The organism is Streptomyces mutabilis, from assembly GCF_014649815.1.
Classification (GTDB): domain Bacteria; phylum Actinomycetota; class Actinomycetes; order Streptomycetales; family Streptomycetaceae; genus Streptomyces; species Streptomyces mutabilis.
In genome coordinates this window covers 283241-340911 of sequence record NZ_BMTT01000002.1, presented here as the reverse complement: position 1 = coordinate 340911, position 57671 = coordinate 283241, and the positions used below count along the sequence as shown (strand labels likewise).

The 57671-nt window shown below is 72.8% G+C and carries 46 protein-coding genes, 2 pseudogenes and 1 riboswitch (2 of these 49 running past the window's edge); of the genes and pseudogenes, 28 read left to right on the top strand and 20 right to left on the bottom strand.

Going from position 1 to position 57671, the window contains the following annotated elements; translation table 11 throughout:
* Positions 1-701, top strand: the 3' portion of a protein-coding gene (locus tag IE142_RS05695) for a hypothetical protein (RefSeq protein WP_191885047.1). 595 nt of this gene lie to the left of the window's left edge; the window shows 701 of its 1296 coding nt (coding positions 596-1296); its start codon lies off the left edge, out of view; its stop codon occupies positions 699-701.
* Positions 702-746: 45 nt separating this feature from the next.
* Here IE142_RS05695 and IE142_RS05690 read toward each other — a convergent pair whose 3' ends face one another.
* From IE142_RS05690 to IE142_RS05680, 3 genes are all read right to left on the bottom strand, one after another.
* Entirely contained in the window at positions 747-1277 is a 531-nt protein-coding gene (locus IE142_RS05690; protein ID WP_191884693.1) for a DoxX family membrane protein, read from the bottom strand.
* 222 nt (positions 1278-1499) lie between these two features.
* Positions 1500-1742 carry a hypothetical protein gene (locus IE142_RS05685; protein WP_043380890.1) on the bottom strand — a complete coding sequence of 81 codons (243 nt, stop codon included), beginning with the start codon at positions 1740-1742 and terminating at the stop codon, positions 1500-1502.
* Positions 1729-3204, bottom strand: coding sequence for a PspC domain-containing protein (locus IE142_RS05680; RefSeq protein ID WP_191884692.1), 1476 nt, complete (start codon positions 3202-3204; stop codon positions 1729-1731). Before IE142_RS05680 ends, IE142_RS05685 begins: the two co-directional genes overlap by 14 nt.
* A 180-nt stretch (positions 3205-3384) precedes the next feature.
* Between IE142_RS05680 and IE142_RS05675 the strand changes: the two genes are divergently transcribed.
* Together IE142_RS05675 and IE142_RS05670 are read left to right on the top strand one after the other, a co-directional pair.
* The gene (locus IE142_RS05675) at positions 3385-4677 is read left to right on the top strand and encodes an ATP-binding protein (protein WP_191884691.1); all 1293 of its coding nucleotides are present in this window, start codon (positions 3385-3387) and stop codon (positions 4675-4677) included.
* Positions 4674-5420 (top strand): LuxR C-terminal-related transcriptional regulator, encoded by a 747-nt coding sequence (locus IE142_RS05670; protein WP_191884690.1) that lies wholly within the window; start codon positions 4674-4676, stop codon positions 5418-5420. The genes IE142_RS05675 and IE142_RS05670 overlap by 4 nt, the downstream gene beginning before the upstream one ends.
* 54 nt (positions 5421-5474) lie before the next feature.
* On the opposite strand, the gene IE142_RS05665 is transcribed toward IE142_RS05670, so the two are convergent.
* Positions 5475-6530, bottom strand: coding sequence for a C40 family peptidase (locus tag IE142_RS05665; protein ID WP_191884689.1), 1056 nt, complete (start codon positions 6528-6530; stop codon positions 5475-5477).
* A 307-nt stretch (positions 6531-6837) separates the two neighbouring features.
* Here IE142_RS05665 and IE142_RS05660 point away from each other — a divergent pair, with 307 nt between their 5' ends.
* Positions 6838-7191 (top strand): hypothetical protein, encoded by a 354-nt coding sequence (locus IE142_RS05660; RefSeq protein WP_191884688.1) that lies wholly within the window; start codon positions 6838-6840, stop codon positions 7189-7191.
* Here IE142_RS05660 and IE142_RS05655 read toward each other — a convergent pair.
* Together IE142_RS05655 and IE142_RS05650 are read right to left on the bottom strand one after the other, a co-directional pair.
* Positions 7169-7657: pseudogene (locus IE142_RS05655) on the bottom strand (SLAC1 family transporter); the annotation flags it as partial. The gene IE142_RS05660 and the pseudogene IE142_RS05655 overlap by 23 nt on opposite strands.
* A 49-nt stretch (positions 7658-7706) precedes the next feature.
* On the bottom strand, positions 7707-8891 hold the full coding sequence (locus tag IE142_RS05650; protein ID WP_191884687.1) for a C40 family peptidase: 1185 nt from the start codon (positions 8889-8891) through the stop codon (positions 7707-7709).
* Positions 8892-8899: 8 nt separating this feature from the next.
* Positions 8900-9079: riboswitch (cyclic di-AMP (ydaO/yuaA leader) on the bottom strand.
* Positions 9080-9309: 230 nt separating this feature from the next.
* Between IE142_RS05650 and pcrA the strand changes: the two genes are divergently transcribed.
* Positions 9310-11799, top strand: a complete 2490-nt coding sequence (gene pcrA, locus IE142_RS05645) for a DNA helicase PcrA (protein ID WP_191884686.1) — start codon at positions 9310-9312, stop codon at positions 11797-11799.
* Between the two features lie 94 nt (positions 11800-11893).
* Here pcrA and IE142_RS05640 read toward each other — a convergent pair whose 3' ends face one another.
* Together IE142_RS05640 and IE142_RS05635 are read right to left on the bottom strand one after the other, a co-directional pair.
* Entirely contained in the window at positions 11894-13507 is a 1614-nt protein-coding gene (locus IE142_RS05640) for a M23 family metallopeptidase (RefSeq protein ID WP_191884685.1), read from the bottom strand.
* 270 nt (positions 13508-13777) lie between these two features.
* Positions 13778-14725 (bottom strand): esterase/lipase family protein, encoded by a 948-nt coding sequence (locus IE142_RS05635; protein ID WP_191884684.1) that lies wholly within the window; start codon positions 14723-14725, stop codon positions 13778-13780.
* 433 nt (positions 14726-15158) lie between these two features.
* On the opposite strand from IE142_RS05635, the gene icmB reads away from it, so the two are divergent.
* Positions 15159-15575, top strand: a complete 417-nt coding sequence (gene icmB, locus IE142_RS05630; protein WP_191884683.1) for a coenzyme B12-dependent isobutyryl CoA mutase small subunit — start codon at positions 15159-15161, stop codon at positions 15573-15575.
* A 253-nt stretch (positions 15576-15828) separates the two neighbouring features.
* On the opposite strand, the gene IE142_RS05625 is transcribed toward icmB, so the two are convergent.
* Positions 15829-17469, bottom strand: coding sequence for a DUF5691 domain-containing protein (locus tag IE142_RS05625; protein ID WP_229830170.1), 1641 nt, complete (start codon positions 17467-17469; stop codon positions 15829-15831).
* A 34-nt stretch (positions 17470-17503) separates the two neighbouring features.
* On the bottom strand, positions 17504-18859 hold the full coding sequence (locus IE142_RS05620) for an SWIM zinc finger family protein (protein WP_191884682.1): 1356 nt from the start codon (positions 18857-18859) through the stop codon (positions 17504-17506).
* Between the two features lie 131 nt (positions 18860-18990).
* Here IE142_RS05620 and IE142_RS05615 point away from each other — a divergent pair, with 131 nt between their 5' ends.
* The 6 genes and pseudogenes from IE142_RS05615 (at position 18991) to sucD (ending at position 28316) form a co-directional block, all read left to right on the top strand.
* On the top strand, positions 18991-20130 hold the full coding sequence (locus IE142_RS05615) for an ATP-binding protein (RefSeq protein WP_191884681.1): 1140 nt from the start codon (positions 18991-18993) through the stop codon (positions 20128-20130).
* A gap of 204 nt (positions 20131-20334) precedes the next feature.
* Positions 20335-22773: pseudogene (locus IE142_RS05610) on the top strand (DUF5682 family protein); the annotation flags it as partial.
* 308 nt (positions 22774-23081) lie between these two features.
* The gene (locus tag IE142_RS05605) at positions 23082-24251 is read left to right on the top strand and encodes a vWA domain-containing protein (protein ID WP_191884680.1); all 1170 of its coding nucleotides are present in this window, start codon (positions 23082-23084) and stop codon (positions 24249-24251) included.
* Positions 24252-24473: 222 nt separating this feature from the next.
* Complete coding sequence (locus IE142_RS05600; protein WP_191884679.1) at positions 24474-25478, top strand: hypothetical protein; 1005 nt, start codon at positions 24474-24476, stop codon at positions 25476-25478.
* Between the two features lie 743 nt (positions 25479-26221).
* Complete coding sequence (gene sucC, locus IE142_RS05595; protein WP_043380868.1) at positions 26222-27403, top strand: ADP-forming succinate--CoA ligase subunit beta; 1182 nt, start codon at positions 26222-26224, stop codon at positions 27401-27403.
* Between the two features lie 28 nt (positions 27404-27431).
* Entirely contained in the window at positions 27432-28316 is an 885-nt protein-coding gene (gene sucD, locus IE142_RS05590) for a succinate--CoA ligase subunit alpha (protein WP_191884678.1), read from the top strand.
* A 105-nt stretch (positions 28317-28421) separates the two neighbouring features.
* Here the strand turns inward: sucD and IE142_RS05585 are convergent, their stop codons facing one another.
* Entirely contained in the window at positions 28422-29873 is a 1452-nt protein-coding gene (locus IE142_RS05585; RefSeq protein WP_191884677.1) for a helix-turn-helix domain-containing protein, read from the bottom strand.
* A gap of 96 nt (positions 29874-29969) precedes the next feature.
* Here IE142_RS05585 and IE142_RS05580 point away from each other — a divergent pair, with 96 nt between their 5' ends.
* Positions 29970-31670, top strand: a complete 1701-nt coding sequence (locus IE142_RS05580) for a cell division protein PerM (RefSeq protein ID WP_191884676.1) — start codon at positions 29970-29972, stop codon at positions 31668-31670.
* Positions 31671-31867: 197 nt separating this feature from the next.
* Here the strand turns inward: IE142_RS05580 and IE142_RS05575 are convergent, their stop codons facing one another.
* On the bottom strand, positions 31868-32656 hold the full coding sequence (locus IE142_RS05575) for a hypothetical protein (protein WP_191884675.1): 789 nt from the start codon (positions 32654-32656) through the stop codon (positions 31868-31870).
* A 300-nt stretch (positions 32657-32956) separates the two neighbouring features.
* On the opposite strand from IE142_RS05575, the gene purN reads away from it, so the two are divergent.
* Together purN and purH are read left to right on the top strand one after the other, a co-directional pair.
* Positions 32957-33595, top strand: coding sequence for a phosphoribosylglycinamide formyltransferase (purN, locus tag IE142_RS05570; RefSeq protein ID WP_191884674.1), 639 nt, complete (start codon positions 32957-32959; stop codon positions 33593-33595).
* Complete coding sequence (gene purH, locus IE142_RS05565) at positions 33592-35163, top strand: bifunctional phosphoribosylaminoimidazolecarboxamide formyltransferase/IMP cyclohydrolase (RefSeq protein ID WP_191884673.1); 1572 nt, start codon at positions 33592-33594, stop codon at positions 35161-35163. Before purN ends, purH begins: the two co-directional genes overlap by 4 nt.
* 92 nt (positions 35164-35255) lie before the next feature.
* Here purH and IE142_RS05560 read toward each other — a convergent pair whose 3' ends face one another.
* Both IE142_RS05560 and IE142_RS05555 read right to left on the bottom strand, forming a co-directional pair.
* On the bottom strand, positions 35256-35708 hold the full coding sequence (locus IE142_RS05560) for a hypothetical protein (RefSeq protein ID WP_191884672.1): 453 nt from the start codon (positions 35706-35708) through the stop codon (positions 35256-35258).
* Positions 35709-35806: 98 nt separating this feature from the next.
* Positions 35807-36739, bottom strand: a complete 933-nt coding sequence (locus IE142_RS05555; protein WP_191884671.1) for a hypothetical protein — start codon at positions 36737-36739, stop codon at positions 35807-35809.
* Positions 36740-36986: 247 nt separating this feature from the next.
* On the opposite strand from IE142_RS05555, the gene IE142_RS05550 reads away from it, so the two are divergent.
* Positions 36987-38000, top strand: coding sequence for a helix-turn-helix domain-containing protein (locus IE142_RS05550; RefSeq protein ID WP_191884670.1), 1014 nt, complete (start codon positions 36987-36989; stop codon positions 37998-38000).
* A gap of 117 nt (positions 38001-38117) precedes the next feature.
* Here IE142_RS05550 and IE142_RS05545 read toward each other — a convergent pair whose 3' ends face one another.
* The 4 genes from IE142_RS05545 to IE142_RS05530 all read right to left on the bottom strand — a co-directional run bounded on the left by IE142_RS05545 (position 38118) and on the right by IE142_RS05530 (position 41700).
* Positions 38118-38588 carry a hypothetical protein gene (locus IE142_RS05545; protein WP_191884669.1) on the bottom strand — a complete coding sequence of 157 codons (471 nt, stop codon included), beginning with the start codon at positions 38586-38588 and terminating at the stop codon, positions 38118-38120.
* A 97-nt stretch (positions 38589-38685) separates the two neighbouring features.
* Positions 38686-40251: a protein kinase domain-containing protein gene (locus tag IE142_RS05540; protein WP_191884668.1), complete on the bottom strand. Its 1566-nt coding sequence runs from the start codon at positions 40249-40251 to the stop codon at positions 38686-38688.
* Positions 40248-40994, bottom strand: coding sequence for an FHA domain-containing protein (locus IE142_RS05535; protein ID WP_191884667.1), 747 nt, complete (start codon positions 40992-40994; stop codon positions 40248-40250). Before IE142_RS05535 ends, IE142_RS05540 begins: the two co-directional genes overlap by 4 nt.
* Positions 40995-41121: 127 nt before the next feature.
* Positions 41122-41700 (bottom strand): hypothetical protein, encoded by a 579-nt coding sequence (locus IE142_RS05530; protein WP_191884666.1) that lies wholly within the window; start codon positions 41698-41700, stop codon positions 41122-41124.
* A 272-nt stretch (positions 41701-41972) separates the two neighbouring features.
* On the opposite strand from IE142_RS05530, the gene IE142_RS05525 reads away from it, so the two are divergent.
* The 9 genes from IE142_RS05525 to IE142_RS05485 all read left to right on the top strand — a co-directional run bounded on the left by IE142_RS05525 (position 41973) and on the right by IE142_RS05485 (position 53926).
* The gene (locus tag IE142_RS05525; protein WP_043380836.1) at positions 41973-42827 is read left to right on the top strand and encodes a bifunctional methylenetetrahydrofolate dehydrogenase/methenyltetrahydrofolate cyclohydrolase; all 855 of its coding nucleotides are present in this window, start codon (positions 41973-41975) and stop codon (positions 42825-42827) included.
* A gap of 205 nt (positions 42828-43032) precedes the next feature.
* Positions 43033-43470 carry a DUF3017 domain-containing protein gene (locus IE142_RS05520; protein ID WP_043383363.1) on the top strand — a complete coding sequence of 146 codons (438 nt, stop codon included), beginning with the start codon at positions 43033-43035 and terminating at the stop codon, positions 43468-43470.
* A 392-nt stretch (positions 43471-43862) separates the two neighbouring features.
* Complete coding sequence (locus IE142_RS05515) at positions 43863-45149, top strand: helix-turn-helix domain-containing protein (protein ID WP_191884665.1); 1287 nt, start codon at positions 43863-43865, stop codon at positions 45147-45149.
* Between the two features lie 367 nt (positions 45150-45516).
* Positions 45517-46506: a malate dehydrogenase gene (locus IE142_RS05510; protein ID WP_191884664.1), complete on the top strand. Its 990-nt coding sequence runs from the start codon at positions 45517-45519 to the stop codon at positions 46504-46506.
* A 235-nt stretch (positions 46507-46741) separates the two neighbouring features.
* Entirely contained in the window at positions 46742-48271 is a 1530-nt protein-coding gene (locus IE142_RS05505) for an aldehyde dehydrogenase family protein (RefSeq protein WP_191884663.1), read from the top strand.
* Positions 48272-48353: 82 nt separating this feature from the next.
* Positions 48354-49886 (top strand): GMC family oxidoreductase, encoded by a 1533-nt coding sequence (locus tag IE142_RS05500; RefSeq protein ID WP_191884662.1) that lies wholly within the window; start codon positions 48354-48356, stop codon positions 49884-49886.
* Entirely contained in the window at positions 49883-51025 is a 1143-nt protein-coding gene (locus IE142_RS05495; RefSeq protein ID WP_191884661.1) for a quaternary amine ABC transporter ATP-binding protein, read from the top strand. The genes IE142_RS05500 and IE142_RS05495 overlap by 4 nt, the downstream gene beginning before the upstream one ends.
* Positions 51025-52968 (top strand): ABC transporter permease, encoded by a 1944-nt coding sequence (locus IE142_RS05490; RefSeq protein ID WP_191884660.1) that lies wholly within the window; start codon positions 51025-51027, stop codon positions 52966-52968. Before IE142_RS05495 ends, IE142_RS05490 begins: the two co-directional genes overlap by 1 nt.
* 1 nt (position 52969) lies before the next feature.
* Complete coding sequence (locus IE142_RS05485; RefSeq protein WP_191884659.1) at positions 52970-53926, top strand: ABC transporter substrate-binding protein; 957 nt, start codon at positions 52970-52972, stop codon at positions 53924-53926.
* Positions 53927-53929: 3 nt separating this feature from the next.
* Here IE142_RS05485 and IE142_RS05480 read toward each other — a convergent pair whose 3' ends face one another.
* Positions 53930-54682, bottom strand: a complete 753-nt coding sequence (locus tag IE142_RS05480) for an isocitrate lyase/PEP mutase family protein (protein WP_191884658.1) — start codon at positions 54680-54682, stop codon at positions 53930-53932.
* Complete coding sequence (locus tag IE142_RS05475) at positions 54679-55191, bottom strand: carboxymuconolactone decarboxylase family protein (protein WP_191884657.1); 513 nt, start codon at positions 55189-55191, stop codon at positions 54679-54681. Before IE142_RS05475 ends, IE142_RS05480 begins: the two co-directional genes overlap by 4 nt.
* Positions 55192-55238: 47 nt before the next feature.
* On the opposite strand from IE142_RS05475, the gene pdxR reads away from it, so the two are divergent.
* The 3 genes from pdxR to IE142_RS05460 form a co-directional block, all read left to right on the top strand.
* Positions 55239-56630, top strand: coding sequence for a MocR-like pyridoxine biosynthesis transcription factor PdxR (gene pdxR, locus IE142_RS05470; RefSeq protein WP_191884656.1), 1392 nt, complete (start codon positions 55239-55241; stop codon positions 56628-56630).
* Between the two features lie 76 nt (positions 56631-56706).
* The gene (locus IE142_RS05465) at positions 56707-57066 is read left to right on the top strand and encodes a hypothetical protein (RefSeq protein WP_191884655.1); all 360 of its coding nucleotides are present in this window, start codon (positions 56707-56709) and stop codon (positions 57064-57066) included.
* 10 nt (positions 57067-57076) lie between these two features.
* On the top strand, positions 57077-57671 hold the 5' portion of the coding sequence (locus tag IE142_RS05460) for a glutathionylspermidine synthase family protein (protein ID WP_191884654.1). The gene runs 590 nt beyond the window's last position; 595 of the gene's 1185 nt are visible here — the first part of the coding sequence; the start codon lies at positions 57077-57079; its stop codon lies beyond the right edge, outside the window.

Sequence of the window (57671 nt, the reverse complement as noted above, 5' to 3'; positions counted from 1 at the left end):
GGCCCGCCCGGCGGGACTCGCTGGTCTCCGGGCTCGAACTCACCCGCGGAGCCGGTGCCGTGACGGTGCTCGCGGTGGTGTGCGGGATCGCCGTCCTGGTGCGGCGGGTGGTCGGCCTGCGGGTACTGGCGCAGCGGCTGCAGAAGGTGCGGGCGGACCGGCCACGCGCCTCCGACCTGCTGACCGACGACGCCGGGCGCGGCACCTTCGCCGACATCCAGTACGTCGTGATCAGCGCGGTCGCGCTGGTCTTCGCGGCGGTACGGCTGGCCCGGCGCCCGGACCAGCTGCCCGACCTGCCGTGGGGGCTGGCGGTCGTCGTGCTGGTGTCGGCGGCGACCTACGTGGCCGGCAAGTACGCGGAGGGCGGGCGCCCCGTGATCCTCTCCGTGGTGCGGGCCCGCGAGGCGGGCGACCTGGACGCGCCGATCCGCACCGGCGACGACATCGAGATCCGTGGCGCCGGTTTCGTACCGCCGGGCGCCCAGCGCGCGGACCGCCTCTCCCGGATGGTCGTCCGCATCGGCGCGGTCAACGTCCACGTTCCCCTGGTGCCGGTGACCGGCGGTTTCAGCAACCCCACGGACGACCTGCTGACGGTCCCGGTACCGGCGGACGTGGAACCGGGCCGGGTGGACGTCCAGGTGGTCACGAGCGCCGGAGTGGAGACCAACCGGTACGCGATCGACGTGACGGACTGACCGCCACCCCGCCGAACCCGATGCCCCCGGGGGTCGTCCGCCGGCCTACCGGTACCCGCCCGTCCCGCGGTGCCGCCTGGAGCGCAGTGCGGCATCCAGGGACAGCAGCGGGGCGCCGGCCAGGACGAGGGGGATCCAGGCCATGAGGTAGGCGAGGTCATTGCCGTAGTAGTACGGGTCGGAGGCCCAGCTGACGGTCAGCCAGAGGCTGAGCGAGATCAGGGCACCGCCGAGCGCGGCGAGACGGGTCAGCAGTCCGAGCAGCGTGCCGATGCCGACGGCCAGCTCGCCCAGGGCGATCGCGTAACCGAAACCGGCGGGGCTCTTCAGGGCCAGGTCGACGAGGGGCGGGATGGCCGAGGAGTCGCGGACCGCCCGCATCATGTCGCCGACGGAGCCGGCGCCCGAGTCCTTCATGAAGGCGCTGTCGGTGAGCTTGTCGAGGCCGGCGTAGATGAACGTGACGCCCAGAAAGATCCGCAGAGGAACGAGGGCGTAGCGGGTGGCGTGGTCCCGCCAGCCTCCGCCGCCGCCCGGGTGTGAGGTGTACGCATCCGTCCGCATACCGTGAGCCATCACTGCCAGCCGCCTCTCGCCCGCGCGTGCCGAGACCCCCTCCTCAGTCCATACGTACGACGCGGAAGCCCCGCTCAATCCTTCTTCGGCCGGTTTCTTCCTGTCGGTTTCGACAGGCTGCCGTCCTGGCGGGCCGCCCTCGCGCTTTGCCGCCCTGGTGCCGGTGGCGTCGGCCGGGCAGGGCGCCTTGCAGGGGCCGGGGTGACGCCGGGACGGTGGTCGTCAGCCGGCGGGTCCGCCCGGCGGTCCGTCCGCCTTCGCGCGGAGCGTCCCCCGGCGCCGGTGCGCGGACCGGGCCACGACGCCGACCGCTCCGGCGAGGCAGAGGCCGCCCATGACGACGGGGATCACGACGAACCACGGGGTCTTCCAGAGACCGCCCGCGTCACCGACGTAGATGACGCCCGCAAGGGTCAGGAAGAGGCCGGCGACCAGACGTCCGGGCTGGAACCTATGACGCAGCACGGGTCACCTCCGCCTGGCCGACGCCGACCTGGAGGTCGAGGTCGAGAGTGCCTGCGTCCTTGCCGCCCGTCGTGGGGGACAGGGTGACCTCCTTGTGCTTGCCCGGTGCCACGTCCACGTCCTTCTTGTCGTCGCCGGGCAACTGGATGTCGCCCACGCCCACCTCGACGCTCAGCCGCACGGTCACGTCCTGCGGCACCACGACCTGTATTCGGCCCATCCCCACGTCGGCCCGGGTGGTCACCGTCTGCCCCTCTTCCAGGTCCAGCCGGGACAGATCCAGGGTGCCGCTGCCGGCCCCGATGTCGTACTGCTGGCGTACGGCGGTCACCGTCGTGGGCGCCCAGGTCTTCCGGACCCAGTCGGTGCCGACGTCCTTGGGCAGGGCGGCGGAGCCGGCCAGCAGGCCGGCCGTGATGACCGCCAGGAAGACGGAACCGGCTCCCGTGCGCCCCAGGAAGGAGCTGACCGCGATGCCGATGCCGAAGACGGCGAGCGCACCGGCCAGGCCGGTCTGCAGGCTGGTGCCGAGCGGGTGCTCGTCCCACGTCAGACGAGTGCCGAAGAAACCCGCCAGCAGGGCGAGGGTGAAGACCGAGCCGCCGATGCCGCGCGGGCCGCGTGGCTGGGGGGACCGCGGGCGCCGGTCGCCCACGGGGGATCGGTCGCCCGGGGGGACACCGCGGCCGATGTTGACGGCCGCCGCGGTGTCACGGTCCTCGGAGTCCGGCGGGCCCCACAGATACCCCGTACCGCCGACGTGGGTGCCGTCCTTGACTATGGGTTCGCGCCACCAGGAGGGCCAGGTGTACATGATCGGCGGTGCTTGAGCCTCGGGTGGGGCGTCGGCGGCGGCCTGGGTGGACAGGGGGTCGGGATCGGGCGTGCGCCGGTGCCGTGACCAGTACCCGGCGCCCGCGAGGACGAGGGACAGCACCACGGCGAAGGTCAGCACTCCGCCGTTGTTCAGCATCGTCAGGAAGACCCCGCAGCCGACCAGGGCGAACAGCACGGCCGCCAGCGCCTGGCCGTCGACGCGGCCGGTCAGCAGCTTGCGCAGCTCGTTCTCGTCCTCGTCGTCGTACGGGATGAAGAGCCAGGCGAAGCCGTAGAAGATGAGGCCGATGCCGCCGGTCGCGGAGAGCACCGCGAGAGTGATCCGGAAGATCACCGGGTCCATGTCGCACTGACGCCCGAGGCCGGCGCACACGCCGCCGAACGTCTTGTACTGCCGGTCGCGCCGGAATTTGTGGGGCGGCCCGGGGACATCGCCGCCGGCGGCCTCCGCGTCGGTCATGACGCCCGTGGCGGCGCCTACGCCCGCGCCGGTGGCGGTGCCCTGGCCTGCCGCGGCACCCGTGGCATCCGCGGCGGGCGCGGCACCTTGCGGCCCGGCGCCCCGCGGAGGGCGCGGGCCGGGGCCGGGTCCCGGACCCGTCGCGGCGTGCTCGTGATCTGTCATGAGTCCATGGTGACGGGCGCGACGCCGTGGCGGCAGTCGGTTCGACCCTGGTCGGACCCTGATATCGGCCCTGACCCGGTGCCGGGGGAGCGTTCGAGGGCACGCCGACCCGAAGATCAGGAAATTGTAGGGGACGGACCCTGATGCTCCGGCTCCCCGGGCCGTGTGACCATCGATGTCATGCCGGAAGCCGCAGCAGCGCCACTCGTCGAACCGCGGCCGCCGCGCAAGCTCTACCGCAGCAGCGACGGACGCTGGCTGGGCGGGGTGGCGCGGGGGCTCGCCGGGCATCTCGGGCTGCCCGTCATCTGGGTGCGCTTCGCCTTCGTCGGCCTGTTCATGGCCGACGGTCTCGGCGCGCTGCTGTACGCGGCCTTCTGGTTCTTCGTGCCATTGGGCGTCGGCGGCGTCGACGCCCAGAGGCCGCCGTCCCTCGTCACCTCCGAGACCTCGCCGGACGGCCGCCGCAGACTCGTCGCCCGCAAGCCGGACAAGGGTCAGATCGTCGCCCTGCTCCTCATGGTCGTCGTTGCCCTGGTCTTCGTGGGCAATGTGGACCTCGGCGGCGGAGCGAAGGCCTATCTCTGGCCGACCGTGCTCGTCGGCGCCGGCGTCGCCCTCGTCTGGCGGCAGGCGGACAACGCCCGCCGGGCCCGCTGGGCCGAGGTGGGACGCCACCGGCGGACCGTCACCCTGCTGCGTTCCGTGGCCGGAGTCCTGCTGGTGACGGCGGGCGTCACCGGCATCTTCGTCCTCCAGGGTTCCGCCGCCCACCTCGGCTCCGTGCTCCAGGCCGCGCTCGCCGTCCTCGTCGGCATAACGCTCCTCGCCGGTCCGTACCTGGTGCGCATGACCCAGGATCTCTCCGAGGAGCGGCTGATGCGCATCCGCGCGCAGGAGCGGGCCGAGGTCGCCGCCCACGTCCACGACTCGGTGCTGCACACCCTGACCCTGATCCAGCGCAACGCGGAGAACGCCGGTGAGGTGCGCCGCCTGGCCCGCGCCCAGGAGCGCGACCTGCGCGCCTGGCTCTACAAGCCGGAGGGCAACGGCAAGGACGAGGACGACGAGCCCACCACCCTCGCCGAGGCCATCAAGCGCAACGCGGCGGAGGTGGAGGACAAGCACGGCGTCCCCATCGAGGTGGTGGTCGTCGGCGACTGCCCGCTCGACGAGAGGATCGCGTCACAGATGCAAGCCGGACGTGAGGCCATGGTGAACGCCGCCAAGTACGGTGGCGAGGGCGGCGCCGTTCAGGTCTACGCCGAAGTCGAGGGCAGGACGGTCTTCGTGTCCGTTCGGGACCGCGGCCCCGGCTTCGACCTCGACTCGATACCCGCCGACCGCATGGGTGTCAGAGAATCGATCATCGGCCGCATGGAGCGCAACGGCGGCACGGCGCGGCTGCGCGCGGTGCCGGGCGGCGGCACGGAGGTCGAGCTGGAGATGGAGAGGGCGGAGAAGACGTCATGAGCGACCCGACCGAGGCGAACGGAACGGTGGGAGCGGGAGAGGCGACCGAGCCCGCACAGTCGGCGAACGCGGGCACGGGGGAGCGTCACGTGCGCGTGGTGCTCGTCGACGACCACCGTATGTTCCGCACCGGCGTCCAGGCCGAGATCGGTCAGACCGCGCAGACCGGTGTGGAGGTCGTCGGCGAGGCCGCCGATGTCGACCAGGCCGTCACCGTCATCACCGCCACCCGGCCCGAAGTGGTGCTCCTCGACGTCCACCTCCCCGGTGGCGGCGGCGTCGAAGTACTGCGCCGTTGTACCCCCTTGATGAGCGACACCGAGCAGCCCGTCCGCTTCCTCGCCCTCTCCGTCTCGGACGCGGCGGAGGACGTCATCGGTGTGATCCGCGGCGGCGCCCGGGGCTATGTGACCAAGACGATCACCGGCACGGACCTGGTCGACTCCATCTTCCGCGTCCAGGAGGGAGACGCCGTCTTCTCCCCGCGCCTGGCCGGGTTCGTCCTCGACGCGTTCGCCTCCACCGACGCCCCGCCGGTCGACGAGGACATGGACCGCCTCACCCAGCGCGAGCGCGAGGTGCTGCGCCTGATCGCCCGCGGCTACGCGTACAAGGAGATCGCCAAACAGCTGTACATCTCGGTGAAGACGGTCGAGTCCCACGTCTCGGCTGTCCTGCGCAAGCTCCAGCTGTCCAACCGGCACGAGCTGACGCGGTGGGCGACGGCACGACGGCTGGTCTGACCCCGCGGCCGCTCCGTCCCGTCGGTGAGGACGTCGGCACCGTCGGCAGGGGCCTCACACCACCCGCGCAGCCCCCGCGAACGGCATCTGGTCCACGGGCGCCACGCGCACCGGCGCGGACGGGTTCGGGGCGTGGATCATCTTGCCGTCCCCGACGTAGATGCCGACGTGGCTGATGCCGGAGTAGAAGAAGACCAGGTCGCCGGGGAGCAGTTCCGAGAGGGCGACGCGGCGGCCGGCGTCGATCTGGGCGTAGGTCGTTCGGGGCAGGGAGACGCCCGCGGCACGGTAGGCGGCCTGGGTGAGGCCCGAGCAGTCGAAGGCGTCGGGGCCGGTCGCGCCCCAGACGTAGGGGCTGCCGAGCTTCCGGTAGGCGTAGGTGACGGCCGCCGCCGCGCGGGAGTTGGGTGCCTGGGCCGAAGCGGAGAGGTCGTCCCGGGAGCCGGACGATGCGCGGGATGCGTGGTCACCGGTGCCGTGGCCGAGGCGGGCGCGTTCCTCGGCGGTCAGGCGTGACAGCAGGCGACGGGCCGCGTCCAGCTTGCCGGTGACGGTCTCGCGGTGGCGTTTCAGCTCCGCCCGGCGCGACGTCAGCGAGGCCACCTCGACGCGTGCGGCGCCGCGCAGCTGCTCGATCTCCCGCAGGTCCTTGCGCGCCCGGCCCACGGCGGCCTGCTGCATGCTGCCCGCCCGCTCGACGAGGGCGGCGTCGTCGAGGTACCGGTCGGGGTCGGCGGAGAGCGCGAGCCGCAGCGCCGGGTCGAGGCCACCGCTGCGGTATTGCGCCGCCGCGACCGAACCCAGGGCCTCGCGCGTCGAGTTCAGCCGGTCCTGCTTGCGGGCCGCCTCGTCCCGCAGCTTCTCCAGGCGCCGTTCGGCGGTGTCCGCCTTCTCCTTCGCGCCGTTGTACTTCTCGGTGGCGACCTCCGCCTCCTGGTAGAGCTTGTCCACCTTCGCCTTGACCTGCGCCGGCGTCGGCTCGGGGGCGGCGTGGCCGGTGCCGCCGCCCAGACCGGTCGCGGTGGCCGCGCCCGCGAGGGTGATGGTGGCCGCCGTTCGGCCCTTCCCGCCACCCGTGATGCGCTGTCGCGGCCTGCGGTGCGCTCCCACCTGCGATCCACGTCCTTCCGTACGGCTCGGCTTACCTGGGGGAGGACGTTAGGCGCGGCGGTAACCGCCCGGTGACGGCTTGTGCGGAACTGGCGGTACCGGGCCGATGGGCGACCGTATGTGACCGTGGTCCCGCCCCGCGGCAGTCGCCTTCACGCAGGGTGGTGACCGAAGCGCCGGATCTGGGGCGAGAGGGAGTGGTGGGGTGCTACGGCAGGAACATGTGCGCCGGAGCGCCGTGCGAGGCGTCGCCTCCGGGTGGGCCGGTGTCGGAGCGTGTCCGGGCCCCTGATTAGGCTCCGGCCTCATGGACGTACTCCTCCACGTTTTCGTCGGTCTGCACATCATCGGCATCGCGTCGCTCCTGGGCGGCTTCCTGACCCAGATGAAGGCGATGGGCCAGGGCACGGCCCGATTCGTTCCCGCGATGCTGCACGGCGCGCTGACGATGCTCGTCACCGGAGTGGCGCTGGTCGGCCTCAACCAGGCTCAGGACCACTCCGTCGACAACATCAAGATCGGCGTGAAGCTCGCCGTGCTGATCGTGATCCTCGGTCTGGTCTACGTGAAGCGCGACGACGAGAAGGTGGAGAAGCGGGTGTTCGGCCTGGTGGGCCTGCTGACCGTGGTGAACGTCTTCATCGCCGTGCTGTGGACCTGAGGGCCGCCGGGCCCGCGTCCGTGCCCGCCGACCGCACCCCGGCCCGGGCCTGGAGGACCGCCCCCGCCGCGACCGCCAGCCACGCCGCGACCGCGATCCACAGCAGCGCCTGACCGGGCGCGTCCAGCCACGGCACGTCGACGGCGGCGGCGACGGACAGCGTCGCCGCCGCCGTCATGCCGAGCGGGAAGACGGTCGACCAGCGGCGCACGTCGTAACGGAGCCGCGGCCACGCGATCTCGGCGGCGAGCAGGACGGCGTACCAGGCCAGGTCGAGGACGAGCAGGAAGACGGTCACGTCGTGCAGCACGGCCCGGTCGTCCGCGTTCCACAGGTACATGCCCGTCCCGGCGGCGGCGAGCAGCTTGGCGCCGGCGAGGGCCGAGAGGGCGAGCGCGCCGCCCGCCACCCAGTGGTCCCCGGAGCCCCGGGCCACCTGCCGGAGATCGAAGCGGAACAGCGCGAGCGGGAGCGGTGCCGGATGACATGCACCCGATGCTGGAGAGCGTTGCGGGTCAGGCCGGGCGCACCACGCTGTGGATCGACCCCTCGCCGTCGTAGTAGATCGACTCCTCGCGGACGTACGCGCCCGGCTTCGGGGCGTGGATCATCATGCCGTTGCCGATGTAGAGGCCGACGTGGCTGAGGTCGTCGTAGAAGAAGACCAGGTCACCGGGTTGTGCCTGGGAGACGGGGACGGTCGTGCCGGCGTCCACCTGGTCGTAGGTCGTGCGCGGCAGGGTCACGTCCGCGGCCTTCCAGGCGGCCTGGGTCAGGCCCGAGCAGTCGTAGGAGCCGGGGCCCGTGGCGCCCCAGACGTACGGCTTGCCGATCTGGGCACGGGCGAAGGCCAGCGCCTTCTCGGCCGCGGTGCCGTAGGAGGCGTCCGGCGCGGAGGGTTTCGTAGTGGTGCCTCCGGAAGAGGCCCCGGGCCCGGAGCCTGCACCGCTCTGCTGCTGGGCTGCCTGCTCCCGTTCCTGCCGCTCCCGCTCCGCGGCCTGCTGCTTCGCGAGCTCGGCGGCCCTGCGGGCGGCCTCCTCCTGCTTCTTCTTCTCGATCGCCGCGAGCCGCGCCTTCTCCTCGGCGGTCAGCTCCGACAGCAGCTCGCGCGCGGTGGCGAGCTTCTTCTGGACGGTGGCTTTGGCCGTCTTCAGGTCGTTCTGCGACTCGGTGAGCGTCTTGAGGTTCTCGGTGGCCTCCCGGCGCTTCTTCATCGTCTCGGACTGCTGCGTGACGTAGTCGTCGACCGCGTCCTTCTGGCGGCCGGTGAGCCGGCTCATCAGTTGGTTCTGGTCGAAGTAGTCCTGCGGCGAGTCCGCGAGCAGGAAGGTCGCGGTCTGCGGGATTGCGGCGCCCGTGCGGTACTGGGCGGAGGCGTAGGACCCCAGCTCCTCGCGCGCCTCGTTGAGCTTCTGGGTGCGCTGGGCGACGTCGTCGAGGAGGGTGTTGACGCGCTTGCGCTGCTTGGCGGTCTTCTCCTTGGCCGCGTTGTACTTCTCGGTCGCCGAGCCCGCCTGGCGGTAGAGGTCGTCGACCTTCTTCTCGACCTCTTCGAGGCTCGGGCTGTCGTCGTCCGACGGCGTGGCGTCGGCCGTCTGGGACAGCAGGGCCACGGAGGTGAGGGCCGCCGTGGCGAGGGCGGGGGTCCGTATACCTGCGACGCGCGTACCCGTGGAGCGCGGCTTGCGGTGCGACGCCAAGGAGGCGACTCCTTCCACTGATCCGCCTACCGGGTTAGCTGTCGGGTTCGGGCGGAGTGGATCCGGAAGGGTTGCCCTACGGCGTGTGCCCCGGCGAGGGCGGTGTGCGCCGATTCACCCCAATGTTCTCGGTTGGGTCCCCGGCTCCGGGTGCCGTGCGGACACGCCGGACTCGGCGGAGGCCGCGCGGCCCGACGAGGTTCGCCGGAGGGGGTCGTGCGGCCTGCCCGCACCGTAGCCAACTCGTGTGCGGCTGTGAAGGTCGGTGGGTGATATGCCCGATACATTTTCGTGACCTTCGGCGGGAGGGTCACTCCTGGTGTCGCAGGCCGTCGCGGGGCGTGTCCGACGCCGTGATCGCGGCCGATTTCCGGGGCGGGGACCGGTTGTCGGTGGAGCGCCCTAGACTCGGAGAGCGATGAGCAGCCTCTTTGACGACAGCTTCCTGGCGAGCCTCCAGACCCCCCGCGGTCACGACGAGGAACCTCCGCCGCCGCCCGAGGACGATCACGGACCGGAGCCGGTCCCGCACGATCTGTTCGGCGGGAAGTTCGACGTGCCTCCGGTCCGGGACCAGTACTACCGGGACGGCGCCCCGCGCCCCGCACTGGACCCGGCCGCGCTGCTGGAAGGGCTGAACGAGAACCAGCGTGCCGCCGTCGTCCACTCCGGCTCCCCGCTGCTCATCGTGGCCGGTGCCGGCTCCGGCAAGACCCGGGTGCTCACCCACCGCATCGCCCACCTGCTGGCCGAGCGCGGCGTCCACCCCGGCCAGATCCTCGCCATCACCTTCACCAACAAGGCCGCGGGCGAGATGAAGGAGCGCGTGGAGCAGCTCGTCGGCCCGCGGGCCAACGCGATGTGGGTGATGACCTTCCACAGCGCCTGCGTCCGCATCCTGCGCCGCGAGTCCAAGCGGCTCGGCTTCACCTCGTCCTTCTCGATCTACGACGCCGCCGACTCCAAGCGCCTGATGGCCCTGGTCTGCCGCGACCTCGACCTGGACCCCAAGCGCTTCCCGCCCAAGTCCTTCAGCGCCAAGATCTCGAACCTGAAGAACGAGCTGATCGACGAGGAGGACTTCGCCGCCCAGGCCGCCGACGGCTTCGAGAAGACCCTCGCGCAGGCCTACGCCATGTACCAGTCGCGGCTGCGCGAGGCCAACGCCCTCGACTTCGACGACCTGATCATGACGACGGTCAACCTGCTGCGCGCCTTCCCGGACGTCGCCGAGCACTACCGTCGCCGCTTCCGGCACGTCCTGGTCGACGAGTACCAGGACACCAACCACGCCCAGTACGCCCTGGTGCGCGAGCTGGTCGGCGGGGCCTCGGAGCACGCCGTCGAGGTGCCGCCCGAGGCCGAGGTGCCGCCCGCCGAGCTGTGCGTGGTGGGCGACGCCGACCAGTCGATCTACGCCTTCCGCGGCGCCACCATCCGCAACATCCTCCAGTTCGAGGAGGACTACCCGGACGCGACCACGATCCTGCTGGAGCAGAACTACCGCTCCACCCAGACCATCCTCAGCGCCGCCAACGCGGTCATCGAGCGCAACGAGTCCCGCCGCCCCAAGAACCTGTGGACCAACCAGGGCAGCGGCGCGCGGATCACCGGGTACGTCGCCGACACCGAGCACGACGAGGCCCAGTTCGTCGCCGACGAGATAGACCGCCTCACGGACGCGGGCGAGGCGAAGGCCGGCGACGTCGCCGTCTTCTACCGCACCAACGCGCAGTCCCGTGTCTTCGAGGAGGTCTTCATCCGCGTCGGCCTGCCCTACAAGGTCGTCGGCGGCGTCCGCTTCTACGAGCGCAAGGAGGTCAGGGACGTCCTGGCCTACCTGCGGGTCCTGGCCAACCCCGAGGACTCGGTGCCGCTGCGCCGCATCCTCAACGTCCCCAAGCGCGGCATCGGCGACCGCGCCGAGGCGATGATCGACGCCCTCGCCCAGCGCGAGAAGATCAGCTTCCCGCAGGCGCTCAGGCGGGTGGACGAGGCGTACGGAATGGCCGCGCGCTCCGCGAACGCCGTCAAGCGGTTCAACACGCTCATGGAGGACCTCCGCACGATCGTCGAGTCCGGCGCCGGACCGGCCACCGTGCTGGAGGCGATCCTCGAACGCACCGGCTACCTCGCCGAGCTGCAGGCCTCCACCGACCCCCAGGACGAGACCCGCATCGAGAACCTCCAGGAACTCGCGGCCGTCGCCCTGGAGTTCGAGCAGGAGCGGGCCGAGGGTGAGGAGGCCGGGACGCTGGCCGACTTCCTGGAGAAGGTCGCGCTGGTCGCCGACTCCGACCAGATCCCGGACGAGGAGGACGGCGACGGCGTCGTCACCCTGATGACCCTGCACACCGCGAAGGGCCTGGAGTTCCCGGTCGTCTTCCTCACCGGCATGGAGGACGGCGTCTTCCCGCACATGCGCGCCCTCGGCCAGACCAAGGAACTGGAGGAGGAACGACGCCTGGCGTACGTCGGCATCACCCGCGCCCGTGAACGGCTGTACCTGACCCGGTCCACGCTGCGCAGCGCCTGGGGCCAGCCGTCGTACAACCCGCCCTCGCGCTTCCTGGAGGAGATCCCCGCGCCCCACCTGGAGTGGAAGCGGACCGGGGCGAACGGACCCGCGTCCTCCGCGCCGGTCTCGGCGGTGGCCGCCTCGCTGTCGTCGTCCCGCTCCCGCTCCTCGGCGTCGGGCGCGTCCGGGTTCGCCACCCGCCGGTCCGCTTCCGCCGAGCAGCCGACGGTGTCGCTGTCGGTCGGCGACCGCGTCACGCACGACCAGTTCGGTCTCGGCACGGTGGTCGGGATCAAGGGCACGGGGAGCAACGCCGAGGCGACTGTCGACTTCGGGGACACCAAGCCGAAGCGGCTGCTGCTGCGGTACGCGCCGGTGGAGAAGCTCTGAGGGAGCGTTGAGAGCGCGCTGGGGGTACGGCGGGGCGGGCACGGGCCGGGCCGGGAGAGCTCGGACCCGGCCGGCCTGCTGAGGCCTTACTCCGCTACGCCGGGTTGAGGCCGTGGCTGCGCAGCCACGAGAGCGGGTCGATGGCCGAACCGCCCGAGGGGCGCACCTCGAAGTGCAGGTGGGGACCGGTCGAGTTGCCCGAGTTGCCGGAAAACGCGATCGCGTCGCCGGCCTTCACCGTCGTACCGGAGGGCACCTGGTAGCTGGAGAGGTGGCAGTACCACGTCTCCGTGCCGTCCTTCGCGGTCACGATCATCATGTTGCCGTACGCGGAGTTGTACTGCGTGCGGACCGTGCCGTCGGTGACGGCCATCACCGTCGTGCCGTACGACACGGGGAAGTCGATGCCGCTGTGCACGGACATCCAGTTGATGCCGGCCTGGCCGTAGTACGCGCTGAGACCGTGTTGTTGGACGGGGAGTGCGAACTTCGGGCGCAACCGTTCCTTGCGGGCCGCCTCCTCCGCCGCCCGCCTCTTCTCGGCGGCCTGCTGGGCCTTGAGGTCGATGCGCTCCTGCGTGCGGCTGGCCCGGTCGGCGAAGTCGTCGGCTCCCGCGGCGAGGCTGGTGAGCTGGGTGTCCAGCTTGTTGTTGGCGGCCGACGGCTTGACCGGGGCCGCTTTCGCCTCGCCCGCGTCCGCCGCGGACGCCGTGGTGTCCGTGCTGTCGTCGCCGTTCAGGCTGCCGACGGAGGCTGCCGCGATACCCGCGACGCTCATCACGCAGGCCGACGGTACGGCGATGGTCATCAGCGCCGAGCGCTTGGCGGGCTGACGGCGGCGGGAGCGCGCCCCGCTGCGGGAGGCTCCGCGTGGGGCCGGGATGCGTGGGGCAGGGGTGACGACCTCCTCCTGGCCCTCCAGGAGGCCGGTCACGGTGGGGAGTTCCCCGGTGGCGGCCAACTCGTCGTCGCGTGAGTCGGAGCTCGAGCCGGTCTCCTCGGTGGCCGGTGCGGCGTCGGGCGCGGACTCCTTCGGCGCCTCGGACGTCTCCGGGGCGGTGCCGGCCGAGTTCCACTGCGTGGCGTCGTAGGCGCCGGTGTCGAGCGAACCGGTGTCGAACGTACCGGTGTTGAAGGTGCCGGTCGTGAACGAGTCGGTCCCGAACGTGCCGGTCTCGTAGGCGCCGGTCTCGAGGGTGCCGCTTTCGAAGGTCTGCGTTCCCCAGTCCCACTGCTGGGTCCGGTCGGCGGGATTGCCGGACTGGTCGGGCTGCTCCCAGGCCCCCGTGTCCCACTGCCCGGTGGCATCGGCGCTCGCGACCTGCGGCGACACGGGGGACTGCTGGTACTCGGCCGCCCACGCGGTCGTGTCGTACGCGCCGGTGTCGTAGGCGGCGTGGTGCTGGGCCGCGTAGGCGTCGTAGCCGGGCACCTGCCCGCTGCCGGTGGACCACTGGGTGGCGTCGTACGAACCGGTGGTGTCGTAGGTGCCGGTGCCCTGGCCCGGGAGGCTGCCGAAGAGGGGGTCCGCGTCGAAGGTCGCCGTGGCGGTGCCGCCGGTGGAAAAACCAGTGGTGCCGTAGCCGCCGTACGTGGTGAGGTCGCCGTACTGGGGCTCCCCTGCGCCGTACGACGCGTGCTGCGCCGGATCGGCGTCGGAAGCCGAAGCCGGGGTGGTCATGGTCCCCGACGGGTGACGGTCGTTCACCAACTTCTCTTTCGCCTCGACAACAGGGGCTGCCAGAGCAGTGCGGCGACTGTACCCGGCGGTATACGGGCACGACAATCTTCGTCAGGTTTCGCCAGCGCAGGAAACGGGCAATCGGCCGTGTTTTGGGGGACGGCGGGCACGGGTTTGGCTTTGTGTTCGAGGTGCGTTCGAATCCACTCGGGTGGCGACGGCAGGGTTTCGGCGCGCGACTCCCCTGTGCCGGCCTGACTCGGACGGGGAGGCGTACGGGACATCGGCCTCGGGGTCTCAGGCGACCGTCAGGCCACCGGCTTGTTCGCCCCTCCCGTTGCCCACCTGCGGCGCGACGGTGTCGAGGGCCTCTTGGATGCCGGTGGCCACGGCCGGGTGCACGGGCAGCGCCAGGTGTCCGACGCCGCTCACCCGTACGTTCTGCACGGAAAGGTCGGGGTGGTTCAGGCGTGCCGTCTCGAGCGGGTCCATCACGCGGTCCAGGTCGCTCCAGAAGCTGACGAACTGCGTACGGCAACCGGGTGACGGCCGGGTCAGCTCCTCGAGCACCGCGGAACCGGGGCGCATCTGGCGCACGATCGGGTGTGCGTCGGCCAGGGGGATCACCCGGGTGCCGGCGTGCGGGGTGCCGAGCGTCACGAGCGTCCGGACGCGCAGGTCTCCGCCGAGGCGCTGCACGTAGTACCGCGCGATCAGCCCGCCGAGGCTGTGCCCGACGACGTCGACCCGCTCGCTGCCCGTCCGCTCGCAGACTTCCTCCACGTGTCGTCCGAGCAACTCGGCCGCGGTGCGGATGTCGCAGGTCAGAGGGGAGTAGTTGAGCGACTCGATCTGGTGTCTGCCGTGCTGGGCCAGGCTGCGGCGCAGCAGCAGGAAGACCGATCGGTTGTCGATGAAACCGTGCAGCAGGATGACCGGGGGGCTGGTGGGGGCGGGGAGCCGGGGCGCGGGGGGCGAGGTTCGGGGGTCGTCGGAGTCCGCCGACGGTAGGGCGCAGGCGGAGCGGCGCTCCTGGATGATCCCCGAGGGGTAGAGCAGAAGATGCCCGGCGAGGATCGCGACCTCCAGGGCGCTGGCCTTCAGGAGGGTCATGGAGAGCCCGGTCAACCGACCCGGGAGGCCCGCCAGGCTTGTCAGTCCTGGTAGGCCCGGCAGTCCCGGGACGCATGGCAGGAGACGCCGGCAGAGCGGGAGAAGGGGCAGTGCTGCCGTGGTGACCTTCATGGGCCGACCTCCTGTCGGCACGCGCAGGGACGCCTCTGTCCCCGTGTGCCCTCGTGGAGAGTCGTGACACCAGTGATCAATGATGTTTGCGAGGTATGTCTGAAATGGGCGGGCTGAAACGACACACAGTGCTCATGTGGTCCGTGAGTTCTGTGGTGTCGGTGATACGGCCACGAGGCGCGCTGCTGCCCGGTCCTGCCCTCGCTGCGGCTCTCCGTACGCGTATTGCCGCCGCGCCCTGTGAACGGTGCGCGGCGAACGTGTCCCACCGTGTGATTTCCCCCTCTGTATCCACCGCGAAACTGCCGGTTGCGGGATGCTGGCGATAACGTTCGTTCACTTCCCCGGACGACGTGGTGCGGGGGTGTCCGCGTCGGCGAGATGTGCGGTACTTGTCGGTGCGGATGGATGTAGTCGCTTCATGGAGGCAGTGATGGGTGTGGCAGCCGGTCCGATCCGCGTGGTGGTGGCCAAGCCGGGGCTCGACGGCCACGATCGCGGGGCCAAGGTGATCGCGCGGGCATTGCGCGACGCCGGTATGGAGGTCATCTACACCGGGCTCCACCAGACACCCGAGCAGATCGTGGACACCGCGATCCAGGAGGACGCCGACGCCATCGGGCTGTCCATCCTCTCCGGCGCCCACAACACGCTCTTCGCCGCCGTGATCGAGCTGCTCAAGGAGCGCGACGCGGCGGACATCCTGGTCTTCGGCGGCGGGATCATCCCGGAGGCGGACATCGCCCCGCTGAAGGAGAAGGGCGTCGCGGAGATCTTCACCCCGGGTGCGACGACGGCGTCGATCGTGGACTGGGTGCGGACCAACGTGCGGGAGCCGGCGGGGGCGTGACCGCGTAGCCGCCCTGGCCGTCTGGCCGCCCGGTCCGTGGGTGCCGTCCTCTGGTGCCGTCCTTCGGTGTGGCCTGGTCGCTCGGGCCCGGTGGCGAGGTTCGGCAGCGGGGCTCCTTGTCAGGTCCTCGGTGCGTTAGGCGGTGCGGGCAGGGCGGTCCGCGCAAGGCGGTGCGGGCAGGGCGACGCCACCGCCCGGGCGGTGGGCCGCGCGGGTGCCCGGTCGGCGATCGACGCCGCGCCTCTCCTGTCCGCTACACCGCCCCCAGTTCCTCGGCCATCGCCGCACGCAGCCGCAGTGTCGTCACGAGCCGCTGGAACGCCTCGGCCCAGTACCCACCGGCTCCCGGTGACGCGTCCTGCGGCTCGTCGGGTATCGCCAGCAGACCGTCGAGGCGCCCCGCCTCCGAGGGGTCGAGGCAGCGTTCGGCCAGACCCATGACACCGCTGAAGCTCCAGGGGTAGCTCCCGGCGTCCCGGGCGATGTTGAGCGCGTCGACCACCGCGCGTCCGAGCGGCGGGGCCCATGGCACCGCGCACATCCCGAGCAGCTGGAACGCCTCGGACAGGCCGTGCGTCGCGATGAACCCGGCGACCCACTCGGCCCGTTCGGCGGCCCGCAGGGTGCCGAGGAGTTTGGCCCGTTCGGCCAGTGACACCGCGCCCGGCCCCCCGGCCTCGGGCGCCGTGGGTGCGCCCAACAGCGCCCTCGCCCACGCACCGTTCCGCTGCCGTACCGCGGCCCGGCACCACGCGGCGAGCAGATCGCTCTGCCAGTCGTCCGCCACCGGCAGGGCGACGATCTCCTCGGGGGTACGTCCGCCGAGCCGGGCCGGCCAGGTCCCGAGCGGGGCCGCCTCCACCAATTGACCGAACCACCAGGACCGTTCCCCCCGCCCCGAGGGCGGCTTGAGTGTGACGCCGTCCCGCTCCATGGCCGCGTCACACTCGTGCGGAGCCTCGACCGCGATCGCCGGTGGATCCAGGGCGCGGTCGAGGGACACGCACGTCGCGGCGCGCGCCGCCATGCGCGCGGCGAGCGCCGACTCGGGCAGCGCCGAGAGCAACTCGGCCGCCGCCGCCCGTACGTTGCGGCTGCGGTCGGACAGCGCCTGCTCCAGGAACGGCTCGTCCGCCGGCTCCAGTCCGGTCCGCAGCGAGTCGAGGAACATCAGCCGGTCCTCGGCCCGCTCCGTCGCCCACGTCGAGGTCAGCAGTGCCCGGCCTGCCGCGGGGTCGCGGGCGCGCAAGGACGCCAGTAGGGCCACCCGCTCGGCGAAGAGGCCCTCCTCCCACAGGCGCCGTATCCGCTCCGCGGCATCCGGGCCGGACAGCGCGGTGCCGCCGCCCGGCGTCGACCGCAGGGCGAACCGCCAGTCCGGATTCAGCCGGGCCAGCCACAGGGCGCGGGGCCCCGCGAACGTCAGTGCCGCCGGACGCAGGTCCGTGCGTCCCCGGGCCGCGTCCAACAGGGCCGGAATCGTCTGGGGCGGTGCCGCGAAGCCACGGGCGTTCGCCGCTGCCAGCCACTGGGGCAGCAGTTCCATCAGGTCGGGCGCGGTACCTCGGCGGCCGCCGCCCGCCGGGCCGGGCCGGTCGGTGAGCAGCGTCGTGAGCCGGTGGGCGGCCGCGGTCGGCAAGGGCGGGCGGGGGTCCTCCGGAGCCGGCTCCGCACGCCGGGCCGCGGGGGCCGGGCGCAGTCCGGCGCGCCTGCGCACGGTCTGGGCGGCCGCCGCGTCCAGCAGTGCCGCCGGTGCGCGTGGCCCGGGCTCGCAGCCCCGCGGAGTGCGCCGGTCCGTACCGAGCAGCGCGGCGGTGACGAGCTCCTCCCAGGGGCGGGGCACGGGTGTCTGCACGGGTGTGTCCGGTGTCGCGGTCTCGGGCGTCCTGGTCATGCGGGTCCCTTCCGGTTCCGTTGCGTGGGGCGGGTCAGTGCAGCGGCACCGCCCGGCCCGGACCGTCCGGCCAAGCGGTCAAGGGTGTGAAGCCCCGGTGGCCGCACTCACCGAAGACCTTCACGGGCGCACCGCCGGACAGGGCGACGAGGCGCCACAGCCCCGGGCGGTTGCCGACGGCTGGGGTGATCGGCAGTGCCGTGTCCCCGACGGCGTCCGCCAACTGCCAGACGTCGCCGTCCGGCACCGGGACGACCCCTGCCAGCGTCACCGGCACCGACTCCAGCCACGGGTCGGCACGGAGGGCGGTGCCGTAACGGGCGACGGCCTGGGACGTCGTCACACCTCTCGGACGCATCTCCGCGGGCGCGGGCGGCGCGAACTGTTTGCCCAGCGCCGCTCGCTGCCGGCCGCCACCCGGATACGCCGACAGCTCCGCGTCCAGGCTCAGCCCCACGGGCAGCGTCAGCTCCGGAGCCCGGCCCGCGGCGCCGTAGGAGAGGAGGAGCGCGGTGCGGTCCGTCTCCGTGCCGTACAGCCAGATGCGGCGGGTCGTCAGCCGGGCGTCCGCGGTGTCGTACTGAGCGAGGACCAACCAGTGGTCCCGCACCGGGGGGCCGTCTGCCGTCGACGGCAGGCCGACGCGTGTGCGGACCGTCGCCGCGAGTTCGTCCGGCAGCCGCTCGCGCCGCAGCCATCCCTGGTCGAGGAGGTGGAGCAGGGCGCACTCCTCCAGCAGCCGGACCGGCCAATCGGGACCGGACGAGGGAATCGACCCCAACTCCCGCACCCGCGCGGCGAGTCCCGGGGCCTGGGCGTCGACCATGCGGGCCGCCGTCTCCTCCCACAGCGCGTATCCTGCCTGCTCCGCTTCGGCCAGGCCGCCGCGCAGCAGGTCCGACAGGCGTTGCTCCAGCTCCGTCGCGCCCGCGGTGACCCGCTCGGCCCGCTGTGCCGCCCGGCGCAGCGCCGCCGCCGGATCACCGGACCGAGCGGCGGACCCGGGCGGTCCTGCCGTCGTCCCCTCCTTCACGCGTGCGCGTCGCCCGGAAACCCACTGCTCCACCCAGTGCGGCGGCTCACCCTCCGGGACCGCACCGTCTCCGCCCGCCCAGAGCAGCAACAGCCCGAGCGCGTGCTTGCACGGGAACTGGTGACTCGGACAGCCGCACTTGTACGCGGGCCCGGACACGTCCGCGATATCGACGACCGTCTGATACGGCTTGCCGCCGCTGCCCTGGCACAGTCCCCACACCGTCCCCTCGTCGGAGCTCCCCACCTCGGACCACGGGCCGGCTGTGGCGAGTCTGCCGCCCGCTCTGCGTGACGCCGCGTCAGGTGCCAGTGCCAGCACCTGGTCCGGGGTCCAGCGCACCCCCTGCTGAGTCATGTCATCGAAGGTAGATCCCGCCACTGACAATCGGGTCGGCGCTTGCGTTCTAGCTGGTCAGAGTGATTGTCAGTGGCGTGGTGCACCGTGGACGGCAGATCGAACCGGCCGAGCTGGAGGGGGATTCAGCCATGCCTGTGTCCGTAGCACCGACATCCGTCGACCCGAGTCGGGACGGGTCCGCACCCGGCACGGAGGCCTTGCGGCCGCACGCCGAGAACGCGTTCGCGGCCGAACTCGCCGCGCTGGCTGCGCAGGACGACCGCCCGCGCCCGCCCCGCTGGAAACTGTCGCCGTGGGCAGTCGCCACCTACCTGCTCGGCGGCACCCTGCCCGACGGCACGGAGATCTCTCCGAAGTACGTGGGCCCGCGCCGCATCGTCGAAGTGGCCGTCAGCACGCTAGCCACCGATCGCGCCCTGCTCCTGCTCGGGGTGCCCGGCACCGCGAAGACCTGGGTCTCCGAGCACCTCGCCGCGGCCGTCAGCGGTGACTCGACCCTGTTGGTGCAGGGCACGGCCGGCACCCCCGAAGAGGCCATCCGCTACGGCTGGAACTACGCGCGTCTCCTGGCCCACGGCCCCAGCCGCGACGCCCTCGTGCCCAGCCCCGTGATGCGGGCCATGGCGGAGGGCCTGACCGCCCGGGTGGAGGAACTGACCCGCATTCCGGCCGACGTGCAGGACACACTCATCACGATCCTGTCGGAGAAGAACCTGCCGATACCGGAGCTCGGCCAGGAGGTGCAGGCGGTCCGCGGATTCAATCTGATCGCCACCGCCAACGACCGCGACCGCGGAGTCAACGACCTGTCCAGCGCCTTGCGTCGGCGTTTCAACACCGTGGTGCTGCCGCTGCCCGAGACCGCGGAGGCCGAAGTCGAGATCGTCTCGCGCCGCGTCGACCAGATCGGCCGCTCCCTCGACCTGCCGACGACGCCGGACGGCATCGACGAGATCCGCCGTGTCGTCACCGTCTTCCGCGAGCTGCGCGACGGACTGACGGACGACGGGCGCACCAAGGTGAAGTCGCCCAGCGGCACGTTGTCCACGGCCGAGGCCATCTCCGTCGTCACCAACGGCCTCGCGCTTGCGGCCCATTTCGGCGACGGCGTGCTCCGGCCCGATGACGTCGCAGCGGGCATCCTCGGCGCCGTCGTCCGCGACCCGGCCGCCGACCGCGTCATCTGGCAGGAGTACCTGGAGACGGTCGTCCGGGAGCGTGACGGTTGGAGGGACTTCTACCGGGCGTGCCGGGAGGTGAGCGTATGAGCGGCATGTGGACGTGGACGCTGTCCCGGCGGGCCGTTCCGGTGCTCGGTGTCACGGCGGACGACGAGGACTCGTCCTGGACCCGTAGGCGAGGGGGACGGTGTGGCGGGCACTGACGGCTCCGGGAGCGGTCGACCGGTCGGGTCCGGCAGCGGCCTGCCGAGTGGGTCCGGGAGCGGCTTGCCGGGCGGGAGCCTGCCGGGCGTGAACGGGCGTGGCGAGGGCGGGAGTGGAGGGGGCCGCGGGGCCGCGGTGACCGGTGGTGGGCCGTTGCTGCTGGGTGTGCGCCATCACGGGCCGGGGTCGGCGCGGGCCGTCCGGGCGGCGCTGGAGGCTTCCCGGCCGGGGATCGTACTGATCGAGGGGCCGCCCGAGGCCGACGCGCTGATCCCGCTGGCCGCGGACGAGGACATGCGCCCCCCGGTCGCGCTCCTCGCCCACGCCGTGGACGAACCCGGCCGCTCGGCCTTCTGGCCGCTGGCCGAGTTCTCCCCGGAGTGGGTGGCCGTCCGCTGGGCCCTGGACCACGACGTACCGGCCCGCTTCATCGACCTGCCGGCGACACACACGCTGGCGTGGCGGGCGCGGGAGTGCGTGGTGGAGGGGACGGAGCCGGACGAACCGGAGGAGCTGGTTCCGGGCAAGGAGGGCGGATCCGGGCCGGGCGAGGGGGACGAGCCCGGAGCCCGCGAGGAGGGCGAGTCCGGTGCCGTCCTCCCCGACCTCCGGGGCGATCCGCTCGCCGCGCTCGCCGAGGCCGCCGGCTACGACGACCCCGAGCTCTGGTGGGAGGACGCCGTCGAGCACCGGGGCGCGGGCGACGGGGACGTATTCGCACCGTTCACGGCGATCGAGGAGGCCATGACCGCGCTGCGGGAGACCGAGGAGGGCGGCGGACCCGACCGGGACCGCGTGCGGGAGGCGTACATGCGGCTCCGGATACGGGCGGCGCAGCGCGAGTTCACCCAGGGCGTCGCCGTGGTGTGCGGGGCCTGGCACGTGCCCGCACTGCGGCACAAGGTCACCGTCGCCGCCGACCGGGCGCTGCTGAAGGGGCTGCCCAGGACGAAGGTGGAGATGACCTGGGTGCCCTGGACCCACCGCAGGCTGTCCCGGGCCGGCGGGTACGGGGCGGGTATCGAGTCGCCGGGTTGGTACGGGCACCTGTTCGGTGCGCCGGACCGGCCCGTGGAGCGGTGGCTGACCAAGGTGGCCGGGCTGCTGCGGGCGGAGGACCGGCTCGTCTCCTCGGCGCACGTCATCGAAGCGGTGCGACTGGCCGAGACGCTCGCGGTGATGCGTGGCCGGCCGCTGCCCGGACTGAGCGAGACGACGGAGGCCGTGCGCGCGGTGATGTGCGAGGGCTCGGACGTGCCGCTCGCCCTGGTGCACGACCGGCTGGTCGTGGGTGACGCACTGGGCGCGGTGCCCGCCGGGGCGCCGGCGGTGCCGCTGCAGCGGGACCTGGCCCGCCTGCAGCGGCGGCTGCGGCTGAAGCCGGAGGCTCCGGAGCGGGAGCTGGAGCTCGACCTGCGCAAGGAGACCGACGCGGGGCGAAGCAGACTGCTGCACCGGCTGCGGCTGCTCGGCGTCGGCTGGGGGGAGCCGGCCGCCTCGCGCGGCAGCACGGGCACGTTCCGCGAGACATGGCGGCTGCGGTGGGAGCCGGAGCTGTCGGTGCGGGTCGCCGAGGCCGGGGTGTGGGGCACGACCGTGCTCGCCGCCGCGACCGCCAGGGCGGAGGCGGACGCCGTCACCGCACAGACCCTCGCCGAGGTCACCGCGCTCGCCGAACGCTGCCTGCTGGCCGAACTGCCGGACGCGCTCGGCCCGGTGATGCGGATACTCGCCGACCGCGCGGCGCTCGACACGGACGTCGGCCACCTCGCCCAGGCCCTTCCGGCCCTCGTCCGTTCACTGCGCTACGGCGACGTACGCGGCACCGGCACCGGTGCGCTGGCCGAGGTCGCCGCGGGCCTCGCCGAGCGCGTCTTCGTGGGGCTTCCCCCGGCCTGTGCCGCGCTGGACGCCGACGCGGCCCAGGAGATGCGCCGGCACGTGGACGCCGTGCACGGTGCGGTGGGACTGCTCGGCGACGCGCCCGCGCCCGGCCACGGTGCCCTGCGAGCCCGCTGGCGGGACGTGCTGCGCACCCTGTCCGCACGGGACACCGTGCCCGGAGTCGTCCGGGGGCGCGCCGTCCGGCTCCTGCTCGACGACGGCGAGCTCCCGCCGGACGAAGCGGCGCGGCTCATGGGCCTGGTGCTGTCCCCGGGGACACGTCCGGCGGACGCCGCGGCGTGGATCGAGGGCTTCGTCGGCGGCTCGGGCGGCGGCATGCTGCTCCTCCACGACGAACGGCTGCTCGCTCTGGTCGACGCGTGGCTGACCGGCGTGCCTGCGGAGGTGTTCACGGACGTACTGCCGCTGCTGCGGCGCACCTTCTCGGCGTACGAGCCGGGCGTCCGCCGCAGCATCGGCGAGCTGGTCCGGTGTCCGCAGGGACGGCGTGCGGCGACCGCGGCCGGTGCCGGCGCACCCGGTTTCGCGGCCGACCTCGACACCGGTCGGGCCGACGCGGTGCTGCCGGCGGTCCGGCAGTTGCTCGGCCTCGGCGACGACGGGGGCGGAGAGGACGGGGCGGGCGAAGCGTGCCCGGCGGACAGCACGGTTCGGCCGGTTCCGTCGGTTCTGTCGGACGCATCGGACCGGTCGTTTCTGCCGGGCGCTGCGCATCCATCGGACCAGTCGCGCCCGTCGGACCGGACGGACCCATCAGACCAGTCGGATCGGGCGGCCCTGTCGGATTGGGCAGACCGAGCAGATCGAGGAGACCGAGCAGGCCGGGTGGGCCAAATGAGCCTGGTGTGCCCGGCGGACCGCGTGGAGCGGGCGGACACCGGCACCGTTCCCCAGGACCGCGCCGGCAACGACACAGTGGAGGTGGACGCATGACGACCGAGCCAGTGGACGCCGAGGCCGCGCAGGAACGGTTGCGGCGGTGGCGGCTCGTGCTCGGCGGCGACCAGGCAGAGGGCACCGGCCACGCGCTTGCCGGACAGGACGCCGCGATGGACGGGGCGCTCACCGCGCTCTACGGGAGGGGGGAGGCGCCACGGAAGGGACGGGAGCGTGCCGCGGGGCTGGGGGCCTCCGCGCCGGCCGTGGCACGCTGGCTCGGGGACATACGGGCCTACTTCCCGTCCTCCGTCGTTCAGGTCATGCAGCGGGACGCGATCGACCGGCTCGGCCTCGCCACCCTCCTGCTGGAACCGGAGATGCTCGAGGCCGTGGAGGCCGACGTACACCTCGTCGGCACCCTGCTGTCCCTCAACAAGGCGATGCCGGAGACGACCAAGGAGTCGGCACGTGCCGTCGTCCGCAAGGTCGTCGAGGACCTGGAGGCACGGCTCGCCGGCCGTACCCGCGCCGCCCTCACCGGTGCCCTGGACCGCAGTGCGCGGGTCAGCCGGCCCCGCCACCACGACATCGACTGGAACCGCACGATCGCGGCCAACCTCAAGCACTACCTCCCCGAGTACCGGACGGTCGTGCCGGAGCGGCTCGTCGGCTACGGACGTGCCTCCCGCTCCCTGAAGAAGGAGGTCGTCCTCTGCATCGACCAGTCGGGGTCGATGGCGGCGTCCGTCGTGTACGCCTCCGTGTTCGGGGCGGTGCTCGCCTCCATGCGGTCGATCAGCACGCGGCTCGTCGTCTTCGACACAGCGGTGGCCGACCTCACCGACCAGCTCGACGATCCGGTCGACGTGCTGTTCGGCACGCAGCTCGGCGGCGGTACGGACATCAACCGCGCGCTGGCGTACTGCCAGTCGCAGATCACCCGGCCCGCGGAGACGGTGGTCGTGCTGATCAGCGACCTGTACGAGGGAGGTGTACGGAACGAGATGCTCAAGCGGGTCGCGGCGATGAAGGCGGCCGGCGTGCAGTTCGTGACGCTGCTGGCGCTGTCGGACGAGGGGGCGCCCGCGTACGACCGGGAGCACGCGGCGGCGCTCGCCGAGCTGGGCGCACCGGCCTTCGCCTGCACGCCCGACCTCTTCCCGGAGGTGATGGCGGCGGCGATCGAGAAGCGAGCCCTGCCGATACCGGATGCCGGGTGACGACTTGTCGACCAGGACCGCCTGTTCTCCGCCGCCATAACGGACATGACAGCCCATCGGCCGGACCAGGCTTGCGTCGCCCACGGAGTCCCGTGCGAGGATCGCGCGTCGTACGGATAGGTCGTGCGAAGAGGACCCGTCGATGTGTTGTTCGATGCCCGCGTCGCCCGGCGTGTCGTGCGACGCGCGAACCGTTCCGCCGCACGGGAGGAATCCCCTCCCTTGATCTGGTCAGCAGTTCTGCCCGATGCCGCTTGGCGCATGATGCGCACGGCGGCCGGGCGGCGTGCGCTGCACGTGACGCTGCTGGTGGGCGGGTTGTTCGTGCTGGGGGTGTGCTGCGGGGAGCGGGCGCATGCCGCCGAGGGCGTTCCGTCGCTGAGGGATGTCACCGGCCAGGTCGTCGATGCCTCTCCGGAGCGTCGGCGGCAGGAGCCGGCAGCACGGGGACCGGTCGTCCCGCAGGGTCTCCGGAGCGGCCAGGAACCTCCGGCTGCCCGGGGACCCGGGGCGGTGGTACCCGAGCCCGGCCTTCGTCCCGTGACAGAGGGCGTCGTGCGGCCCGTGGAGGACCGCGTCGTGCGGCCGGTCGTAGATGTGGCGGAGACGGTGACGGACGGGCTCGGGGCGCTCGCGCAGGCGAAGGTCCCTCCCTTGGACGCGCTGACTGCCCCGCCCGGCCTGACCGACCCCCCGTCCGGTTCGCCCGACCGCCCGTCCGGCCTGAGTGACCTCCCCGGCCCGACCGGTCCGCCCGGTCGGACGGTACCCGACGCCCCGTTCCCGCAGACCTTGCCGTCGCCCAAGGGTCCGGCCGCCGCCGCGTCCGGTGCCTCGGAGGACCCCACGGACTCGGCAGCCGCCCCCGAAGCCCGGCCCACCACCGGAGGAGCCGCAGCCTCGGCGACCGCCGCCTACGGCCCGGCGTCCGTCGCGTCCGCCGCACGGCCCACGGCGCACATCGCCACCGACCGCACCGTGGCGGCGTCCAGCGCGACCACGCGCACCCCCGGCCCCACCGCCGCCCGCCAGTCACCCATCGGCGAACCCGACGGCGCGCTGGGCACCGGGGCCGGTGCCGACCACGGCACGTCCCGCCACGGTGACGCACACGCGGTCACCCCGCATCACCGGATCCCGTTCGGACTCGTGCCCGGCGCCCTCGTGCGCGCCGACGCGGCCGAGACGCGGGACCGGCACCGGGACGTCCCGGTCTCTCCTGCCTAGGGGCGGGTCCTCTCCCCGCCGCGTACCCGCCGCGCGGAGTCGGAGAGGTCTGCCCGCCGTCCGGACGCTTCTCATATACGTCCCCGGGCGGACGCCGCCGGCCGCTGTCCGAGCCGCACGTTCCCGGTCCGCCCTGAGCGGCCGACCGCAGTGACCGACCGCAGTGGCCGACCGCAGTGGCGCGACACCGTCTGACGCCCGCATGCCGCCAGGCCCGAGATCCACCGGCCCGGACATCGGATGGACGTCAGGTGACCAACGGGCTTCGCGAGCGCGCGGCCTCGGACGGTCCGGCCGAAATCCGTCGGCCCCCGTCCGGCCGCAGCCCGCGGACCGGGCCGGCCGGTCCCCAATGGGGCGGGGACCAGCCGCCCGCACCCCGGACGGCCGCATCCGCGGACGTCCGGGGCGTTCCACGGCCTCACCGGGTGAACCCCAGCCCGGTGAGGCCCTCCCCTCCGTTTCCTCCGGGACCCTGCGCCCTCGGCCGAGCCCTGCCCGCAAGCCCTCACACCAGGCACCCCGTGCCAGTGAGCGCGACATCATGTGACAGGCATCACCGCTCAGGTGTGACCCACGATTTAGAGACCCCCCGCAAGCGGCGATAACCTGCGAGACGGACATGCCGCGCGCTCGGACACCGTGTGCGCCTCCCTTGTGACTCACAGCGGACGTCACGTTGCCCTTCGCGGCACGCCCACGCATCCAACGAACCGCGAGATCACTGATAGGGACGGAAGCGCGTGGACCTGTTCGAGTACCAGGCGAGGGACCTCTTCGCCAAGCACGATGTACCGGTGCTGGCCGGTGAAGTCATCGACACGCCTGAGGCGGCGCGCGAGATCACCGAGCGTCTGGGCGGCAAGTCCGTCGTCAAGGCGCAGGTGAAGGTCGGTGGTCGTGGCAAGGCCGGTGGCGTGAAGCTGGCCGCCTCCGCGGACGAGGCCGTCGCCCGCGCGACGGACATCCTCGGCATGGACATCAAGGGCCACACGGTCCACAAGGTGATGATCGCCGAGACCGCGCCCGAGATCGTCGAGGAGTACTACGTCTCCTTCCTCCTCGACCGTGCCAACCGAACCTTCCTCTCCATCGCCTCCGTCGAGGGCGGGGTGGAGATCGAGGAGGTGGCGGCCACCCGTCCGGAGGCCGTCGCCAAGACCCCGATCGACGCGATCGACGGCGTGACGCCGGAGAAGGCGCGCGAGATCGTGGAGGCCGCGAAGTTCCCGGCCGAGGTCGCCGACAAGGTCGCCGACATCCTGGTCAAGCTGTGGGACACCTTCATCAAGGAGGACGCCCTCCTGGTCGAGGTCAACCCGCTGGCCAAGGTCGCCTCCGGTGACGTCATCGCCCTCGACGGCAAGGTGTCGCTCGACGACAACGCCGAGTTCCGCCACCCGGACTTCGAGGAGCTCCACGACAAGGCCGCGGCCAACCCGCTCGAGGCCGCCGCCAAGGAGAAGAACCTCAACTACGTCAAGCTCGACGGCGAGGTCGGCATCATCGGCAACGGCGCGGGTCTCGTCATGAGCACCCTGGACGTCGTCGCGTACGCCGGTGAGAAGCACGGCAACGTCAAGCCCGCCAACTTCCTGGACATCGGTGGCGGTGCCTCCGCCCAGGTCATGGCGAACGGCCTGGAGATCATCCTCGGCGACCCGGACGTCCGCTCCGTGTTCGTCAACGTGTTCGGCGGCATCACCGCCTGCGACGAGGTCGCCAACGGCATCGTCCAGGCGCTGAAGCTCCTCGAGGACCGCGGCGAGAAGGTCGAGAAGCCGCTCGTCGTCCGCCTCGACGGCAACAACGCCGAGCTGGGCCGCAAGATCCTCACCGACGCCGACCACCCGCTGGTCCAGCGCGTCGACACCATGGACGGCGCGGCCGACAAGGCCGCCGAGCTGGCCCACGCCGCCAAGTAAGCACTCAGGACGAGGACACCAACACACCATGGCTATCTGGCTCAACAAGGACAGCAAGGTCATCGTCCAGGGCATGACCGGCGCCACCGGCATGAAGCACACCAAGCTCATGCTCGGCGACGGCACCGACGTCGTGGGCGGCGTGAACCCGCGCAAGGCGGGTCAGTCCGTGGACTTCGACGGCAACGAGGTACCGGTCTTCGGCACCGTCAAGGAGGCCATCGAGAAGACCGGCGCCAACGTCTCCGTCATCTTCGTGCCGGAGAAGTTCACCAAGGACGCCGTCGTCGAGGCCATCGACGCCGAGATCCCGCTGGCCGTCGTGATCACCGAGGGCATCGCCGTGCACGACTCGGCCGCCTTCTGGGCGTACGCGGGCAAGAAGGGCAACAAGACCCGGATCATCGGCCCGAACTGCCCCGGCATCATCACGCCGGGCCAGTCCAACGTCGGCATCATCCCGGGCGACATCACCAAGCCGGGCCGCATCGGCCTGGTCTCGAAGTCCGGCACGCTGACGTACCAGATGATGTACGAGCTGCGTGACATCGGCTTCTCGACCGCCGTCGGCATCGGTGGCGACCCGATCATCGGCACCACGCACATCGACGCGCTCGCCGCGTTCGAGGCCGACCCCGAGACCGACCTGATCGTCATGATCGGCGAGATCGGCGGCGACGCCGAGGAGCGCGCGGCCGACTTCATCAAGGCCAACGTGACCAAGCCGGTCGTCGGCTACGTCGCCGGCTTCACCGCGCCCGAGGGCAAGACCATGGGCCACGCCGGCGCCATCGTCTCCGGTTCGTCCGGCACCGCCCAGGCGAAGAAGGAGGCCCTGGAGGCCGCCGGCGTCAAGGTCGGCAAGACGCCGACCGAGACCGCGAAGCTCGCCCGGGAGATCCTGGCCGGCTGAGCGCCTTGTGCGCCGCGGCGCACAGCGCACCACACCGAGTGGGCCCGTCCTCGTCAGGGGACGGGCCCACTCGGCGTCCGGCGTCGTCGTGGCAGGGGCGCGGCGTCATTCGACGAGGGGCGCCAGCCGCTCCGGCCCGTCCTGCAACTGGTCCCGCAGCTTCTGCCGCAGCTCCAGCTGCTCGTCCGACAGCGGTCCCGGCGCGACCCTGGGCGGCACCCCGCGCACCGTCTCCCCGGGGGACACCGGAGGTTCGTAGTGCGTGGGCGCCGTACGCAGGGTCAGGGCCGTGGTTCCGATGAGGGCGACCGTGAAGGCGATCGCGGCCCGGGTCAGGAAGCGCGCCCGGCGCTCGCTGCCCATGCGTACCGTCGGCGGTTCGGACGCCCGCAGCCGCTCGGCCGAGGCCAGCTCGGCCAGCCTACGGTGCAGCACCTGAGGGTCGGCCAGCTCGGGCAGCCGGTCGGCGAGGGCCTCGCGGGCGCGCATCAGCCGGTTCGCCGCCGTCGGGGTGCTCGCCTCGGTCTCCGCCGCGGTCTCGGGCAGGTCCAGACCGACACCGTCGTACAGCAGGAGCGTGCGGCGGTGTGGTGGGGGAAGCCTGAGCAGGGTGTTCAGCAGGGTGCGGTCGCCTGTGTCGGCGGGCGGCGGCTCGGGGTGCCGGTGGCGCAGCCGGAACCGGTGCCAGGGTGAGAGCGCGTACTCGTACGCAGTCGCCCGCACCCAGCCCACCGGGTCACGGTCGCGGGCCACCTCGGGCCAGCGCTCCCAGGCGACCTGGAAGGCCCGCTCCACCGACTCGCGCGCCAGTTCGTGGCGGCCGGTCAGCAGGTAGGTCTGGCGCACGAGTGACGGGGCGCCGAACTCGTACAGCGCGTCGAATGCCTGAGCGGGAGTCAGTGCGGCCGGTCCGGGCTGAGGTGGTTCTGCCCCGGGGGTTGGATCCGGGGCCGGGGCAGGGCCCGGGTCCCGGTCGGGTTCGGGTTCGGGGGTGAGCGCCGCCGCCGATGCGGGTTCCGGGGCCCGTTGCCGGTCCGACCCCAGTTCAGACTCCGATACCGACACCGCTTTCGATGCTGATTCCAGTTCCGGTTCCGCTTGCGATTCCTGTCCCGGCCGTGGATCCGGCGTCGACTCCGCCTCCGACTCGGCCTCCGACTCCGGCCCCGAAATCAGCTCACGCCCGCCCAGCGGCTTCGCGGGGAGGACGAGCCTGTCGGCGGCCTCCTCGGTGGCGCGCGGCCCACCGGCTCCGACGGCCACGACGACGGGCACCGGCGCCCGTTCCGGCTCCGGGTGTGCGTTCCCGTCCGGCGCCGGTGTGGGCGACGGCCTGGCCCGCCGCGCCGCCGCCTCCTCGGCCAGGGCGTTCAGCAGCTTCGCGTACGCCTCCCGGTTGCGGCCGCGGGGAGCGGTACGGCCGGACTCCCACGCACGTACCGTCTCGCGGGTGACACCCACCCGCGCCGCGAGCTGAGCTTGCGTCAGCGCGGCGGACTCACGCAGGCGTCGGCGTGCCTTGGGAGGAGGGAGCGGGGTAGCGGGGCTCCGTGTCACAGGGCACCCCTTCGTACGAAAAAGTACATAAACATATATTGGGCGACACAGCGGGCCTTCGCCTGTTACGCCCGTCAAGCGCGTGTCGTTGGGAGCATGGCGGGCGTGATGCAGACGACCGCTCGCCGAGCCCCGCTGTCCCTGCTGCGCACCCGCTGGCGCGACCGGTCGCCCGGGCTGGCCGCCGGCCTCCTCGGCGGAGCGGTCGCGGCGGGGCTGGGACTGGCCTCCTGCGCCGTGCTCGTGACGGTGCTTTGGTTCAGTTCGCCGTACCAGGACGACGGACCCGGTGGCACGCTGCGCGTCGCCGCGGCGCTGTGGGTGCTGGCGCACGGGGCCGAACTGGTCCGTGCCGACACGCTCTCCGGCACCCCCGCACCCGTGGGCGTCACCCCGCTGTTGCTGCTCCTGCTGCCGGTCTGGCTGCTGCACCGCGCTGCCCGGGACGTCACGGACCCCGGGGACGGCGTGGGGGTGGCCGTGGGGGCGGGCGTGAAGCACGGGGCCGGCGGGCGTCCGGGCGGCGGGGGCCTGCGGGACGCCGGGCCGCCGCCGGTCTCCGCGCGCAACGCCTGGTCGGGGGTCGTGCTCGGCTACCTCGCCGTCGCCACGCCCGTCGTGCTGTACTCGGCCGACGGCGCGCTGCGGCCCTCCTGGTGGTGGACGGTGCTGTGCCTGCCCCTGGTCACCATGGGCGCGGCGGGCGCCGGGGTGTGGACGGCGTTCGGCCGTCCGGGCGGCCCGGTGGGCCGGGTGCTGCGGGTGCTGCCCCGGAACCTGCGGGTGCTGATCGTGGAGCCGGACGCGTGCCTGGGCGCTGCCACGCGCGCCGCGTGCGCCGGTGCGGCGGTGCTCGTAGGAGGCGGTGCGCTGCTGCTCGCGGTGTCGCTGGTCTGGCACGGAGCCGCCGCGCTGGACGCGTTCCTGCGGTTGACCGAGGGGTGGGCGGGGCGGTTCGCCGTGCTGCTGCTCTGTCTGACGCTGGTGCCGAACGCGGCGGTGTGGGCGGCGGCGTACGCCCTCGGTCCGGGTTTCGTGCTCGGCACCGGTCATGTCGTGGACCCGTTCTCCTCCGCGCCGGCGGCGATGTTGCCGCCGTTCCCCCTGCTGGCGGCGGTGCCGGACGCCGGACCGGGCACGCCGCTGCACTGGGCGGCCGGGGCGGTGCCGTTGGCGGCGGGGGCGGTGGTGGGGTGGTCCACGGCGCGGGCGGCCACGGCGGGCGTGGGCCGGGAGGTGGTGCCGGGTGTGCGGCGGGTGCCGGGGGGCGACGAGGGCGTCGCGGTGTGGTCCTGGCGGCGGACCGTTGGCGCCGCCGTGGTGGCCGCCGTGCTGTGCGCGGTGGTCGTCGCCCTGCTGGCCGCGTTGGCGGGCGGGCCGCTCGGGAGTGCCGCCCTCGCCCGCTTCGGGCCGGTGTGGTGGCAGGTCGGGGGAGCGGTGCTGGGGTGGACCGGGGTGGTGGCGGTGCCGGTGGCGGTGGTGGTGCGGATGTGGCGGCGGGTGCGAGGGGCTGCCGCGGGGGCGCCGGGGAAGGAGGTGGAGGCGCCGGGGGCGGGCGTGGCGAGTGGTGGCGGGGGTGCGCGTCGGTGGGGGTGGGTGCCGCCGCCGTTCAGAGGACGCCGTGTGGACGTCGGGGGAGCGGGAGAGGAGCAGGCCGACGAGGACGCCGTGCCGTTCGGGCTGTACGACGACGGGGACGGCGGCGGCGGTGGTGCTGGTGGCGGTGGTATCGACTCGCCGTACGACTTCTTGCCGGTGGACTCTCCTGGGGGCAGCCGCGGGCGCCGTGAGCCGTGAGCGGTGGGCCCGCCTCGGGTGCGTGCCGCGGGGCTTCTCTCGCCCCCGCCGCCCCTGCCCTTCCCGTCCCCGGGGGCTGCCGCCCCCGACCGACGGGCCTCGTCCTCGAACACCGGACGGGCTGAGTGGGGCGCGCCCGGCGTCCCCGAGCGTTCCGTGCGGCGCCCTGAAGCGCGCCGCCGGCCGGCGCCCCGCGCTCAGCCCTCCGTACCCAGCAGATCCCGCAACCGCTCCGGCAGGTGGCGGTCGCACGCCTGCTTCGCCTCGTTGGTGAGGGCGTCGTTGCGGCAGGTGTAGTAGTCGCTGTAGACCAGCTGGGCGCCGAAGGACGTGGCGACCAGCAGGATGGCCAGCGAGGACGTGACCAGGCCGCTGATCGCCGCGGAGCGCTGCGGGCGGCCGGCCCGGTCGGCCGGCCGGGCCGGGGTGTCCGGGTCGGAGGCGGCACGCGGCTTGGTGCGCAGGGCGCTGATGCCCCAGTAGAGGGCGAGCGCGCCGAGCATCAGGGCCACGTACGGCCAGGTGAAGAGGGCGAAGAACAGGGCCCACATGCCGCTCAGCAGGGCGTAGCGGGCACGCCGCTGGGCCGGGTCCGTCGGGTCCCAGCGCGGACCCGTGCCGCCGCCCGGTCCCTCGGGGCCGGAACCGACACCGCCGGGACGCTCACCGAAGCCGCCCGAGGAGCGGCCGGGCTGCCGGTCGCTCCACTGGCCGCCCCACGGGGAACGGCCGCCACCGCCCGGTGAGCCGGAAGAGCCTTGGCCGTCACCGTCGCCCGACGGGTGCCGCGGCTGCCAGGGGCGGTCCGGCGTGCCCTCCGGGGGCGGGGCGAACGGATTGTCCCGGTCGGTGTTCTTGTCGGCGGCACCGTCCGAGGGAGTGTCGGGCGGTGAGGAGGGACGCTCCCGCAGCAACACGGTGCTGCGCTCCCCTGGCTGCGCCGACTGCTGGGGGAGCGTGAGCAGTCGCAGGCTGCGGTCCGGCATCAAGTGAGCGTCTTCCCCTGGGCGATCTCGACGGTGACGAACGGGCGAACTGGTCGGCCCGACCGGTGAACGTGTGGCGCGCGGGCCGCGTTCCCGGTCCGGCTCCACGCAGACGCTACCTTCCGGCCACGCCCCCGTCCCGAGGGGGCCGTCCGGTGTGCCGGTATCGTTGCTGACGGTCGGCCGCTTCGTAGACTTCCCCGTATCCCGGGGCGCGAAGCATTCGTACGACCACACAAACGGATGAACGTACAAAACGTACGGCCGTGAAGACCCGCTCCCCCGAGAAAGGCCCCCACCGTGGCCGCCAAGCCCGTGGCCCAGCGAGCCAAGCGCCTAGTGGTGCTGGTCTCCGGATCCGGCACCAACCTCCAGGCGCTCCTCGACGAGATCGCCGCCACCGGCGTCGAGTCCTACGGAGCCGAGATCGTCGCGGTCGGCGCCGACCGCGACGGCATCGAGGGGCTCGCGCGCGCCGAGCGCGCAGGGCTGCCGACCTTCGTGACGAAGGTCAAGGACTACGGGACCCGGGAGGAGTGGGACGCGGCGCTCGCCGAGGCCGTCGCCGCCCACGAGCCGGACCTCGTCGTCTCGGCCGGGTTCATGAAGATCGTGGGGAAGGAGTTCCTGGCGCGGTTCGGCGGGCGGTTCGTCAACACCCACCCCGCGCTCCTCCCCAGTTTCCCGGGAGCCCACGGTGTGCGGGACGCGCTCGCGTACGGCGCCAGGGTCACCGGCTGCACCGTCCACTTCGTCGACGACGGCGTCGACACCGGGCCGATCATCGCGCAGGGCGTGGTGGAGGTCCGGGACGAGGACGACGAGAGCGCTCTGCACGAGCGCATCAAGGAAGTCGAGCGAAGGCTGCTCGTCGATGTCGTGGGGCGGCTCGCCCGCAACGGCTATCGCATTGAGGGACGAAAGGTAGTTATCCAGTGACCGCCACCGCCGAGAGCAACAAGCGGGCCATCCGTCGCGCGCTCGTCAGCGTCTACGACAAGACCGGGCTGGAGGAGCTCGCCCGCGGGCTCCACGAGGCGGGCGTCGAACTCGTCTCCACCGGGTCCACGGCCGGCCGCATCTCCGCCGCCGGCGTCCCCGTCACCAAGGTCGAGGAGCTGACCGGCTTCCCCGAGTGCCTGGACGGCCGGGTCAAGACCCTGCACCCCAAGGTGCACGCCGGCATTCTCGCCGACCTGCGCCTGGACAGCCACCGGCAGCAGCTCGACGAGCTGGGCGTGGCACCGTTCGATCTGGTCGTGGTCAACCTCTACCCGTTCCGCGAGACCGTCGCCTCGGGCGCCACCCCCGACGAGTGCGTCGAGCAGATCGACATCGGCGGCCCCTCCATGGTCCGCGCCGCCGCCAAGAACCACCCCTCCGTCGCCGTCGTCACCAGCCCCGCCCGGTACGCCGACGTCCTCTCCGCGGTGAAGGACGGCGGCTTCGACCTCGCCGCCCGCAAGCGGCTGGCCGCCGAGGCCTTCCAGCACACCGCCGCGTACGACGTGGCCGTCGCCTCCTGGTTCGCCTCCGAGTACGCCCCGGTCGACGAGTCGCGCTTCCCGGACTTCCTGGGCGTCACGTACGACCGCGCCCACACCCTGCGCTACGGCGAGAACCCGCACCAGCCCGCCGCGCTCTACACCTCCCCCGAGGGCGGCGGGCTCGCGCAGGCCGAGCAGCTGCACGGCAAGGAGATGTCGTACAACAACTACACGGACACGGACGCCGCCCGCCGTGCCGCGTACGACCACGCCGAGCCCTGCGTCGCGATCATCAAGCACGCCAACCCGTGCGGCATCGCGGTCGGCGCGGACGTCGCCGAGGCGCACCGCAAGGCGCACGCCTGCGACCCGCTGTCCGCGTTCGGCGGCGTGATCGCGGTCAACCGCCCGGTCTCCAAGGAGATGGCCGAGCAGGTCGCCGAGATCTTCACCGAGGTCATCGTCGCGCCGGACTACGAGGACGGCGCCCTCGAAGCCCTCACCAAGAAGAAGAACATCCGCGTGCTGCGCGCCCCCGAGGCCCCCGCCGCCCCGGTCGAGGTCAAGCCCATCGACGGCGGCGCCCTCCTCCAGGTCACCGACCGCCTCCAGGCCGAGGGCGACGACCCGGCCACCTGGACCCTCGCCACCGGTGCGGCCCTCTCCGAGGCGGAGCTGGCCGAGCTGGCCTTCGCCTGGAAGGCGTGCCGGGCCGTCAAGTCCAACGCGATCCTCCTCGCCAAGGACGGCGCCTCCGTCGGCGTCGGCATGGGCCAGGTCAACCGGGTCGACTCCGCGAAGCTCGCGGTGGAGCGGGCGGGCGCCGAGCGCGCGCAGGGCGCGTACGCCGCCTCCGACGCGTTCTTCCCCTTCCCGGACGGCCTGGAGATCCTCACCGCGGCCGGCGTGAAGGCCGTGGTGCAGCCGGGCGGTTCGGTCCGCGACGAGCTGGTCGTCGAGGCGGCGAAGAAGGCCGGCGTGACGATGTACTTCACGGGCACGCGGCACTTCTTCCACTGAGCCGCGGCGCGCTGACCCGGACAGGCGGGGGCACCGCCGGTCGACGACCGGCGGTGCCCCCGTGCGTCACGGGCCCCGGAACGCGGGCCGGATCAGGAGTTGAGGAACTTGCCGCAGTCCGCGTGCCAGGCCCACTTGTGGGAGCTGATGCTCGCGTTCACCCAGGCGCCGTTGCTGAACTTGTGACCGGAGAGGTCGCTCATGTAGTACTCGGACTTCGCGAGGCAGGCGTGGCCGCCGCCGTAGTTCGCGTGCTGGTAGACCTTGACGGCCATGCCGGAGGTCCCCTTGTGCAGGAGTGACTGGGCGTCGTCGTTGTCGCCGCCCTGGAACGCACCGGAGCTGTCGGCCCAGTGGGCGTCGTTGTCGGCGTCCCTGCCGAGCTGGCCGCTGCAGTTGTCGTAGTCGTACGCGTAGAAGTACCCGGATGCCGCGCTGTGCCAGGCGTTGTCGCACGCCGCGGAGGCCTGGGCGCCGGACGCGGGGACGAGGACCCCGAGCGTCGCGAGGCCGAGGGTGGCGGCTGCGGCGAGAGTCTTGCGCATGATGCATCGCTCCTTGGTGTGGTGGTCCGGTGCGGTGGTCGTTCCTCCGCGGCGATGGCGCCGCGGAAGCCTGGGGTGCACGGGCTCGCCGGGCGGCGTCAGGCCGTCGAGCCGGTGACGTCCTCGGCGCGGGCCAGGGCGGCGAGGCTCATCCGGTCGTAGGCGGCGATGTCGTCGGCGTACTCGGTGAGCCGCTTCTCGCGGTACTCGCCGTCCAGCGCCCGTGCCGTCTCGGCGAGCGGTGTCTCGGTGGCGCAGGTGGCCTCGGCGACCGCCAGCCGTACCTCGGTCGCGAACGCCCGGTCGGGGTCCAGTCCTTCGGTGAGCCGCGGCAGCGCCTCCCGTACCGCCGGCGGGTCGGCGTACGCGTGGCCGGCGTCGCGCATGCACGCGGACCACTTCTCGACCGCGCCGACGAAACGCCGGTCCCGGAGGAGGTCCGCGACGTAGACGGAGGTGAGGTTCGTGGCGGTCTTCTCGGCCTTGAACCACCGGTCGAAGTCGCCGTACAGCCGTTCCTTGGCGTCGGTCTGACAGCTTTCGCGAGGAGTTTTCACGGTGCCGCCCCCGGGCAGTTCGGCCGTCAGCATTTCCGCCGACGGGCCGCCTTCGAGAGCCTTGCCGTAGCGGACGCGTTCCTTCTCCGGGAGTGAATCGGCGTACGCGTGGTTGGGGTCGCGGCGCTGGGCGTCCCTGAGCCTCTCCTCGAGCCGGCTGCCGTAACCGTGCCGCTTCGCCCAGCCGACGTCGGTGAGCACGTAACCGCCGCCCTCGAGCTCGTCCGCGGTCGGCAGCGGGCCCACCCAGTACTTGAAACCGTGGCGCTCCATGCACTTCTTCACGAGCACTGCTTCCGCGCGCTGGAGCCGGATCCGCTCGTCGTCCGTCAGCCGGCGCCCCTGGCCTCCGGGCACCTCGGCCCCCTCGGACGCGGCGGGACCCGCCGGGCCGCTGGCGCCGGCGGTGCATCCGGACGCCGCGACCGCGGTGATCAACGCGCCGACCCAGCCGGCGGCAAACGCTCGCTTCATGCTGGTGAACCCCCGTCTGCCGCGGTGCCACCCCCCGTGGTCGGCACGAGTCCCACGATCGCCCAGCGGTGCGACGCCCCGCCATGCCGTTGCGCTCCAGTGCAAAAGCCCAGGTCGGCTCGGGGAACCGGAGGTTCCGTGCGTGGAGATGCCGCTCTGACGCCGACGACCGGGACCTTTCGCAGCAGATCAGGGGCATGCCAAGTTAGAGTCAATCGACCGTAAAAACTCAGTTCGGGGGAACGAGATGTTACGCGTCCATTTCGGCGATGCCGACCTGGCCAGAACCAGACTCTCCAGCGCGCCGCACCCGTTGTGGGAGATCGCCACCAGTCTTCACCGCCTCCAGACCCGGCAGGGCCGCTGGGCCTACGCGGAGTGGTACCGCACCATCCGGCAGCGGTTGCGCGACAAGGGGATGGAGCATGCGCTCCGCACCGTGCTGCTGCCGTTGTTCCCGCGAGCGGCCTACTTCCCGGACTTCCTCACGCCCACCCACGCCGCCGACGGCCTCGAGGCCGGACTCGAAGGCATCCTGGCCACGCCGCGGCACCGGATCCTGAAGGAGGTCGCCCATCTCGACCGGGTCGTCGGAGCACCCTCGTGGGCACCGACGCTGGCCGAATTGTCGACCCGCAAGGAACTGGTGGGGCTGCTGCGCGCCTACTACGAGGCCGCCATCGCCCCGTACGAGGAAGTCATCCACGCCCGCATCGAGGCCGAACGGGCGGCCCGCTGCCGGGGGCTCATGGACGGCGGCGTCGAGGGCATGCTGGCCGGCCTCCGCCCCACGATGCGCTGGGAACGCTCCGTCCTGCACGTCGAATACCATCCCGCGGTCGACCGCGACCTGCATCTCGACGGTCGCGGGGTGCTCCTGGTCCCGTCGTACTTCAACTGGCAGCGGCCCGTCACCCTCGCCGACCCGGCCCTGCCTCCGGCCGTGATCTACCCACTGACCCACGAGCCGTCCGCGCCGCCGCCGGGTCATCCGGCCGGCGCGCCCGCCGTGTCCCTGACCGCCCTGCTCGGGCGGGCGCGGGCCGTCACCCTGCACACCGTGGCGGCCGGTGCCACGACCGGTGAGATCGCCCGGGCCGCGGGGGTGGCGGCGTCCTCGGCCAGTCGGCACGCCGGCGCGTTGCGCGACGCGGGGCTCGTCACCAGCGTGCGGCACGGCGCTACCGTGCTGCACACCCTCACACCGACGGGAGCGTGTGTGCTGAGGGCGGCCCTGTCGAGGTCCCGCGGCACGCCGTGACGCCGGGGCCGCCGACGACCCGTCGGAACGCCGGGCCCGGCGCGAGGCGACCCCCGGCCTCCTCCCCTGGAGGGGGGATGCAGGGGGCCGCCGTTCGGGCGTGCTCCGGAGTGCGGGTCAGCAGGGGCGCAGCGACCAGATCGGGTCCCAGGTCGCCGTGCCCGCCTGGTAGGCGGTCGACGTCCAGCGGACGCTGCCGTCCTTGTTGAAGAACTTGGCGACCGTGCCCGGCGTCTGGTTGTTGGTGAACGGGCCGTCGCCGGTCCAGTTGGTGAGGTTCCAGGTCTGGCACTTGTAGAAGTCGAACTTGGTGCCCTTGACGATCATGCACAGGTGGCCGTAGCCGCAGGCCAGGTCCTGGGCACCCTTGGTCCGGGGCGCCTCGGTGACGGTCAGGCCCTCGTACGTCACCGCGTCGGCGGTCACGTGCAGGGGCTTCGGGTTGTCGGCCAGCACCTCGTCGGCCGCCTGCTGCAGGGCGGTCACCCGGGTGCCGCCCGGGGCGTCGTCGGCGGTCGCAGCGACCGTGGAGGCGGCGACCAGGGCCGAGGCCGCGAGGAGCAGCGCGGCGGGCTTGATGATGTTCACTGTTGTTCCCCCATGAACGTCGGTGTCTTACCGCCGAAGCGGTGTGAGCACACCGTGCCCGCGGCGCCCGCCGCGGGGTACCTCGCAACTCTCAGGTTCACGTCCGCCCCGGCGGCGTGTACTCCTTGAGGTGGTGAGCGACGCGGTCGGCGTAGTCGCGGTACTTCGGGGGAACCCCGCCCGCGTCGTTCACCTTGTCGTACGACGTCCGGTAGGCCACGGCGATCAGCACCCGGCGGTCGCCCGGCAGGCCGGCGTCGAGGCGCGGGGTGATCCAGCACAGGTAGCGGCCCATCGCCGGGATGGACTCGGCGGGCGGGAACGGGGGCTCGGGGACGGTCTCGCCGGGGGTGCCGTCCTCGTTCATCCACCAGCGCAGCACCTTCGGGGTCCAGCGGGCGATGCCGTACTCGTCCTCGGCGGGGTCGGAGAGGTCCGGGTCGAAGTCGCTCTCCACCTTCAGCATGGCGGCGATCAGGGGCGGACTGACCTCCTTGCGATCGCAATCGTGCGCCGTCTCGACGATCAGCAGACGGTAGGCCGCCGGCACGCCCTTGTCGGTGCGCAGTTCACGGGCGCCGTAGGAGGCGGCGGAGACGTTGGTCGCGGTGGAGCCGGCGCCCGGGACCCCCGGACCGGGGCCGCCGCCGTCGCCGCGGACGGTGATGCCGTACCCCAGAGCGGCGACGGCCGCGGTGGCGGCCGCCGCGGCGAGGGCCAGCCGCCGGGACCGTGCGCGGCGCGGCAGGACGGACGCGACGGTGCCCGTGCCCTTGCCGGTGGCCGCCGCCACCCGCCGTGACAGGGCGTCCGTGCCGATGCGTTCGGCGTGCGTCCGGGTCAGACACGCGCGCACGATCTCCCGCCACGCCTCGGGCAGCTCGGGCGACAGGCGCAGTTCCTCGGTGCCGCGCGCGTAGGCGGCCGCGGCGTCGCGGCGGGCGGTCGGGGTGCCGCCGGGCAGGGGGAAGGAGCCGGTGAGCACGAGGTGGGCGAGGACACCGAAGGCCCAGACGTCGGCGGAGGGGCGGATGCGGCGGCCGCGTTCGCCGATCTCCGACCAGAGAAGTTCGGGCGGGGTGTAGTCGGGAGTGGAGAAGGCGGGCGTGTAGGCGTGGGTCCCTTCCAGTTCGGCGGCCATGTTGAAGTCGGCGAGCCGGACCGAACCGTCGCTCATCAGCAGCACGTTGGCCGGTTTCAGGTCCCCGTGCACCCACCCGGCACGGTGCAGCTGGACCAGGCCCTCGCAGATCTGGGCGATCAGCGCGGTCCCGCCGGCCGGGCGGGGCACGGCGGACAGCAGCGCGGACAGCGAGCCCTCCGCCTTCTCCAGTACGAGGACGGTGGCGCCGTCGAGGCCGGGGCGGGCCGGATCGTCGACGACGAGGGTCTCGTACATCCGCACCAGCCGGGGCCGCCGCAGCCTGCGGTGCAACTCGACCTCGCGGTCGACCAGTTCCCGCAGGTGCGTCAGCTGGCGGGGCGTACCCGTGCCGGTGGGCAGGAACTTCAGGGCGGCCGTGCGCGGCAGACCGGACCCTTCGTCGCCGACCCGGCGGGCCTCGTACACGCTGCCGAAGGCGCCCGTCGCGATCGGCGCCCGCACCTCCCAGCCGCCGACCCGGTAGCCCTTCGGCACGGGGACGGCGTACGGCTCGGTCACCGGATCACCCGGCGCGGTGGCGCGGACAGGACCACGAGGTCGTCCTCCCGGACCAGGTCGAAGCGGAGCGCCATGGCCACCAGGGACTCCTTCTTGCCGTTGAGCCGCGTGCCCGCCTCCGCCGTCTCCGGGCCCGGCTTCAGCCGCAGCTTCACCGCCAGGTAGTCGATGTTCCACTGCACGGACGTGCGCGACGCGGCCGGCCAGCCCGGGCGAAGCCGCTCGACGACCTGCTCGACGGTCGGCAGCGGCGCGTGCGGCGTCCCGCGCAGCCGTGGCTCGCACAGGGCGGCGAGCACCGCGAAGTAGCGCTTGGTGCGGTCGACGGAGAAGGCCGGGGCGGTCGGTTCGCCGTCGGTGCCGTCCTCGGCGCGCAGGTAGTCGTGGCGCGGCGCCCACACCTCCAGCGGCAGCAGGTCGCCCGCCGCGGGCAGCACGATCCGCGAGAACTCGAAGGGCACCGGGGCGTCCAGACGGCCCGGCGCGACCTTGATGTGCTCGCCGGCGCCCTCGGGGTTCTCCACCACGTAGGTCTGGTGGGCGGAGAGGTTGCTCAGGGTCCAGAAGACGCCGTGGGCGGTGATCTCACCGGCTCTGCGGGACACCCCGTCGTGCCCGATCAGCAGGCCGCCCTCGGGCACGGACCGCCCGAAGGGCAGGCGCTCACCGGGTGCGAGCCGGAACTGCGTGCGGGTGCGTTCGTCCTCCGTGGTCGGCGGAGGTACCACGATGATGCTGTACAAGGTGCGTCTCCCCGTGCCTGACGGCTACCCGCGTCAGGGTATTGCGACGCACCAGGGCCGCGTCCCCCCTCGTACGGGTGAGACACGGCCCTGCGACGGGATTGGCGCGAAAGCGTCCCGTGGTGCGTCAGTAGCGCGGGCGCTTGAACCAGGCGGCGCCGTTGGAGTTGCCGACGAACACGGCGATGAGGATGCCGAGCACCAGGTGGATGATGCCGAAGACGGTGAACGGGTAGAGGGCGATGACCGCGGTGAGGATGCCGAACACCAGGGCGGTGATGCGCAGGCCGTTGCCGCCCGCCTTGAACTTCACCGCCAGGACGGCCGCCCAGACGAGCCACGCCAGCGCGAGCACCGCGATGGCCCACAGCACGCCCGTCGGGTAGTCGGCCAGCTCCTCGAACGCGGGGTCGTCCTTGGCCTGGTCGACCGCCACGGCCGAGACGGCGAACAGGACCGTGCCGATCGCCTGGAGGCCGACGATCACCCACAGCATGACCCGGGCGGCACTGACGGTGCCCGGCATCGTGGTGGGGGCGCCGCCGTAGGGCTGCTGGACGGGCGGCGCCGACGGGTAGCCGTAGCCGGGCTGCTGGCCTTGGGGGTAGCCGTAGCCGGGCTGGCCCTGGGGCGGCTGCTGGCTGCCGTGGCCGGGCTGCTGGCCCTGCGGCGGACCGTAGGGGTTGTTCGGATCGCCGAAGCTCATGGCGGGACTTCCTCCGTCGCTGTCACGTGCGGGGACGACGCGTGGCGCGGCTCGGAGGAGGTCGTCAGTAGCGGTTCGTCCCCCCGGTACGGCCCCGCGGCACTGTGCTCCCCAATCGTTCTTGACCGGTCTCGTGCTTGTCCAGCCCGGCCGCAAGGTGTTGTGCAAGTGCAACAACGCCGATCATGCGCGAATCCGCGCGCACGCGTCCCGCGGTGTCCGTACGACGGCCGGATTGGAACCCGGGGCCGGTCATCCGCGAGGATGGGGGCATGACCGCCCAGATTCTCGATGGCAAGGCCACCGCAGCCGCGATCAAGTCCGAACTGACCGCCCGCGTGGCGGCGCTGAAGGAGAGGGGCGTCACGCCCGGCCTCGGCACCGTCCTGGTCGGCGACGACCCCGGCAGCCAGAAGTACGTCGCCGGCAAGCACCGCGACTGCGCCCAGGTGGGCATCGCGTCCATCCAGCGCGAGCTGCCGGCCACGGCGACGCAGGAGGAGATCGAGGCGGTCGTCCGCGAGCTGAACGACGACCCGGCCTGCACCGGCTACATCGTCCAGCTGCCGCTGCCCAAGGGCATCGACGAGAACCGCATCCTGGAACTGATGGACCCGGACAAGGACGCGGACGGCCTGCACCCGATGAACCTCGGCCGCCTCGTCCTGAACGAGCCGGCGCCGCTGCCCTGCACCCCCAACGGCATCCTCACCCTCCTCCGCCGCTACGGCGTGGAGATCAAGGGCGCCGAGGTCGTGGTCGTCGGCCGCGGCGTCACCATCGGCCGGCCGATGCCGCTGCTGCTGACCCGGCGCAGCGAGAACGCCACCGTGACCCAGTGCCACACCGGCACCCGGGACCTTTCCGCCCACCTCAAGCGCGCGGACATCGTCGTCGCCGCCGCCGGCTCCCCGCACCTGATCCGCCCCGAGGACGTCAAGCCGGGTGCCGCCGTCCTGGACGTCGGCGTCTCCCGCAACGCCGAGGGCAAGATCGTGGGCGACGTCCACCCCGGCGTGGCCGAGGTCGCCGCCTGGATCTCCCCGAACCCCGGTGGCGTCGGACCCATGACCCGGGCCCAGCTGCTCGTGAACGTGGTGGAGGCGGCGGAGCGCAGTGCCGGCTGAGAACACCGATGCGGGGCGCTCGGGGGGCCGGGAGCCCCGCGAGGGCGGGGACGGTCGGAGCCCCGTGAGGACGGGGAACCCGACGAACTCGCAGCGTCCGACGTACTCGCAGAACGCGACGCACTCGGAGAACCTGGCGCACTCGGAGAGCCCGGAGGCGCCCGACAACTCCGATCCCCCCGAGCCCGACGACACCGACGACGACATCACCGTCCGCGACCCCGTCAGCGCGCCCGACGCCGACGGCAGGCCGCGCCGGACCACCCGGCGGTTCCCGCTCTTCACCCGCGACACCGCGCGCCCCGAGGGCGGCGGTCGGGCCGCGGCCGGCGACGCACCGGCGCCCGCCCGGCAGTGGCCCGTGCTCACCGTGGCGCTGCTGGTCGGCCTGGGGCTCCTGCTGACCGCGCTGGACGTGTTCCGCTGGGGGACGTTCCTGATCGGCGCCGCGCTGCTCGTGGGCGCCGCGCTCCGCTGGGCGATGTCCGGCGTCGGCATGCTCGCCGTACGCTCGCGTTTCACGGACATCGCCACCTACGGCGTCCTGGGCCTGACCATCGCCCTGCTGGCGCTGATGGTTCAGCCGAAGCCGGTGCTGGAACTCCCGTTCCTCCAGGACATCCTGCACTTCACCGTGAGCTGAGTGTCGGTACGGCGGCCCGTCCTCACCCCCGTGGGAGGACGGGCCGCCGCCGGAACCAACCCTCCTGCACGGCGAAGGCCCTGATCAACGCTTGTCAGGGCGCTGTGGCACGGAAGTGACCGTTCCGCTACTCCGCTACGCGGACCGTGAAAAACGGGGTTCGGTTCCGGGCACGGGAACGCCGGTGGGACACTGGACCACGAACCGTTGGGCGTGCGACGGTGCATGCTCGCGGGCCTCTGTGCTCCTGTGCGCCCCCACCCCGGGAACTGAGATCCTGACCGGGCGCATCCCTGTGGGTAGCCAGAACGGGGACTCCGTGCGGGACGCCGCGCGAGAGGACCGAGCGGGGGAACCAAAAGCACGTCACCGGGGGTAAGAGGGGGGAAGCAATGCCTCGTTGGAAGGCTTTGCCGGAGGAACTCGATCCGCAGATCAAGGAGTTCGCGAGTCAGCTGCGCCGACTCGTGGACCGCAGCGAGCTGAGCATCGCGTCGGTGGCCGACGCCACGGGCTACAGCAAGACGTCCTGGGAGCGGTACCTGAACGGCCGGCTGCTGGCGCCGAAGGGCGCCATCGTGGCCCTGGCCGAGGTGACGGGCACCAATCCCGTCCACCTGACCACCATGTGGGAGCTGGCCGAGCGCGCCTGGAGCCGCTCGGAGATGCGCCACGACATGACCATGGAGGCCATCCGGATCTCCCAGGCGCGCGCCGCGCTCGGTGAGCTGGGCACGCCCGCGGCCAGATCGGGCAGCGGCAACAGGAGCAGCCGGGGGTCCCGTACGGGCCGTCACGGTGGCGGCTCGCCGGCCACGCCCGGTGTCGCCGGACCGGCCGGTGTGGCGCCCACTCTGCCGCCGTCGGTTCCCGTGCAGCCGACCGCCGCCGACAGCCCCGACTCGGCCGTCGGCACCCTCCGGGGCGGTGGCGCCGCCCCCGGCGCTCCCTCCGCCCCGTCGACCGGCGGTGCGAGCGACGGCAACTCGTGGAGGATCGCCGGTTACCGGGGCCCGGCACCGACCGGCGACCGCGCGGCAGGGACCGGCACCGGCTACGGGACGGCCGTGACGCCACCGGCCGCCGCGGCACCAAGCGGTCGCGGCACCTCCGAGACGTACCCGGACACGCACGGCGAGCCCCCGCGCGGCGGCTTCGGCGCCCGGGGCCGCTCCTCCGGGGGCGGCGGCAAACGGACGACCACGTTCGTCGCGGGTGTCGTCGGCGTGCTCGTGGTGATCGCGGGGGCCTTCTTCGTCATGAACGAGGACGGGGACGAGAAGAACGAGGGCGCCAAGCCCTCCCCGTCGGCCACCGTGACCACCGACCCCGCCCTGCCCCCGGGCGTGAAGTGCAGCGGCGACGCCTGCACCGGCAAGGACCCGGAGACGATGGGCTGCGGCGGCGACCTGGTGACCACCTCCGCGACCGCCACCGTCGGCGCGGCCGCCGTCGAGGTCCGCTACAGCAAGACGTGCGGCGCCGCGTGGGCCCGCGTCACCCAGGCCACCCGGGGCGCCGAGGTCGAGGTGAGCGCGGACGGGGCGAACCGGCAGACGGGTGCGGTCACCGGGGCGACCGACACCGTCGCCTACACCCCGATGGTGGCCGTGAAGTCCGCGGCCGACGCCAAGGCGTGCGTGACGCTGGCGTCGGGCGAGAAGGGCTGCACGGAGTGACCGGCGTGACCGGGGACGGGACCGTCCCGGGGCGGTCCCCGGAGAAAGTCCGCCCGCGGCAGGCATGGCCCGCGTAGGGGCGGGCACGCGAGAAGTACCCCCACGGGAGTCCGGCAACGGTATCCCCGAACGGCGGTCGCCTTCCCCCCTCTCCCGGACAGGCGGCCGCCTCTTCATGTCCGCGCCCCGCTGCCTCGTGCCTCGGGTGCTCCGACGGGAACCCTGTGGGCCGGGCCACACCGACCCGGACGTGCCGGGCACCGTGGGCGCGATAGCCTGACCGCTGGATCGATCTCTTGATACCAAGAGATCGATCAAACGCCCGGGGCCGGGACGCCCCACCGCCAGCTGTCATACGGAGAACGCCATGACTCGCACTCCCGTGAACGTCACCGTCACCGGCGCGGCCGGCCAGATCGGTTACGCCCTGCTCTTCCGCATCGCCTCCGGCCAGCTGCTCGGCGCGGACGTGCCGGTCAAGCTGCGCCTCCTGGAGATCACCCCGGCGCTCAACGCCGCCGAGGGCACCGCGATGGAGCTGGACGACTGCGCGTTCCCGCTGCTCCAGGGCATCGAGATCACCGACGACCCGAACGTCGCCTTCGACGGCGCCAACGTCGCCCTCCTCGTCGGCGCCCGCCCCCGCACCAAGGGCATGGAGCGCGGTGACCTCCTGGAGGCCAACGGCGGCATCTTCAAGCCGCAGGGCAAGGCCATCAACGACCACGCCGCGGACGACATCAAGGTCCTCGTCGTCGGCAACCCGGCCAACACCAACGCCCTGATCGCCCAGGCCGCCGCCCCGGACGTACCGGCCGAGCGCTTCACCGCCATGACCCGCCTGGACCACAACCGCGCGCTGACCCAGCTCGCGAAGAAGACGGGCGTGTCGGTCACCGACATCAAGCGCCTGACCATCTGGGGCAACCACTCCGCCACCCAGTACCCGGACGTCTTCAACGCCACGATCGCCGGCAAGAACGCCGCCGAGACCGTGAACGACGAGAAGTGGCTGGCCGAGGACTTCATCCCGACCGTCGCCAAGCGCGGCGCCGCCATCATCGAGGCCCGCGGCGCCTCGTCGGCCGCCTCCGCCGCCAACGCCGCCATCGACCACGTCCACACCTGGGTCAACGGCACCGCCGACGGCGACTGGGCCTCCATGGGCATCCCCTCGGACGGCTCCTACGGCGTCCCGGAGGGCCTGATCTCCTCCTTCCCGGTCACCTGCAAGGACGGCAAGTACGAGATCGTCCAGGGCCTGGAGATCAACGACTTCTCCCGCGCCCGCATCGACGCCTCCGTCAAGGAGCTGTCGGAGGAGCGCGACGCGGTCCGCGCCCTCGGCCTCATCTGAGCCACCCGCGTTCCGGGCCGCCCGCGGCCCCGCAGGCCCTGCACGGGCCCCGTTCCGGTACCGACCGGAACGGGGCCCGTTTCCGTACCGTTCGCCCCTTTCGCAAGTGATGAGCCGCACTTTCGGACGCCGATTCGGCATGCAAATCGAGCCGTGGGGCAGGGGCTCACGGTCCCCGGGAGTGACACGCGTGTGACACAGGGGGGTTGATCAGGAACGGAAGGCATTTCCCACCATGGCGAACCGAACGGAAACCCAGGCGGAGCGGGGTCACCGCACCATCCACGCGGGCGGCGAGTGGCTGGCGGCGTCCTCCGGCGCCACCCGCGACATCCTCGACCCGGCGGACGCCCAGCCCTTCGCCGTGGTCGCCGAGGGCGACGAGAAGGACACCGACCGCGCGGTGGCCGCCGCCCGGCGCGCCTTCGACGCGGGCGAGTGGCCGCACGCCCCGGTCGCCGAACGCGCCGCCCTGCTGCGCCGCGTCGCCGACCTCCTCGTGCGCGACCGCGAGGAGCTGGGCCTGCTCGAGAGCCGCGACGCGGGCAAGACCGTCGAGGAGGGGCGCGTCGACATCGACTGCGTCGCCGACGCCTTCCGCTACTTCGCCGACCTGGTCGCCGGGGAGGCCCTCGGCCGGGTCGTCGACGCGGGCTCGCCCGACATCCACAGCGTCGTCGTGCACGAGCCGGTCGGCGTCTGCGCGATGATCACGCCCTGGAACTACCCGCTGCTCCAGGCCAGCTGGAAGATCGCCCCGGCGCTCGCCGCCGGCAACACCTTCGTGATCAAGCCCAGCGAGATCACCCCGCTCACCACGATCGCCCTGATCGACCTGCTCGTCGAGGCCGGCCTCCCCACCGGCGTCGCGAACATCGTCACCGGCCCCGGCCACACCGTCGGCGCCCGGCTGGCCGAGCACCCCGACGTCGACCTGGTCTCCTTCACCGGCGGCCTGGTCAGCGGCACCAAGGTCGCCCAGGCCGCCGCCGTCACCGTCAAGAAGGTCGCCCTCGAACTCGGCGGCAAGAACCCGAACGTGGTCTTCGCCGACGCCTGCGAGACCGAGGAGGGTTTCGACACCGCCGTCGACCAGGCCCTCAACGCCGCCTTCATCCACAGCGGCCAGGTCTGCTCCGCAGGGGGCCGGCTCATCATCGAGGAGTCGGTGCGCGAGCGCTTCGTCGCCGAACTCGCCCGCCGCGCGGCGAGGATCCGCCTCGGCCGCGGCACCGAGGAAGGCGTCGAGTGCGGCCCGCTCGTCTCCGAGCAGCAGCGCGCCAGGACCGAGGACTACGTGGCCTCCGCCCTCGCCGAGGGCGCGGTGGTGCGCTGCGGCGGCAAGCGCCCCGAGCCGTCCCCCGAGCGTCCGGAGAGCGGCTACTTCTACGAGCCGACCGTTCTCGACCAGTGCCACCGCGAGATGCGGGTCGTACGCGAGGAGGTCTTCGGGCCGGTCCTCACCGTCGAGACCTTCCGCACCGAGGACGAGGCCGTCGCCCTCGCCAACGACACCGAGTACGGCCTCGCCGGCGCCGTCTGGACCGCCGACGCGGGCCGCGCCCGCCGGGTCGCCGGCCGGCTCCGCCACGGCACCGTCTGGATCAACGACTTCCACCCCTACCTGCCGCAGGCGGAGTGGGGCGGCTTCGGCAAGAGCGGTGTCGGCCGCGAACTGGGCCCCGCGGGCCTTGCCGAGTACCGCGAGAGCAAGCACGTTTACCAGAACCTCGCACCGAAGCCCGTCCGCTGGTTCGCCGGCTGACCGAGCGTCCCGCATCCGCCGCACCCCCTCCCGCACCCGTCACACCCCCCGCACCATCCGCTCGCCCCACTGGAGTACCCCCATGTCCGAGACCACTCACGAATACGACTACGTCGTCGTCGGCGGCGGCACGGCCGGCTCCGTCATCGCCTCGCGCCTCACCGAGAACCCGGACGTCACCGTCGCCGTCATCGAGGGCGGCCCGAGCGACGTCGGCCGCGACGACGTGCTGACCCTGCGCCGCTGGATGGGCCTGCTCGGCGGCGAGCTGGACTACGACTACCCCACCACCGAGCAGCCGCGCGGCAATTCGCACATCCGGCACAGCCGCGCCCGGGTGCTCGGCGGCTGCTCCTCCCACAACACCCTCATCGCCTTCAAGCCGCTGCCGTCCGACTGGGACGAGTGGGAGGCGGCCGGCGCCAAGGGCTGGGGCGCGGTCCAGATGGAGGCGTACTTCGCCCGGCTGAAGAACAACATCGTGCCGGTCGACGAGAAGGACCGGAACGCCATCGCCCGCGACTTCGTCGACTCCGCGCAGAAGGCGCTGGAGGTTCCCCGGATCGAGGGCTTCAACAAGAAGCCCTTCACCGAGGGCGTCGGCTTCTTCGACCTCGCCTACCACCCCGAGGACAACAAGCGCTCGTCGGCGTCGGTGGCGTACCTGCACCCGGTGATGGACGAGCGCACCAACCTCACGATCATGCTGGAGACCTGGGCGTACAAGCTCCAGCTCGACGGCACCCGCGCCGAGGGCGTCCACGTGCGCACCAAGGACGGCGAGGAGATCCTGGTCAAGGCCCGTAACGAGGTCGTCCTGTGCGCCGGCGCCGTCGACTCGCCGCGCCTGCTGATGCACTCCGGCATCGGCCCCCGCGAGGACCTCGAAGCCCTCGGCATACCCGTGGTGCTCGACCTGCCCGGCGTAGGCGAGAACCTGCTCGACCACCCCGAGTCGGTGATCGTGTGGGAGACCGACGGCCCCATCCCGGACAACTCCGCGATGGACTCCGACGCCGGTCTGTTCGTGCGCCGCGACCCCGAACACGCGGGCCCCGACCTGATGTTCCACTTCTACCAGATCCCGTTCACGGACAACCCGGAGCGCCTCGGCTACGAGCGGCCCGAGTTCGGCGTCTCCATGACCCCGAACATCCCCAAGCCGAAGTCCCGCGGCCGCCTGTACCTGACCAGCGCGGACCCGTCCGTGAAGCCCGCCCTGGACTTCCGCTACTTCACCGACGAGGACGACTACGACGGCCGCACCCTCGTCGACGGCATCAAGATCGCCCGTGAGATCGCCAAGTCCGAGCCGCTGGCCGGCTGGCTCAAGCGCGAGGTGTGCCCCGGCCCGGACGTCACCGGCGACGAGGAGCTGAGCGAGTACGCCCGCAAGGTCGCCCACACCGTCTACCACCCGGCGGGCACCTGCAAGATGGGCGCCGCCACCGACGAGACGGCCGTCGTCGACCCCGAGCTGCGCGTCCGCGGCCTGGAGGGCATCCGCGTCGCCGACGCCTCCGTCTTCCCGACGATGACCGCCGTGAACCCGATGATCGGCGTGCTCATGGTCGGGGAGCGCGCCGTCGAGCTGATCGGTGGTGACGCCCGATGAGCACTACCACCAGCGCCGGTACGCCGCCGGGCACCGACCGGGCGGACGCTCCCGTCTTCTCCGTGGACGGCCTGTGGAAGGTCTTCGGCCCGAAGGCCGCCCGCGTCCCGGCCGACCCCGAGCTGACCGCCCTGACCCCGGCCGAGCTGCGCTCCCGCACCGGCTGCACGGCCGCCGTCCGCGACGTCTCCTTCGACGTGCGCAAGGGCGAGGTCTTCGTCGTCATGGGCCTGTCCGGATCCGGCAAGTCCACCCTGGTGCGCTGTCTGACCCGGCTCATCGAGCCGACGGCCGGGTCCATCGCCATCGACGGCGAGGACGTCCGCGCCATGGACAAGTCCCGGCTGCGCGAACTGCGCCGCCACCGCGCGGCGATGGTCTTCCAGCACTTCGGCCTGCTCCCGCACCGCACGGTCCTCGACAACGTCGCCTACGGCCTGGAGGTCCAGGGCATGGGCCGCGCCGAGCGCCGCGAGCGGGCCGCCGCCGTCGTCGCCAAGGTCGGCCTGGAGGGCCTGGAGCACCGCCGCCCCGGCCAGCTCTCCGGCGGCCAGCGCCAGCGCGTCGGCCTCGCCCGCGCGCTCGCCGTCGACCCCGAGGTGCTGCTCTTCGACGAGCCCTTCAGCGCGCTCGACCCGCTGATCCGGCGGGACATGCAGGAGGAGGTCGTCCGGCTGCACCGCGAGGAGGGCCGCACGATGGTCTTCATCACCCACGACCTCCAGGAAGCCCTCAAGCTCGGTGACCGCATCGCCCTGATGCGGGACGGCCGGGTCGTGCAGCTCGGCACCCCGGAGGAGATCGTCGGCTCGCCCGCCGACGACTACGTCCGGGAGTTCGTCCGCGACGTGCCGCGCGAGCAGGTCCTCACCGTCCGCACGGCGATGCGCCCCGCGACCTCGTCCGAGGAGGCGGGCACGGGCCCGGCCCTGCTCCCCGACGCCACCGTCTCGGAGGCCATCGAGGCGGTCGCCCGGGCCGGTTCGGCCGCCCGCGTCATGGACGACGGCCGCTGCCTGGGCGTGGTCGACGCGGACGCGCTGCTCGGTGTCGTCGCCGGCACGGTCGCGCCCGGAGAACGCCCCGAGGGGGAGGCCGTCCTTCCCGAGGAGGCGGAGCTGCCCAAGGAGGCGGTCTGATGGCGACGATCACCGCCGCACCCGCCGAGCCCGCCCCGCCGGGCGTCCTCACCCGCCCCGCCGTCCGCAAGCTCCTCACCCTCGCGGTCGCCGCCGCGGTCCTCGTCCCCCTCGCCGTCACCCAGTGGGGCGGCACCACCTGGCCGAGCGTCCTCACCGTCGACGTCTCCGGACCGCTCGGCAAGGCCAGCGACTGGATCATCGACAACCGGGACAGCCACCCGCTGTTCCTCTACTTCTTCGGCCACGTCAGCAACGTCGTCGTCATCGCCGTACGCGCCGTCTACCTCGCCCTCCTCGCCGTCGGCTGGGCCGGGGTCACCGCGATCGGCGCCCTGATCGCCTGGCGGGTGGCCGGCGTGAGGCTGGCCCTCGGCACCGCCGTGGCGTTCCTGGCCTGCAGCCTGCTCGGCATGTGGGTGCCGACCATGCAGACCCTCGCGCTGATGGTCGTCGCCGTCCTCGCGTCGGTCGTCGTCGGCGCCCTGCTGGGCCTGGCCGCCGGCCTGTCCGACCGGATGGACCGCGTCCTGCGCCCGGTGCTCGACACCATGCAGGTGCTCCCCGCCTTCGCCTACCTCCTCCCCGTCGTCCTGGTGTTCGGCATCGGCGTCCCCGCCGCCGTCCTGGCCACCGTCGTCTACGCCGCCCCGCCGATGGCCCGGCTCACCTCGCTCGGCCTGCGCGGCGCCGACAGGGAGGTGCTGGAGGCCGTCGAGTCCCTCGGCACCACCGCCCGCCAGCGGCTGCTGACCGCCCGCGTACCGCTGGCCCGCAAGGAACTCCTCCTCGGCGTCAACCAGACGATCATGATGGCGCTCTCCATGGCCGTCATCGCCTCCGTCATCGGCGCCGGCGGCCTCGGCGACCGCGTCTACCAGGCCCTCGCCTCGGTCGACGTGGGCGCGGCCCTCGCGGCCGGCATCCCGATCGTGCTGCTCGCCGTCGTCCTGGACCGCGTCACCGGCGCGGCGGGGGAGCGGCTCGGGGAGTCCGGGAAGTCCCCGCTGACCTGGCTGTACGCCCTGGCCGCCGCCGCGGCCGTCGCCGTCGCCGGACGCTTCGCCGGGCTCCTGGAGTGGCCCGACGGGTGGCAGCTGAACATCGCCCAGCCCGTCAACCGGGCCGTCGACTGGATGACCGCCCACTTGTACTCCGGAATCCCCGTCGTCGGCGGCACCGCCGACTGGGCCGCCCACTTCACCAACTGGGTCCTCAACCCGCTGAGGGACGGCCTCCAGTGGCTGCCCTGGTGGTCCGTACTCCTCGCCGTCGCCGCCCTGGCCTGGCTGATCGGCACCTGGCGCACCGCGCTCACCGCCGTCCTCGCCATGGCCGCGATCGGCGTCCTCGGCGTGTGGAAGCCGTCCCTGGACACGCTCTCCCAGGTCCTCGCCGCCGTAGCCGTCACCCTGGTCATCGGCTTCGCGACCGGTGTCGCCGCCGCCCGCAGCGACCGCGTCGAGCGCGCGCTGCGGCCCGTCCTGGACGTCTTCCAGACGATGCCGCAGTTCGTGTACCTGATCCCGGTCGTCGCCCTGTTCGGCGTGGGCCGCGCGCCCGCCGTGGCCGCCGCGGTCGTCTACGCCCTCCCGGCCGTCGTCCGCATCACCACGCAGGGCCTGCGCCAGGTGGACCCGGCCGCCATGGAGTCGGCCCGCTCGCTCGGCGCGACCAGCGGCCAGCAGCTCCGCCAGGTCCAGCTCCCGCTGGCCCGCCCGGCCCTGCTGCTCGCCGTCAACCAGGGCGTCGTCCTGGTCCTCGCCGTCGTCATCATCGGCGGCCTGGTCGGCGGCGGTGCCCTCGGCTACCAGGTGGTCTTCGGCCTGGCGCAGGGCGATCTGGCGACCGGCCTGGTGGCCGGCGCGGCGATCGTCTGCCTCGGCCTGATGCTCGACCGGGTCACCCAGCCCACCGACCGCCGTCCGAGGAAGGGAGCCTGAGATGCGACTGCGCACCACCCCCGCGCTCGCCGGTGTGGCCGCGCTGACGCTGCTCACCGGCTGCGGCGCCGCCGACATGACCAAGCAGGCGTCACCGTTCGCGAACGCCCAGGGCGCCAAGACCGTCACCCTGTCCGTGCAGTCCTGGGTCGGCGCCCAGGCCAACGTGGCCGTCGCCCGGTACCTGCTGGAGCACGAGCTCGGCTACCGCGTCGACACCGTCCAGGTCGACGAGGTCCCCGCCTGGGACGCGCTCAGCCAGGGCCGGGTCGACGCCATCCTGGAGGACTGGGGCCACCCCGAGCAGGAACGGCGTTACGTCCAGGACAAGAAGACCATCGCCGCCGGCGGCGACCTCGGCGTCACCGGCCACATCGGCTGGTTCGTTCCGACGTACTTCGCGAAACAGCACCCTGACGTCACCGACTGGAAGCACCTCGACAAGTACGCCGACCTGCTGCGCACCGCGGAGAGCGGCGACAAGGGCCAGCTGATGGACGGCTCCCCGTCCTACGTCACCAACGACAAGGCCCTCGTCGAGAACCTGGACCTGGACTACAAGGTCGTCTTCGCCGGATCCGAGGCCGCCCAGATCACCCAGATCGAGCAGTTCGCCAAGGAGAAGAAGCCCTTCCTCACCTACTGGTACACCCCCCAGTGGCTGTTCGAGAAGGTCCCGATGACGGAGGTGAAGCTGCCCCCGTACAAGGAGGGCTGCGACGCCGACCCGGCGAAGGTCGACTGCGCCTACCCGGTCACCCCGCTCCAGAAGTACCTCAACGCCGACTTCGCGAAGAACGGCGGCGACGCGGCGGAGTTCCTGAAGAACTTCAAGTGGACGACCGAGGACCAGAACCAGGTCTCCCTGATGATCGCCGAGCAGAAGATGCGGCCCGAGGAGGCGGCGAAGAAGTGGGTGGACAGCCACGGATCCGTCTGGGAGAAGTGGCTGCCCTGACCCTCATCCCGCCAGATCCGCCGCGATCTCCCGCAGCGCGCCCTCCGCGCGCCGCAGGAGTGCCGGCCCGAACGTGATCCGGGTGGCCCCGAGTTCGCCGAGCCTCCGCAGCTCGGCGGACGCGGGGCCTTCCCCGGGACGCCCGCCGACGTTCACCGGCCCCTGGATGCCGGACCGCAGCAGCGGCAGTACGCCGTCGGGGGCCCCGATCGGATACACGCAGTCGGCACCCGCCGCGACGTACAGCGCGGCCCGCTCGATCGCCGCGTCCGGATCACCGACGCCCCTGATGAAGGTGTCGATCCGGGCGTTGACGAACAACCGGCCCCCGGCCGCCGCCCGCACCTCGGCCAGCCACTCCGCGTGCTCCCGCGGGTCCTTGAGCACCCCGTCCGCGGAGTCCTCCAGGTTGCAGCCCACGGCCCCCGCCTCCAGCAGCCGCTCCACCAGCTCCTTCGGCGCCAGCCCGTACCCGTCCTCGACGTCCGCCGACACCGGCACGTCCACGGCCCGCACGATCCGGGCGACCGCCGCGAACATCTCGTCGGCCGGGGTCGCCCCGTCCTCGTACCCGAGGGACGCCGCCACGCCCGCGCTGGGCGTCGCGAGCGCCGGGAACCCGGCATCCGCGAAGACGCGGGCGCTGACCGCGTCCCAGGGGCCGGGGAGGACCAGGGGGTCGCCGGGCGCCCGGCCGTGGTGCAGGGCCCGGAAACGCTCCGCACCCGTCGCCGGGGGCGTCGCGAGGCCCGTCATCCGTGCTGCCCCGGCGCGTAGTGGCCCGGCGCCAGCCGGCACGTCACGCCGAAGCGGTTCCAGGCGTTGATCACCGTGATCGCGGCGATCAGGTGGGCCAGCTCGGTCTCGTCGAAGAACTCGGCGGCCCTCCCGTACACGTCGTCCGGCACGAAGCCGTCCGTCAGCACCGTGACCGCCTCGGTCAGCTCGAGCGCCGCGAGCTCCTTCTCCGTGTAGAAGTGCCGCGACTCCTCCCAGGCGCTGAGCTGCACGATCCGCTCCACGCTCTCGCCGGCCGCGAGGGCGTCCTTGGTGTGCATGTCCAGGCAGAAGGCGCAGTGGTTGAGCTGGGAGGCGCGGATCTTCACCAGTTCCTTGAGCTTCGGGTCCAGGAGCCGGCTCGCCGCCTTCTCCAGCCCGAGCATCGCCTTCCAGACCTCGGGGGCGTGTTTGGCCCACTCCAGTCGGGGGGCCTCCTCGGACGCGAAGGCGTCGGGTGTCGCGGTGATGCTCTCGTTCGTCGTCATGCCCTCGAGACTAGGGGCGAGGCAGCCCACGGGTATGGTCCATTCCCATGGCGAAACCGTGGGCCGCTTTCGGCGTAGACCTGCACCTCGACCGGTCCGGCCCCGGACTGCGCCGGGGCCTCACCGACGCCCTGCGCGAGGCCGTCCGCGGCGGCCGGCTGGCCCCCGGCACCCGGCTGCCCTCCTCCCGCTCCCTCGCCGCCGACCTGGGCGTCGCCCGCAACACCGTCGCCGAGGTCTACGCCGACCTCGTCGCCGAGGGCTGGCTCGCCGCCCGCCAGGGCTCCGGCACCCGCGTCGCCGACCGCACCCCCACCGCCCCCGACCGGCACCCCGCACCCCACCGCCGGGAACCGGCCCGCCCCGCCTACGACCTGATCCCCGGCACCCCCGAACTCGCGTCGTTCCCCCGTGCCCAGTGGCTGCGCGCCGCCCGCCGCGCCCTGACCGCCGCCCCGGACCGCGCCCTCGGCTACGGCGACCCCCGCGGCCGCGTCGAACTGCGCACCGAGCTCGCCGGCTACCTCTCCCGCGCCCGGGGCGTGCACGCCGACCCCGACCGCATCGTCGTCTGCTCCGGATTCCTCGGCGGCCTGGGCCTGCTCGCCGACCTGCTGCGCCACCGGGGCACCCGCTCCGTGGCCGTCGAGTCCTACGGCCTGCCCCACCACCGCCGCCTGATCAGCCGCGCGGGCCTCGCCACACCCCCGCTGCCCTTCGACGACGGCGGCACCCTTCCCCCCGACGACGACCCGGCCACCGCCCAGGCGGTCCTGCTCACCCCCTCCCACCAGTTCCCGATGGGCCTGCCCCTGCTCCCCGAGCGCCGCACCGCCCTGATCGACCGGGCCCACCGCACCGGCGGCCTGGTCCTGGAGGACGACTACGACGGCGAGTTCCGCTACGACCGCCAGCCCGTCGGCGCGCTCCAGGGCCTCGACCCCGACCGCGTCGTCTACCTCGGCACCGCCAGCAAGTCCCTCGCCCCCGGCCTGCGCCTGGGCTGGCTGGTACTGCCGCCCTCGCTGGTCGAGGAGGCCATGGACGCCATGCCGGGCCGCACCCCCGGCGTCCTCGACCAGCTGACCCTCGCCCAGTTCCTCGCCTCCGGCGACTACGACCGACACGTCCGCGCCGCCCGACTGCGCTACCGGCGCCGCCGCGACGCCCTGGTCGCCGCCCTCGCCGAACGCGCCCCCGAGGTACGCGTCAGCGGCATCGCCGCCGGACTGCACGCCGTGCTCCGACTGCCGCCCGGCACCGAGCAGCAGGCGGTCCGGGCCGCCGCCTGGCACGGGCTCGCCGTCCACGGCCTGTCCACCTTCCGCCACCCCGAGGCGGACGTCGCCCCGTTGGACGCCCTCGTCGTCGGCTACGGCACCCCGCCGGACCACGCCTGGGCGGGGGCTCTGGACGCGCTGTGCCGTTCGCTGCCGTAGAGTCCCCCGGCGACGGCCGTACACTCGATCGGCCCAACTGTCGTGCAGGAAAGCGGACAACGGGGGAGAGACGCACATGGCGGAGACCCGGCGACGGCTGCGATCGAGCACCGTGGTGCTCGGCGGAATGGGAGTGCTCGCGGCGGCCCTGAGCGCGTGCGGATCGGACCCCGACCGCCGCTGCGTGGACCGCGACAGCTACGACTACATCAACGGCTACAAGGTCGTCGCCGACAAGAACTGCAAGTCGGGCTCGTCCGGCGGCTCGTACGGCAAGGGCGGCAAGAAGAAGGGCTCCAAGGGCGTCGACGACGCCGACTGGTACTACGACGCCGACGTCAGCAACGGCTGGGCCGACGGCGGCACCTTCAGCCGCGACGAGGCCGTCGACCGCGGCGGCTTCGGCTGCTCCGGCTCCGGCAGCGGCGGCGGCTGAGGGCCGGACCATGGAACGCCGCACCACGGAGCCCCGCCCCGGCTGGCAGCAGATCGTGGAGGAGCAGGGCTGCATCTACCCGCTGACCCGCTACCCCGACGACACCCTGCGCCCCTACTGGGACGAGAGCGCCTACTACGTCTTCTCCCTGCCCGAGGTCGAGGCGCTGGAGGAGGTCGTCGAGGAACTGCACCGCATGTGCCTGGCGGCGGCCGAGCACATCGTCACCGACGGCCGCTTCGCCGACCTCGGCATCACCGACCCGCGCGTGGTCCGGGCGGTCACCGAGGCCTGGCACCGCCGCGCCGAACTCCCCTCCGTCTACGCCCGCTTCGACCTGCGCTTCGACGGCACGGGGCCCGCCAAGCTCCTGGAGTACAACGCGGACACCCCGACCTCCCTGGTGGAGGCCGCCTCCCCGCAGTGGTTCTGGATGGAGGAGCGCTTCCCCGGCGCCGACCAGTGGAACAGCCTCCACGAGCGCCTGATCGACGCCTGGAAGAAGCAGGCCGCCCTCCTCCCGCCCGGCAGCCCGCTGTACTTCGCGAACTCCGAGGCCGACGAGCTCGGCGAGGACCTGATGACGGTCGCCTACCTCAAGGAGA

Coding starts and splice junctions, on each gene's coding strand:
- IE142_RS05485 (WP_191884659.1), top strand. CDS start 52,970: ATGCGACTGCGCACCACCCCCGCGCTCGCCGGTGTGGCCGCGCTGACG.
- pcrA (WP_191884686.1), top strand. CDS start 9,310: ATGAGCAGCCTCTTTGACGACAGCTTCCTGGCGAGCCTCCAGACCCCC.
- IE142_RS05670 (WP_191884690.1), top strand. CDS start 4,674: ATGAGCGACCCGACCGAGGCGAACGGAACGGTGGGAGCGGGAGAGGCG.
- IE142_RS05465 (WP_191884655.1), top strand. CDS start 56,707: ATGGCGGAGACCCGGCGACGGCTGCGATCGAGCACCGTGGTGCTCGGC.
- IE142_RS05605 (WP_191884680.1), top strand. CDS start 23,082: ATGACGACCGAGCCAGTGGACGCCGAGGCCGCGCAGGAACGGTTGCGG.
- IE142_RS05490 (WP_191884660.1), top strand. CDS start 51,025: ATGGCGACGATCACCGCCGCACCCGCCGAGCCCGCCCCGCCGGGCGTC.
- IE142_RS05525 (WP_043380836.1), top strand. CDS start 41,973: ATGACCGCCCAGATTCTCGATGGCAAGGCCACCGCAGCCGCGATCAAG.
- IE142_RS05555 (WP_191884671.1), bottom strand. CDS start 36,739: ATGAAGCGAGCGTTTGCCGCCGGCTGGGTCGGCGCGTTGATCACCGCG.
- IE142_RS05660 (WP_191884688.1), top strand. CDS start 6,838: ATGGACGTACTCCTCCACGTTTTCGTCGGTCTGCACATCATCGGCATC.
- pdxR (WP_191884656.1), top strand. CDS start 55,239: ATGGCGAAACCGTGGGCCGCTTTCGGCGTAGACCTGCACCTCGACCGG.
- IE142_RS05530 (WP_191884666.1), bottom strand. CDS start 41,700: ATGAGCTTCGGCGATCCGAACAACCCCTACGGTCCGCCGCAGGGCCAG.
- IE142_RS05475 (WP_191884657.1), bottom strand. CDS start 55,191: ATGACGACGAACGAGAGCATCACCGCGACACCCGACGCCTTCGCGTCC.
- IE142_RS05505 (WP_191884663.1), top strand. CDS start 46,742: ATGGCGAACCGAACGGAAACCCAGGCGGAGCGGGGTCACCGCACCATC.
- IE142_RS05615 (WP_191884681.1), top strand. CDS start 18,991: ATGCCTGTGTCCGTAGCACCGACATCCGTCGACCCGAGTCGGGACGGG.
- IE142_RS05580 (WP_191884676.1), top strand. CDS start 29,970: ATGGCGGGCGTGATGCAGACGACCGCTCGCCGAGCCCCGCTGTCCCTG.
- IE142_RS05515 (WP_191884665.1), top strand. CDS start 43,863: ATGCCTCGTTGGAAGGCTTTGCCGGAGGAACTCGATCCGCAGATCAAG.
- sucD (WP_191884678.1), top strand. CDS start 27,432: ATGGCTATCTGGCTCAACAAGGACAGCAAGGTCATCGTCCAGGGCATG.
- IE142_RS05510 (WP_191884664.1), top strand. CDS start 45,517: ATGACTCGCACTCCCGTGAACGTCACCGTCACCGGCGCGGCCGGCCAG.
- IE142_RS05560 (WP_191884672.1), bottom strand. CDS start 35,708: ATGCGCAAGACTCTCGCCGCAGCCGCCACCCTCGGCCTCGCGACGCTC.
- IE142_RS05575 (WP_191884675.1), bottom strand. CDS start 32,656: ATGCCGGACCGCAGCCTGCGACTGCTCACGCTCCCCCAGCAGTCGGCG.
- IE142_RS05620 (WP_191884682.1), bottom strand. CDS start 18,859: ATGACTCAGCAGGGGGTGCGCTGGACCCCGGACCAGGTGCTGGCACTG.
- IE142_RS05625 (WP_229830170.1), bottom strand. CDS start 17,469: ATGACCAGGACGCCCGAGACCGCGACACCGGACACACCCGTGCAGACA.
- IE142_RS05500 (WP_191884662.1), top strand. CDS start 48,354: ATGTCCGAGACCACTCACGAATACGACTACGTCGTCGTCGGCGGCGGC.
- IE142_RS05675 (WP_191884691.1), top strand. CDS start 3,385: ATGCCGGAAGCCGCAGCAGCGCCACTCGTCGAACCGCGGCCGCCGCGC.
- icmB (WP_191884683.1), top strand. CDS start 15,159: ATGGGTGTGGCAGCCGGTCCGATCCGCGTGGTGGTGGCCAAGCCGGGG.
- IE142_RS05680 (WP_191884692.1), bottom strand. CDS start 3,204: ATGACAGATCACGAGCACGCCGCGACGGGTCCGGGACCCGGCCCCGGC.
- IE142_RS05480 (WP_191884658.1), bottom strand. CDS start 54,682: ATGACGGGCCTCGCGACGCCCCCGGCGACGGGTGCGGAGCGTTTCCGG.
- IE142_RS05495 (WP_191884661.1), top strand. CDS start 49,883: ATGAGCACTACCACCAGCGCCGGTACGCCGCCGGGCACCGACCGGGCG.
- IE142_RS05635 (WP_191884684.1), bottom strand. CDS start 14,725: ATGAAGGTCACCACGGCAGCACTGCCCCTTCTCCCGCTCTGCCGGCGT.
- IE142_RS05550 (WP_191884670.1), top strand. CDS start 36,987: ATGTTACGCGTCCATTTCGGCGATGCCGACCTGGCCAGAACCAGACTC.
- IE142_RS05690 (WP_191884693.1), bottom strand. CDS start 1,277: ATGGCTCACGGTATGCGGACGGATGCGTACACCTCACACCCGGGCGGC.